The organism is Marinactinospora rubrisoli (assembly GCF_042664915.1).
Taxonomy (GTDB): Bacteria; Actinomycetota; Actinomycetes; order Streptosporangiales; family Streptosporangiaceae; genus Marinitenerispora; species Marinitenerispora rubrisoli.
Map to the genome: position 1 here is coordinate 1 of NZ_JBHTBH010000001.1, position 55337 is coordinate 55337.

Here is a 55337-nt window from a genome sequence, read left to right on the forward strand (position 1 = left end):
TGTTGTTGGGGGGTGGGTGTGCCCCGCCCCGTCCGGGGGCTGGCCACCCACTCGTTTGGTCCGCGTGTTTTGAGTGTGGGCTTGTCAAGGGGTTGGTGGCTAGTCGGGTTGGGTTTCTGTGGATAACTCGGCTGGTGTGTTCACGCGACACAGAACGGCCGGCCGCCCCACCTGACAAGGCGGGGCGGCCGGCAGCACTCCTCCGCCCACGACGGGCGGGCGGCCAGCAACGTGCGGGGGCTCAGTCGAGGCAGAACTCGTTCCCCTCGGGGTCGGCCATCACGATGTGGCCGCCGCCGAGCGGTGGGTCGGGTTCGTAGCGGCGGATCCGTGTCGCTCCCAGCGCGAGGAGCCGGTCGCACTCGGCCTCCAGTGCCGCCATCCGCTCCTCTCCTCGCAGGCCGGGAGCGGCGCGGACGTCCAGGTGGACGCGATTCTTGGCGGCTTTGCCCTCTGGCACCCGCTGGAAGAACAGCCGGGGGCCGTGCCCGTCCGGGTCCTCGATGGCCGATCTCTCGTTGCGTTGCTCCTCCGGTACGCCCATCCGCGCGAGGAAGTCGTTCCACGCGGCCAGTGGATCGGTGCCCTCGGGCAGATCGACTCCGGGCGGGCCTGGGTGGACGTAGCCTAGGACGTCGCGCCAGAAAGACGACAGCGCGGCAGGGTCATGGGCGTCGAAGGTGAGCTGGACGTGGCGGCTCATCGGCGTACTCCGTTCGCGTCGGCCTTCGTGTGCAGGTAGAGGTCGCGCAGCAGGCAGACCTCGGAGAGATGGTGGATCAGCTCGCGGTTGATGTGCAGCACCAGCGTCGCCAGAGAACGCTCGGCGTACGCTCCCTCCGCCTCCCCGCACGGGCGGGCGAGGCCGGCTTCTCCGAGGGACTCCACTCCGGTCTGCCACAGGGCGAACTCCGCGTCGAGCTGGGCCAGCGCGTCGGCGGCGGTCGCGGCGTACTCGAAGGAGAAGTAGTCGGTGGCCGCGCGACCGAAGTGCGCGGCGTTGCGCGCCGCGAGCACGCCGACGATCACGTGCCCGAGCCGCCACGCGATCGTGGTGAACGGCGCGGGCTCCGGCTGCGGCATCGCGAAGTCGATCGTCATCGCGCCGGAACCGCCCTGCACCGGGGCGGTGCTGGTGCCGCGCGGGCGCACGTTCCAGCAGCCGGGCGCCGGTTCCCAGAAGTACTCCTCGTCGGTGAGTCCGTCGAGACGGTCGCGTAGCTGGCTGGTCCAGTGCCAGTCGAGCTGTTCCCGCAGCAGCGGGTTCCACATCTGGTCGGTCATGGGCCCAGCTTGACGGGTATAGCGGACAGATTCGTTCCGTGTTCTGTGCAACGATGAGCGCGTGACGACCGAGACGACGACCGAGCGGGTGCTGCGGTTGCTGGCGTTGCTGCAACGGCGGGCGTCCTGGACCGCGGCCGAGCTCGCCGCCGAGCTCAACGTGACGGACCGCTCGGTGCGCCGTGACGTGGAGCGGCTCCGGGCGCTCGGCTACCCCGTGCACGCGACGGCGGGCGTCGGCGGCGGGTACCAGCTCGGTGCGGGGACCCGGCTGCCGCCATTGCTCTTCGATGACGGGGAGGCGATCGCGACGGCGGTGTCGTTGCGGCTGGCGTCCGGCGGCACGGTCGCCGGGGCCGGTGAGGCGGCACTGCGGGCGCTCACGAAGCTCGACCAGGTGATGCCGCCGCGGTTGCGCGCCGAGGTCCGGGCGGTGCACGGCGCCACCGACACCCTGGTGGGACCCGCGGTGGAGATCGACGCGGAGGTGCTGGTGACGCTCGCGCGGGCCTGCCGCGACGCCGTGCGGGTGCGGTTCCGCTACGCGGGCCGCGAGGGCGGGGAACGCGAGCGCACGGTCGAGCCGGTTCGCATGGTGACCACCGGCCGCCGCTGGTACCTGATGGCCTGGGACGTCGACCGTGCGGACTGGCGTACCTTCCGCCTGGACCGCATGCAGGACGTGACGGCGACGACCTGGCGTTTCCGGCAGAGGGAGTACCCCGACCCGGTCGGCTACGTGCAGCGGTCCGTCACCGAGGCGCCGTATCGGTATCTCGCCCGTGTGCGGTTGCACGCCCGGTCCGAGGAGGTGCGGGATCTGGTGCCGCCCCAGGTGGGGCGCGTGGAGGACGACCGCGACGGCTGGTGCGTGCTCGTCGTCGGCGGGGACGACCTGGACTGGCTCGCCATGCACGTGGCCCGCCTCGGCTTCGAGGCCGAGGTGCTGGACCCGCCAGAGTTGCGGGATGCCGCCGCCCGGCTGGCCCGCCGGCTCGCCGCGATGGCCGGGACGGTCTGACCGGGCCGATGGCGCCATGCCGGCTACCGCGGCCGGCCGTGCGGCGGAATCGGCACCCTTGGCTCCCGGAACAGGCGGCGCCACCAGTCGTTTCAACCAAATGGTTGACCGTGGCGGCGGAGCGGTCTACGCTTTCTTTCAACCAAAAGGTTGAAACGAGGGGCGATGGCTGCGGACGCACTGACGCAGGTCTTCTCCGCCCTCGCCGATCCGACCCGCCGCGACATGGTGGCTCGGCTCGCCGAGGGGGACGCAACGGTGAACCAGTTGGCCGAGCCGTACCGGATGTCGCTGCAGGCCGTGTACAAGCACCTGCGCGTGCTCGAGGACGCCGGGGTGGTGAGCCGTCCGGAAGGGCCGCAGCCCCGGCCGGTGCATCTGGAGGCCGAGGTCTTCGACCTGATGGACGCCTGGGTCGAGCGTTACCGGCGCCGGGCCGAGCAGCGGTACCGCCGTCTGGACGCCGTCCTGGCGGCCATGGAAGAAACCGACGACAAGGACGGGAGCCGATCATGAACTCGAACAAGGAGACGGCCATCGAGGCCGACGCGAAAGTGCCGGCCATCCGGATCACCCGGGACTTCGCGGCGACGCCCGAACAGCTCTTCCGGGCGCACACCGACCCCGTGCTGTTCGCCCGCTGGATCGGTCCGGACGCCATGCCTCCCAGGATCGTCTACTGGGACCCCCGTCCCGGCGGCAGCTGGCGATACGTCACGGAGCACGAGGGCGTGGAGTACGGATTCCACGGATGCTTCCACCAGGTACGCCCGGACCGCATCGTGCAGACCTTCACCTTCGAGGGGCAGCCCGACGGTGTCGCCCTGGAGACGCTGACGTTCGAGACCCTCGGCGAGCGCCGTACCCGGTTGCACGCGCAGTCGCTGTGCGACTCGTTCGAAGCCCGGGACGCCTGGCTGGCCAGCGGGATGGAGTCCGGGGTCGACCAGGGGTACGCCAAGCTCGACCGGTTGCTGGCCGACGGCGCGGTCTGAGGGCTCGCCCGGTTCGGCGCCTGCCGGGGGTCACGGTGCGTGCCAGCGCGGCAGCCCGGTCTCGACACGGACGGCCGTCCGTGGCATTTCGGCCGGTCCGAAGTACGCCGAAGTGGCGGCCGCCCGAGGGGCCGGGAGCCGCGCTCCCAGCCCCTCGTGGACCGGGCACCCGCAGGAGGCCGCGAGCGGACGCGGGCAAGAGCGCATGACACGTAGCAGCGGCGGCATGTCGGCCGGGTCGATGCGCCACCACCAGTACCGATCCCACGCGGCCGGTTCGCGGGGGGCCCGGCAGTCGTGCACGTGCGCCTCGATCGCCCCGGCGCCGCACGACGGGCAGCGGCTCACGTGCGTGTAACCGAAATGGTGCCGGTGCTCGATCCGGTGGTGGGGGACGCCGCACTCCCGCAGGTTCAGCAGTGGACGGGGGACGGGGTGGGCACAGCAGGTGTACGGCATCGTCATGGTCCACCCCGGGGCCCGCCGGCGCGCCGGCCCGAGTCCGGGGCAGGCGCTGCCCCAGAGCCCGGATGTCGATATATCTGTACGTCGATTACTCGGGAATGTGCCTCGCCGAAACGCCTTCCGTGCGCTCCACTCCCGGGAGCGCGGTGGCGTCGGCGACCTCGTATTGGAACAGCCGGGTGTCGATCCACCGGCCGTGCTTGTGGCCGACACGCCGCAGCCGTCCGACCTCGGTGAAACCGTGCCGCAGGTGCAGCGCCACCGACGACTCCGTGCCGCTGTCGGCGATCACCGCGATTACTTGGTGGACGCCGCTGCGCGCGCACTCCTTGAGCAGCTCCGTGAGCAGGCGGGTGCCCAGACCGCGGCCGGCCTGGCCGGGGGCGAGGTAGATGGAGTTCTCCACCGTGTGCCGGTAGGCGGGCTTGGGTTTCCACGGGGCGGCGTAGGCATAGCCGACGACCGCGCCGTCGAGTTCGGCGACAAGGAAGGGGAGCCCGCGTTCGGCCAGGCCGGCGGCTCTGTCCCGCCAGTCCTGCAGGGCCGGCGGCGACTCGTCGAAGGTCACTCGGGTGTTCAGTACGTAGTGCCGGTAGATCGTGGCGACGTCGGCCAGGTCCTCTGCCCGGACCTCGCGTATCCACCCCGACCCGTGTGCCATGCTCTCCCCCGGTCCCCGTCAACACCCGGCATGGTGCTGCACCGGACCGGCAGTGTAGCCGCTCCACCTGGCCTGTTGTGGATTCGGGGCCGGACGTGGGCACGGAGACGTCCACCGCCGGATGCGGCGAGGGGCGGTCACTCCTCGTCGGAGTCCGCCCCCACCGGTGATTCCATCAGCTGGCGCACCAGCGCCATGAACTCTTCGTCGCTCATCGCGGCCCAGTCCACACGCTCGTTCATGTTGAGCGGTTTCCCCAGCTTCAAGATCGATAAGCGTGCTGGGTTGCCAGTTAAGCGGTAAATCTGGGTAAATTTAGCGTTTCGTCGGGTAAGTGGACGTACACCCGCCGATTGTCCGGTCGTCGGCCGGTCCGGCCGCCGGGCGGCTCACGCCGCTCTCTCAGATCCGTCGGTTCACCGCCGCACGGCACTGCGGGCACCGGCAGCGCTTGTTGTACCCCGTGACCGTGCCGTGCGGCAGGTCCGGGTCGCGCTCCGAGGTGAGGGTCGCGTCGAGCTGGTCGCCGAACGCGCTGAGGATCCGTGCCGTGGCGAACACCCGCCGCACACTCACGTTGAGGTCGCGGGCGGCGTCCTCGATGTGGATCCCCATGCGCAGCTTCGCGATCAGCCGTGACCGCGTCGACGGCGGGAGTTCCTCCTCCGCGGTCGCGATCAGCTGTTCGGCGTCGTCTATGGGGTAGCTCATTGAGTTCCTATGTGTGTGGGGGGCGGTACCCCCGGTAATCCACCCCGCATAGTACGCGCTCCGCGGTCGCGGGTCGCCACCCGCCCGGTTCGGGGCGTGCCGTGACGAGCGGCGACGCCGCCGTGGCGCCATATCGCCTTGCCGATACGGAGACGACGGGAAACGGTTCCGCGCGGACCGTATCCGTGGTGCCGGTGGTACGGAAGGTGGAGACGTGGACCGGGCCGCGGGCCACCGGCGGCCCGGCGGCGCACCCGGCTCCTGGGCACCGTCCTCCCCCTCGGCATCACAGGGACCGTCCGGCCCGCGCCGATCGTGCTCTCTTCCCTGGTCACGGCTCCGCTGCAGGGAGATCCGCCAAGCCGTCGGCCGGTCGGCTCCACGCCGGCCGCGGCGGTCCGGCCCCTCCCGGAAACGGCGGTGCCCCGGGCCGTGCGCGTCCTACGGACGGGAACCGGTTCCGGGCCGGGCCGGACCGAATCCGTCGGCGGGTTTTACGGCATTCACGAAGTCGGCCGGATGTGGCACCGCGGTCACCGCCATCAGCAACGTGAATTGCGTTCCGTCCCACCGGTCACGTCCTGGAGCGACGTGTGATGTTGAGGAATGAAGAAAACCCGCGAATTGCCGTCCAATTCCTAGAAACTCATTGCTAGAGGCTAGGGCGAGTGCTTCTCTAGACCACAACACCAGCGCCCAGCGTGTACGGATACAACGCCATGACGAGTCCCACGGTCCGCCGTCGCCGTCTCTCCGCCGAGCTGCGTCGGCGACGTGTGCAGGCGGGAATGACACTCAGCGACGTCGCCGACGTGCTCGAATGGTCGCCGGCCAAACTCGGCCATATCGAGACCGGAATCCGCAAATGGCCCTCCGTCATGGAGGTCTCCGCTCTGCTCAGACTCTACGGAGTCACCGGGGGCCAGCGCGAGGCGATCCTCACTCTGGTCCGGGAGTCGCGGCTCCGTCCGTGGTGGACCGAGTACGAGGACGTGCTCTCCTCCGCCTACGTCGGCAACGAGGCCGGCGCCGTGGCCATCGACACCTACGCCGGGATCCTCGTGCCCGACCTCCTCCAGGTCCCCGAGTACACCGCGATGCTCGCCCGCGCCCAGGGACGCGACGAACGCACGGTCGAGCGCATGGTCGCGGCGTTTCTGAAACGTCAGGAGGTGCTCGACCGCGACAACCTGGAGCGCTACCACGCCGTGGTCGAGGAGGACGCCCTGCACCGCATCGCCGGCGACCCCGAACTGCTGCACACCCAGCTCCGCCGCCTGGTCGAGCTCGCCGAGGACGACAACCGGGTGACGATCCAGTTGCTGCCCACCTCGGTCGGCCCGCACGCCGGGTACGCGGGTCCCTTCACCGTGCTGGGGTTCGACGAGGGGGAGAGCTCGCTCGCCTTCGTGGACTCCCCCCATGGCGGGGGCATCGTGGAGTCCGAGGACGCGGTGGCGCGGTGCCAGCGCACCTGGCGAGATCTGGTCGGCGCGGCGTCCACCACCCGGGGCACGCTGGTCTCCCTGCGCAGACTCGCGCTGCTCACGTAGCGCCGGCGGGCGGGGTCCGGGGGTGCTGCGGCGGATGCTCGGCGCCGCCGGTGCCCGGGTGCGGCAGGCCGGCCGCGGTGTAGGCCGCCGCCTCGTCCAGCGTCTCCCGGTCCAGCAGGGCGTGGGCGATGGCGTCCAGCCGTGCCCGGTTGCGGGACAGCAGGTCGCGCGCCTGGTCGTAGCATTCCTCGATGATGCGCCGCGCCTCGACGTCGACCGCGTCCAGGGTGCCGGGCGCGAAGTGCTGTCCCAGCGTCTCCTGCCCCGGCCCCGGCAGCACGGTCATCGGCCCGATTTCGGGCGACATGCCCCAGCGGCCCACCATCTGGCGGGCGATCGAGGTGGCGGTCTCCAGGTCGCTCTCGGCGCCGGTCGTGACAACCCCGTACACCAGTTCCTCCGCCGCCATGCCGCCCAGCGCGCCGACGATCCGGCCGCGCAGGTAACTCTCGTCGTAGCCGTAGCGGTCCGCCTCCGGCGTGGCCAGGGTCGCGCCGAGCGAGCGGCCGCGCGGGATGATGGAGATCTTGCGCACCGGGTCGGCGCCGGGCTGCAGCATGCCGAGCAGCGCGTGACCGGACTCGTGGAACGCGGTCCGCTCGCGTTCCGCGGGCGCCATGACCACCGAGCGGGCGGCACCCAGTTGCAGTTTCTCCAGCGCCTCGGTGAAGTCGGTGGTGGACACCGCCGGGCGGTCGCGCTTGGCGGCCAGGAGGGCGGCCTCGTTGACCAGGTTGGCGAGATCGGCGCCGGTCATCCCCGGGGTGCTGCGGGCGACGGCCGTCAGGTCGACGTCGTCGGCGAGGGGGACGCCGCGCGCGTGCACGGTCAGGATCTCCGTGCGGCCGGCGGTGTCGGGGAGGTTGACGGTGACGGTGCGGTCGAATCGGCCGGGCCGTAGCAGCGCGGGGTCGAGCACATCGGGCCGGTTGGTGGCGGCGACCACCACGACCCCTTCGGTCCCGGTGAAACCGTCCATCTCGGTGAGGATCTGGTTGAGCGTCTGCTCCCGCTCGTCGTTGGCACCGAGCGACTGGCCGCCGCGCACCCTGCCGATGGTGTCGATCTCGTCGATGAAGATGATCGCCGGCGCGACCTTGCGGGCCTCGCCGAACAGCTCCCGGATCCGGCTGGCTCCGACACCGACGATCATTTCGACGAACTCCGCGGCGCTGGCGGAGAAGAACGGCACCTTGGCCTCGCCGGCGACCGCGCGGGCCAGCAGCGTCTTGCCGGTGCCGGGCTGGCCGGTGAGCAGCACCCCCTTGGGGAGCTTGGCGCCCAGCCGGCGGTACTTTTCGGGCTCCCGCAGGTAGTCGACCACCTCGACGAGTTCGTTCTTCACCTCCGGCATTCCGGCGACGTCGTCGAACGTGACCCGGATGTCGGCGGTCTCGATCGGCCGTGCGGCCCGGCTGCCGCTCATGCCGGCCAGTCCGCCGAGGCCGCCGCCCGAGAGCAGGCGGCGGCCGCGGCTGATCAGGAACCACCAGAACGCGCCGAACAGCAGCACGGGCAGCAGCGCCCAGAACAGGTTGGACAGGAAGCCCCGCTGCTGGTGCACCGGGGTGGCGCGCACGACGACGTCGTGCCGCACCATCTCCTGATATATGTGGTCATCGGCGAACGAGGGGCGCTGGGTGGTGAAGCGGGTGTAGGTGCGGCCGTGCTCACCGGGCACCTGCTGCGCCCGCTTCAGAGTGCCGTCGATGGTGTTGCCGGTGCTGTAGATCTCCCGCACGTTGCCGGCCGAGACCTGCTGGGTGAACACGGTGTAGGGAATGCTCGTGGACTGCGCGCGCTGGTCGGTGATCCAGGTGATGGCGAAGAAGATGAGGTAGACGACCGCGAGCGTCGTGAGGAAGCGGCGCCAGTTGAACTTCGGCTTTCCCGGCTCCCGCTGGTCGCCCGAGTCCGGCATACCCTCGGTGCGCCACGGCCATGGCCGGTTCGGGCCATCGCCGTTCCGGTCTCCCCGCTCCCCCGGCTGCCGGGAGACATCGTTCTCGGCCATCTCCACCCCCCCGTGGATCGCCGTGACCATGGTAAACACCGCGAACGGGGAAATACCGCCGCACACGCGCGCCGGACCGGATTCGCCGGGCCGGCCGGCTCCTGGGGGCCGTCCCACCGGACTTCCGACCCTCACGCGGTGCGGCCGGGGCGCCGGGGACGCGCGATCCGGCCGTTGAGGCAGGGGAACAGCCCCGCCATCTTGCTAGTCTGCATGGGGACAAACCCATAGAGTCTCTACTGACGCCTCTGCTCGGTGGGATGCCCAGCGAGGCCCGACCGCGATCCGCGGCCGCGACTCTGCCTTATCCCGCGCCAGAGCCACGCGTCGTCATATCTGCCGCAACCGACCCATATCCGTGAATGAAGAAGGGGTCCAGACCGTGAAGAAGATCATCGTCCTGGTGCTGGTGGCCCTCGGGGCGTTCGCCATCTACCGCAAGATCCAGGCCGACCGCGCCGAGCTGGACCTGTGGACGGAAGCCACCGCGGCCAGCGACAACTAGCGCCGTATCGCACTCGATCAGCCACGGCACGTCCCGGACGTGTCAGTGGCTGTCGTATGCCGCCCGCCGCGCCGCCGTAGCGCCTAATCCAGCGGCGGTCTTCCCACGGGAGCGGTATGCTCTCAGGGGTCGCCGAACGCACATGCGGCGCCGGCGACCGGACAGGGGCCATAGCTCAGCTGGCAGAGCGCTGGTTTTGCATACCAGAGGTCAGGGGTTCGACTCCCCTTGGCTCCACCCTTTCAGGCGCAGGTCAGCGCCCATGACGACGGCCGCCCAGGTTCGTACCTGAGCGGCCGTTGCACGTTCAGCTGACGGCGTGGAGACACGGTCGCAGTGCCGAACACGATTTCAGGCGGTCGGTTCGACCGCGGGTGGAGGCCGTCATCCTGGTCGCCTCTGTTCCAGCGCGGCGTGGTCGGCCAGCCCGGTCGCCATGCCCTGCATGAAGCGGCGCAGGTATCGCTGGAGGAACCAGCGCATTCCCCAGCGGGCCGAATACGTGCCGTGCCACCGGATCCGTGTTCCGCCGCCGGGCAGCCCCACCAGTTCGACCGCTGCCCGGTAGCCGATCAGCTGCGGGTTTTCGACGCCCTCGTAGGCGAATCGGCGTTCCGGCTCCAGCGCGGTGATGCGTTCCTTGGTGACGGCCTTTCCGGTCCGGAACGCGCGCACCGCGCCGACACCGTCCCGGCCGTCAGGGGAGAGGCCCACCGACTGCGCGATCTCCAGGGCATCGACGCGGGACCAGGTCGGCCAACTGTGGGGGTCGAGCAACAACGCCCATACAGCTGAGGGCGGTGCCGCGGATTCGGCGGTGACGTCGTAAGACTGCAGGGTCATGACGGCAGGCTAGGGCCGCGCCGGTCCCCGGACCACGCCCGGAATTGCGGTGTGCCGGTCAGGAATTGCGGTAGGTCGACGGGCGGGTTCCGGTGTGGCGCACGAACGCGGCCGAAAGGGCGCCGGGACTGGCGAAGCCGCACCGCGGTGCGATCCGGTCGAGCGTCAGATCGGTTTCGCGGAGCAGCCGCTTCGCCTCTTCGACCCGCAATCCGGTCAGGAACCGGTGCGGGGTCTGTCCGGTCGCGGTCCGGAACACCCGGAGGAGGTGATAGACCGACAGATGCACCTCGTCGGCGAGGTCGGCCAGGGTGATCGGCTCGGCCAGCCGCTCACGCAGGAACGCGACGGCCGCGCGCACGCGGGCGTCCTCCCGGGCCGGGGGCCGGCCGGCTCGGAGCCGCCCGTGCCGGGTCAGCAGGTGCATGGTCAGGAAAGTGGCCGCGGTCTCGGCGTACAGGTCGTCGGCCGTACCCGGGGAGCCGAGCGCCCGGACCGTTTCCTCGAGCAGCGGGTCGCCGATGGCGACGGACGCTGCCATGGCCTCGAAGTCCGGGACGTCGCCGCCCAGTCGCGCCACGGCCGAGTCGACGGTCTCGCGAGGGATGTGCACCTGGATGCTGCGCATGTCCGCATCTCCGCGGTAGCTGCGGACGGTCGCCTGGTGCGGGATGCCCAGCTGGACCCGGCCGGGAAGCCAACGATCGTGGACGGCCCGGCCGCCGTCACGCGTCGCCAGTTCGGCCCGTCCGGAGACCGGGAGCACCAGGTGCAGGTCGGCCGCGGCGGGCAGCGCCATGTCCTCCACGACCGGGACGTGCTCGAATCGCTGCACGAGCAGGGATCGCCAGCCCGCGTGCTGCCAGCTGCAGAACGTGCGCCGGACGAAGCGCCCTGTCTCGAAGCCGGTGTAGGGCCGCAGGTCGAACCGGGTCGAGTCGAACACCATGGCGCCGAGGCTACCCACGGCGCCACCGCATACCGGACGATGGCCTTCACGCTGTCGGCGTCGCAGCAGTGGGGCGTTCGCGAGTTCCGTTTCAGGCGTCCGGCCTGACGTTCCGGTTCAGGTCGCTGGTGTCGGCCCTAGGTTGTTCCCAGGCCGGGAAGTGGCCGCGACGGCCGCCCACGGGGTCCGTGGGCGGCCGTCCGGCCGTGGCTCGTTCCGTCCGTCAGGCCGAGGCCAGGGCGTGCAGGCCCATATCGTGTCCGCAGCGCTCCAGTTTGCCGGCGGTCTCCTCCTCCTGCACCAGGTTGGTCTGCAGGAGCTGCGCGCATTCGTTCTGTCCCAGGCACATCGCCTTCTCGACGAGGCCGCGGTAGGTCGCGATCTCGTAGTGCTCGACCTTCGTGGCGCCGCCGAGGACGAACATGGTGCGCACCTCGTCCGACGGCTTGTGCTTGAGGAACTCCGTCAGCTCCTTGTGGATGCCGTCGATCGCGGCGCAGGCGACCTTGTGCGGTGACGCGTCGAGCGTCTTGAAACACTGTTCCAGGTTCTTGATCTGGTCCTGGGTCTCGGACTTGTGTTCCCGGAACATCTCCACCAGGCGGTCGTCCCGGACGTTGCTCGCCGCTTCGTCGAGCATGGTCACGATCTTCTTCTCGCCGTCGTACATCGCCGAGAGTTCGTACACGAACAGGTCCTTCGGAGTGTCGAGCCGCATGGGATCCCCCCTTCTCCGGTCCGGCACCCGCTGGCCGCGGGTGCCCCTGGCATCGGGCCGCCCTACCCCTCCGAACTCGGGATACGCGACGGCCCTACGTCTTTCGGGACGGCCGCGCGTCCGGCCGCTCGGTTCCGTGGTGGCCGGCGGGACGCGGGGCGGAACCGGCCGAGGCGGGTGCCGACAGGAGGCGGGGGCGGCGCGAAACGTTCGGCCGGGGGGATTCAGGGTCGATTCAGGGTCGCCACCCATGCCATCGCGCTCGTGTATCGCGCATCATGGAGGGAAGAGTGAGAACCGGCCCCCGCGGAGGTGCCGCCTCCCGGCAACGCGGCAAGGAGTGAACGTGGCTGTGGTCGACCGAACGCCTCCGCCCTGGGTCCCGGGCGATCCCCGACGCCGCGACTTCGCCCAGCCGGCTCCGGCGCAGCTGCGGGTCACGCACGCCGACCGTGATGCCGTGGCCGACCGGCTGAAGGAGGCCTACGCCGACGGTCAGCTCGACCACGACGAGTTCGAGGAACGGCTCGACCTCGCCATGGGAGCGAAGGTGCGCGGCGAGCTCGAACCGCTGCTCGCCGACCTCGCCCCGCAGCGGCCGGCCGGCGGCACGCCGGCCTCCCCGTTCGCCGCGCGTGCCCCCGAGGCGGAGCCCGACCGCGAAGAGCGGCTGTGGGCCCTCGGCGGGCACCTGTCGGGGTACTTCACGCTCGCGCTCGGGCCGCTGCTCGTGCTGGTCCTCAAGGGCAACGGGTCGCCGTACGTCCGGCGTCAGGCCATGGAGGCGCTGAACTATCAGCTGAACTTCCTGATCGCCTCGGTCCTGGTGCCGCTCGTCGCCATCCTGACCCTCGGCCTCGGGCTCGTCGTGTACCTGTTCATGGCGCTGGGCTGGGTGGTGCTGCCCGGGATCGCCGCCCTCGGTAGCGCGCTCGGATTCAGCTGGCGGTACCCCCTCACGTGGCGCATCGTCAAGGACCGGACCGACGGCGCGGCCGGCGCCGGACGCTGACGCACGCGGACGCGCGAGCGGCCCGGCGGTTCTCCGCCGGGCCGCTCGCGCGTCACCCTCGGGAGGCCGGCCGGTCCGGCGTCCCGGTCAGTTCGCCACCCGGCCGTTGAGGTCCGCCGCGGCGTCCGCGTCAGAGGGCTCCTTGGCGTCCCCGCCGACGCCGCGCAGCCGCGCCTGCGTCTCCCTGGCCTTGGCGGCCAGCTGGTCCCGGGTCTCCCGCACCTGCTCTCGGGCGTTCTGCAGGTTCTGCTGCCACTCGGCGTCCTGGGACGCCTGGCGCAGCCGCACCACTCCGTACACCGCGGCGGCACCGAGCAGACCCGCGCCGACCACGACCGCGGCGCGCGGCACCCGGCGGACGCGGCGGCGGACCGGGCTCGGCTCCACCTTCTGGGCGGCGGCGTTCAGGAGGTCGGCCACGCGCGGCGCGAGCGTGTCCTCGACCCGCAGCGCGGCGGTCTCCAACCGGGGTGCGGTCCACCCGCGGGCCTGATACCAGCGTCGGGCCGCGTTGTCGCGGGCCTGGTCGGCGTACGGTCCGAGCCGCTCGGCCTGCTCGCGCGCGAATTCCTGGAGCCGGGCCAGAGCCGCCTCGACCTCGGCGCCACCCTTCCGGCGCTGCAACGTGATGGGCACGTCGACCTCCTTCGCTGTCATGTCTGCTGGGTCTCCCCTGCCCGTTCCGGTCGCCGGTATGCGGGGCCGGGGGCACACGGAGCCGCCGGACCGGCGGATATACGCGTGTTACCTCAAGATACGTCTCCGATGTCGATTGACTCACGCTTTGACACGCAGTGTCGGAGCCGGTCGTCCGGACGGAACATGCGGCCGACCGCCGCGCCGGGCGGTACAGGTAACGTGGGACCGGTAAGTACACACAACGGAAAGGCACCCAGGTGTCTGACGCCAACGGTCAGCTGTTCGCCCGGCTGAACACCAACAAGGGCGCGATCGTCGTCAAGCTCTTCCCCGCTGAGGCTCCGGAGACGGTGGAGAACTTCGTCGGCCTCGCCGAGGGCACGAAGCAGTGGGTCGACCCCCGCACCGGCAAGCCCAGCACCGCGAAGCTGTACGACGGCACGATCTTCCACCGCGTCATCAAGGACTTCATGCTCCAGGGCGGCGACCCGCTGGGCACCGGCCGCGGTGGCCCCGGGTACAGCTTCAAGGACGAGTTCCACCCGTCGCTGCGGTTCGACCGTCCCTACCTGCTGGCCATGGCCAACGCCGGCGCCAACACCAACGGCTCGCAGTTCTTCATCACGGTCGCCGCGACGACCTGGCTGAACAACAAGCACACGATCTTCGGTGAGGTGACGGAGGGCGCCAAGGTCGTCGACGCGATCGCCCAGGTGGCCACCAATGCCTCGGACCGGCCCCTGGAGGACGTGGTCATCGAGTCCGTGACGATCGAACGCAAGTAGCCGGGGTCGATCATGAGCGCCTCCCCGCCGCCCCTCCAGCCGGAGCGGGAGACCGCCGAGGTCCCCACCTGCTTCCGGCACCCGGACCGCGAGACCTATGTCCGGTGCTCCCGTTGCGACCGCCCGATCTGCCCCGACTGCATGCGCGAGGCGGCGGTCGGGTTCCACTGCGTCGAGTGCGTCGCCGCGGGCAACCGAGGCGTGCGGGAGGCGCGCACCACGTTCGGCGGCCGGATGACGAGCCGCCCCTACGTCACCTGGGCGCTGCTCGGCCTCATGGCGGCCGGCTTCCTCCTGCAGCAGGTGAATCCGGCCATCACCCAGCAGTTCGGCATGTGGGGCGGCGGGGTGCTGCTGTACGGGCAGTGGTACCGGCTGCTGACCGCCGCGTTCCTACACGGCGGAATCACGCACCTGCTGTTCAACGGGTTCGCGATGTACATCCTGGGCCCGCAGCTGGAACGCTGGCTCGGCCACGGCCGCTACCTCTCGCTGTGGGTGCTGAGCGCGATCGGTGGTTCGGTGCTCAGCTACCTCTTCGTGCCCGGGCAGCTCTCGGTGGGCGCGTCCGGCGCCATCTTCGGGATGTTCGGCGCCATCCTGATCGTCGGCCGGCGGCTGCGGCTGGACACCCGGTTCATCCTCGGCCTGCTCGTGGTGAACCTGCTCATCACGTTCCTGGTGCCGGCCATCTCATGGACCGCCCACATCGGCGGTCTCATCACCGGTCTGGTGCTGGGCGCCACCTACGCGTACCTGCCGCGCGGCGCCGGCCAGGCCGACGGTGGGCAGACCCGCACCATCGTGCACGTCGCCGTGACGGCCGGGTTCGCGGTGCTGCTCGCGGCGGTCGCCGTGGTGTGGACCTTCGTGATCCTGGGCTGATCTCCCAGACCGGCCGGTGGCGGCGGGTCGCCGTGCCACCCGCCAGGGAGTGAGCGGACGAGGCGTGCGCCGACGGCACGCGACCGGCGCGCAACTTTCCGGCGCCCGGACGGCTCCGGCACTCGTGGAACCGGGATCGGGCATGCCGAACGAGCCGCCCACAGGCTGTGGATAACCCTGTGGACAGCCGTACGTTCAGCTGTGGACGAACCCCGCGCAATGCCCGCCGAACAGGCGGAACGCCGCTAGTGCCACCGTGTGGACAGAACGACCGCGATGATGATTCCGCTGAAGCCGATCGCCAGGTTCCAGTTCCCCAGATCCTGCATGTACGGCACCATGGCGCCGGCGATGTAGTACACCGCGATCCAGAGGATGCCGAGAAGGCCGAAGGCCACCATGGCCGGCGCCAGCCACCGCGGGCTGACCTTCGGCTTGGTCGTGGACGGCGGCGGGGTGTAGACGGCCTTCTTCTTGCGATCGCTGCGGGATTTGGGCACGGTCGCTGCTCCAAAACGAATGGGCCGGACTTCTTCAGGGCGGACACCAGTGTATGCGCCGCCCGGCTCTGACCGGACGGACACCGCTACACGTGTCCCGGTGGGGTGCCACCGGCGTCGTGCCGGGCGGCACCCCTGGGTGTACGGCTCCGCGGCTTCGCGGAAACGGCGGCGCTAGCCGTCGCCGTTCTCCCAGCTGGCCCCATCACCGGGGAACGGGAATTCGGTCGGCCACCCCGGCGGCGGCTCCGTACCGTTGCCGTTGCCATTGCCGGGACCCGACGGCGGCGGCTCGCTCTGCTGCGGCTGCCGCGCCAGCGTCACCACGATCTCGGTGCCGGGCGCCACCTGCTGGCCCGCACCCGGGTTCTGCCGGATGGCGCGGCCGGGCTCGACGTCGCCGTTGTCCTCCTCCTCGAAGCGGACGGCCAGGTTGGCTCCCTCCAGGGCGCCCCGAGCCTCGTCCTCGGTCATGTTGGTGACGTCGGGGACCTCGACCATGTTCGGGCCCTCGGAGATGACGAGCGCCACCTGGGTGCCCGGGTCGACCGACGCCCCGCCCTCGGGGTCGGTGCGGATGACCCGGTTGGCCTCCTGGCTGTCGGACCGCTCGGTGGTCACGTCGCCGAGCGCCAGGCCGCGTTCCTGCAGCGCCTGAGTGGCCTCGGTCTGCGTCATCCCGGTGACGTCCGGGACCTCCACCGCCTCCGGTCCGCTGGAGACCAGGATGGTGATCTCCGTGGACTCCGTCACCGAGCGGCCGGCCTCCGGGTCGGTGCCGATGACCTGGCCCTCGTCGACCTCGTCGCTGGGCTGTTCTTCGTCACTGACATTGGTGAAGCCGGCGGTCTGCAGTTCGGACCGCGCCTCCTCCAATGTGCTGCCGCTGACGTCCGGGATCGCGGTGGTGTCCGCGCCGCCGCGCAGGAACAGCCACCCCGCGAAGATCAGCGCGCCCAGCACCGCGAGCGCCAGCACCAGCCAGAGCGCCCGCTTGCGGCCGTCGCCCCGGCGATCGTCGTAGTCGTCGTAGTCGTCATAACCGCGACGGTCGTCGTAACGGTCGTCGGGTACCGGAGGCAGCGACTGGGTGGCGCCGGCCGGCGTGATGGCCATGGTGCTGGCCTCGGTCGGCATGCCCTGGAGGCCGCGCTGGATGTCGGCCCGCATCTCGCCGGCGCTCTGGTACCGCTCGTCGCGGTCCTTGGCCATGGCGCGCAGGACGATGGCCTCGATCCACTGCGGGATCTCCGGGTCGAGCTGCGACGGCGGGACCGGATCCTCACGGACGTGCTGGTAGGCGATCGACACCGGGGAGTCGCCGGTGAACGGCGGCCGGCCCGTCAGCAGCTCGTACAGCACGCAGCCGGTCGAGTAGATGTCGCTACGCGCGTCGACCCGCTCCCCGCGCGCCTGCTCCGGCGACAGGTACTGGGCGGTGCCGATGACCTGCGAGGTCTGGGTCATGGTGGCCTGCGCGTCGTTCATCGACCGCGCGATGCCGAAGTCCATCACCTTGACCTCGGCCTGCCGCGTGAGCATCACGTTGGCCGGCTTGATGTCCCGGTGCACGATGCCGTTGCGGTGGCTGTACTCCAGCGCGCGCAGAATGCCGTCGGTGATCTCGACGGTGCGCTCCGGGAGTAACCGCCGGTCGTCGTCGAGCAGCTCCTTGAGCGTGCGCCCGTCGACGTACTCCATGATGATGAAGGGGATGGAGACGCCGTCGACCACGTCCTCGCCGGTGTCGTACACCGCAATGATCGAAGGATGGTTCAACGAAGCCGCGGACTGCGCCTCACGCCGGAACCGCTCCTGGAACGTGTGGTCGCGCGCGAGGTCGGACCGCAGGGTCTTGACGGCCACGAAGCGGTCAAGTCGGAGGTCGCGAGCGCGAAAGACCTCGGCCATGCCACCGCGCCCGACGACCCCGTCGAGCTCGTAGCGGCCACCGAGTAGCCGTGGCTGAGACATGTCGTGAACTAGTCCTCGTATCTCTGCGGTGACGGACGCGCCGCCCGTCACCTAGTGAGCGTCAGTGGTCCGTGATGCCGTTTGACTCGTCCCCCGTGTTGTTCTGGTCGGGCTGTTCGCCGCTGTCGGGCGGCTCCTCGGCTCCCGTCCCCGGATCGCTGGTCCCGCCGCCCCCGTTCGGGGGCGGTTCGACGCCGCCATCGGGGGGCGGCTCGGGGGAGACGGGCGTGGGGTCCGTGACGGGAGCCGACGTGGTCGGCTCCGGGTTGTGCACCGGCCCATCGTCGATGGGCGCCCCTGGATCCACGACCACCGGCTCCTCGGGCAGCGAGGGGTCGATCTCGTCGGGCTCGTCGTCGGCGGGAGTACGGCTCGGCGACGTGCTCGGCACGGCGCGGTCCGCAGGAGCGTCCGTGCCATCAGCCCCCTCCCACAGCTGCCCGATCACCACGATGCTCACGACGATCACCGCGACAGCGGCGAGGGCGGCGATGATCACCGGTCGGCTGGGGCGGCGGCTCGGCGCGGAGTTCCCGGCCAGCCTATCCGAGGTGGGGTGGGCGGTCGGGGACCAGGGCGCCGGCTGGGCGGTTCGCCCCGGCCGGGTGGCCGCGGAGTCGTCGTAGGAGGCGGGTGCCGTGGCGGGGCCGCCGGCGACCATCGTCGCGTCGACGTCGGCCAGGTTCATCGCCGTGGTGGCGCCGTCCTCCGGATCGAGGGAGCCGCGCAGCCGCTGGGTCAGCTGGGCGATCTCCGCGGCCGAGGAGATGCGGTCCGCCGGGTCCTTCTCCAGCAACCGTTCCACGAGCGCGCGCACCGGCGCCGGGATGTCGTCGGGCAGCGGCGGCGGGGGTTCGCGGGTGTGCGCGAGGGCGAGGGCCACCGGGGTATCGGCGGTGAAGGGCGGTTGACCGGCGAGGCACTCGTAGGCGAGGACGCCCAGCGAGTAGATGTCGGACGCCGGCGTGGCCGCCTGGCCGAACGCCTGTTCCGGCGAGATGTACTGCGCGGTGCCCATGACCATGCCGGTCTGGGTCAGCCCCACCGACTCGTTCCCGCGGGCGATGCCGAAGTCGGTCAGCTTGACCGTGCCGTCCTCGGTGACGAGCAGGTTGCCGGGCTTGATGTCGCGGTGGACGACGCCGCGCGCGTGCGCCGCGCCCAGGGCCTGGGCGGCCTGGGTCAGGATGTCCAGCGCGGCGCCGATCTCCAGGCCGTCGTTGCGTTTGAGGATCGAGGACAGCGGCTCGCCGGGGACGAGTTCCATGACCAGGTAGGCGTGGTCGTCCTGCTCGCCGTAGTCGAAGACCTGGGCGATTCCCGGGTGCGACAGGGCCGCGGTGATGCGCGCCTCGGTGCGGAACCGTTCCCGCGAGGTCGGTTCGGCGACCTGCGACGTGTGCAGCATCTTGACCGCGACGGGGCGGTTGAGGAGGGTGTCGGTCGCCCGCCACACCTCGCCCATACCGCCCGCGCCGATCCGCTCCTCCAGCTGGTAACGGCCGCTGAGCAGCATGCCGGCCCGGGTGCCGGGATTGCCTGGACCCCCGTCGGAGGCGTCGTGCTCACTCACTCGTTGATCACAGCTTCCATGATCGACCTGGCCACGGGGGCGGCGAGCTCGTTACCGCTGCCACCGCCGTGCTCCACGACGACCGCCACCGCGACCTGGGGATCGTCCGCCGGAGCGAACGAGATGAACCAGTTGTGCGTGAGGTCGGTGCCGTTCTCGGCGGTACCGGTCTTGCCGGCCACCTGGATGCCCGGGATGGCGCCGTTGGTGCCGCCGCCCTCCGCGCCCTCGGTGACCCCGATCATCATCTGGGTCAGATCCTCGGCCGTGCCGGAGCTCATCGCCTCGCTGTAGACCTCGGGGCTGGCCGAGGTGATCTCGGACAGGTCGGGGCCCTGCACCGAGTCCACCAGGTAGGGCTTCATCACGGTGCCGTCGTTGGCGACTCCCGCGGCCACCATGGCCATCTGCAGCGGGGTGGCCCGCACGTCGAACTGGCCGATGCCGGTCTGCCCGAGCTGGCTGCCGTCCAGGCCGCTGGGGTAGCTGCTCGCCGCCACCGGCACCGGGATGTCCATCTCGCCGGTGTCGAAACCGAACGCCTCGGCCTGCTCCGCCATCGACTGCTCGCCGAGTTCGATCGCCCAGTTGGCCATCGAGGTGTTGCAGGAGATCATGATGGAGTGCGCCAGCGTGTCGGGGGCCCCGCCGTTGCACGGCCCGCCGAACGCGTTCGGCATGGTGCCGCCGGCCGGCAGGTCCAGCACCTCGGGGGCGTCCTGGGTGCTCTCCGGGGTGGCGCCGTTCTCCAGCGCCGCGGCGGCGGTGACGATCTTGAAGGTCGAGCCGGGCGGGTAGGTCTGGTTGAACGCCCGGTTCAGCAGCGGCTGGTCCTCGTTCTGTTCGAGCGCGCCCCAGTTCTCCGCGGCCGTCGTGGGGTCGGTGATGCTGGAGACCGAGTTGGGGTCGAAGGAGGGGAGCGAGACCGCGGCCAGCACCGCGCCGGTGTTCGGGTCCAGGGCGACGGCCGCGCCGTTCTTGCCGGTGGCGGACAGGGCTTCCATCGCGGCCTGCTGGGCGGCGGGGTCGATGGTGAGGTTGACGGAGGCGCCCTGGCTCTCCCGGCCGGTGAGCATGTCGAGGAAGTTGCGGACCGCCAGCCGGCTGTCCGAACCGTCGAGGAAGGAGTTCTCGGTCTGCTCGATGCCGCTGGCGCCGGAGGAGCGGAAGGTGCCGATCACGTGCGAGTACAGCTCGCCGTTCTCGTACACGCGCTGGTACTGCTCGGACTCCTCGTCGAGCTCGGACAGCGCCACCTGCTCGTTGCCGATGACGATGGGCCCGCGTGGAACGGTGAGACGGTCGACGTACTGCCGGCTGTTGAACGGGTGCTCGCGCAGCGACTCGGCCTGGATCGCCTGGATCCAGGTGATGTTCAGCAGCAGCACCCCGAACAGGGCGAGGCTGAACAGTGCCAGCCGGCGGATCGGTTGGTTCATCGTGAGATCACCTGGGTCGCGCCCTCGTCCTGGATGGCCTGCGGCGCCGGCTTGCGGGCGTTGTTGCTCATGCGGACCAGCAGCGCCAGCATGATCCAGCTCGCCAGCAGGGCGGAACCGCCCTTGGCGACGAACGGGATGGTGGCACCGGTCATGGGGATGACGCGGGTGACGCCGCCGATGACCACGAAAGTCTGGAACCCGAGCAGAAACGAGATACCGGAAGCGAACATCTTGACGAACAGTTCGCGCGAGGCGAGCGCGATGCGCATGCCCCGCTGCACCAGCAGCGCCAGCGTGAGCAGGATGACCATGCAGCCGGTCAGGCCCAGCTCCTCACCGAAGGCGGTGAAGATGAAGTCGTTCTGCACCTCGGGGACGTTGCCGGGCTTGCCGCCGCCGAGGCCGGCGCCGAGGATGCCGCCCTCGCCCATCGCGAAGAGCCCCTGGACGAGCTGCTGGCTGTTCGCGCCGAGCTCGCCGTAGAAGACGTCCTCGTCGAAGGCGTTCAGCCAGGTGTCCACCCGGACCGAGAAGTGGTAGACGAGCGGGTACAGCGCCAGGCAGGCGCCGAAGAACGCGGTCAGCCCGATGATGATCCACGACGAGCGCTGGGTCGCCACGTAGATCATCGCCAGGAAGGTGCCGAACAGCAGCAGCGAGGTGCCCAGGTCGTTCATCAGGGCGACCATGACGATGATGCAGAAGCCCCAGGCGACCGCCATGGGCGCGGTGTCGCGCATCCGCGGCAGGTCGATGATCTTGACCGGGCCGACCTTGATCCGCCGGCTGGCCAGCGAGAGCACGTCGCGTTTGGTCACCATGTAGCCCGACAGGAAGATGACCAGGCTGATCTTGGCGAACTCCGACGGCTGCATGGAGCCCAGACCCGGGATCTGGATCCACTGGCGGGCACCGTTGATGGTCACGCCCAGGCCCGGGATCAGCGGGAGCAGCAGCAGGACCACGGATCCGAGCATCATGATGTAGGGGTAGCGCTGCAGGATCCGCGGTTCCTTGAGGAAGAACACGATTCCCGCGAACACCACCATGCTGATCGCGGTCCAGATCAGCTGGCTCATCGCGCTGCCCTTGTCGGTGTCGCCCGTGGCGTCCAGCAGCCGCCAGATCATCGCCAGGCCGAGGCCGTTCAGCACGGTCGCCAGCGGCAGCAGCAGCGGGTCGGACCAGGGGGCGAAGAACCGGATGAACACGTGGGCGAGCACCGCGAGGCCGCCGAAGGTAACGCCGTAGGCGAACAGGCCGGGCGGCAGTTCGCCGTTGCGGGTCAGCCCGGCCTCGGCGAACGCGAACAGCGTGACGCCGATCGCGAGCAGCAGCATGACGAGTTCGGCGTTGCGCCGCTTGACGGGGGGCAGCGCGGTGGACAGTCCGTCGCTCATTTACCGCCCTCCATTCGGCTCTATGCCGCCGGCCGGGGGGATCTCGGTGTTGCCGGAGGTGTCGCCGGTCTGCGCCTGTTCGCCGGCCGGCTCCTCGCCACCGGGCTCCTGCTCACGGCCGGCCGGCTCCGATCCGGCGGTGCCGCTCGTCGCCGCCATGCCGCACGACCGGGGGTCGGCCTGGCACGCCTGCGCCTGCTCCCGCAGGTCGGCGACGCGGGTGTCGGCCTGCTCCCGGCTCTCCACGGCGATGGTCTGCATGACCGCGCTGCGCTGGTTCTCGGGGAGCAGGTCCAGCCGGATGTCGGTCTCCTCGACCGGCTCGGCGAGCTGGTAACCGGCGATGTCGGCGTTGATGCCCTGGTAGATGGCGACGCTGGTCTCGTCGGCGTTCGGGCCGATGTAGAACTGGCTGCTGAGATAGCGCTGGCCGAAGTAGAACCCCGCTCCTGCCACGACCGCGACGATCACCAGGAAGGTGACCACCATGGGCCACCATCTCCGGGTGGCGGGCCGTGGCTCGTCGTCGTCCGGGGACACGTCCGGGACGCGGTCCATCTCGGCGGTGTCGTTGCTGTTGCGGGTCAGGCCCTGGGCCCGGCCGGCGGGGGTGTCGGGGGTCATCAGCGGCTCGCGCCGCTGGTCGGCGGCGCCCACCACGGCGGGCGCGGCCGTCGGTCCCTTGGGGTCGGTGGCGGTGTCGATGACGTCGGCCACCACGGCGGTGATGTTGTCCGGGCCACCGCCGCGGTTGGCGAGGTCGATCAGCCGCCGGGCGGCGGCGTCGACGTTGGCCTCGCCGGCGAGCGTCTCGCGGATGGTGTCGGGGCTGACCACTCCGGACAGCCCGTCCGAGCAGAGCAGGTAGCGGTCGCCCACCTGCGCCTCGCGGACCGAGACGTCGGGGTCGACCTGGCTGCGGCCGTCGAGCGCCCGGAGCAGCAGCGACCGCTGCGGGTGGGTGGCGACCTCGTCCTCGGTGATCTTGCCTTCGTCGACGAGTGTCTGGACGAGCGTGTGGTCGTGGGTGATCTGGCTGAACTCGCCCTCGCGGAGCAGGTAGGCACGGGAGTCGCCGATGTGGATCAGGGCCATTCGCGCCCCCGACCACAGCATGGCGGTCAGGGTGGTGCCCATGTTCTCCAGACGGGGCTCCTCTTTGACCCGCTGGGCCAGGCGGCCGTTGGCCTGTTCGACGGCCTGTTCCAGAGACGCCACCATCTCGTTGCCCGGGACGTCGTCGTCCAGGGGCATCAGGGTGGCGATGGCGATGGCGCTGGCGATCTCGCCGCCCGCGTGTCCGCCCATCCCGTCGGCGACCGCGAGGAGGTACGGGCCGGCGTAGGCGGAGTCTTCGTTGCCTTCGCGGAGGCATCCTACGTCGGAGTACGCCGCGTATCGGAGAGCGATTGTCATTTGCGCAGTTCCAGGACGGTCTTGCCGATGCGGATGGGCTGCCCGACGGACACCGGCTGGGGGCGGGTCAGACGCTGCTGGCCGAGGTAGGTGCCGTTCGTCGAACCGAGGTCCTCCACCACCCAGCGGCCGTTGTCAGAATAGATGCGCGCGTGGCGGCCGGAGGCGTAGTCGTCGTTGATGACCAGCGTCGCATCCTTCGCGCGGCCGATCACAATGGGGTGGGAGGAGAGGTTGAGGGTCGTGCCGGCCAGGGGACCCTTCGTCACGACGAGGGAGCGAGGTTCGTTGCGCCGGCCGCGGGGAGCGGCCTTGGGGCGCCGCGGCTCGGGAGCGCGGGCTCGTTTCGTCTTTCGCGGGGCCGAGCCGAACAGGTCGGTGCGGATCACTCCGACCGCCATGATCACGAACAGCCACAGCACCGCGAGGAACGCGAGCTTGATCAGCATGAGGGTCAGGTCGGACAACATTGAAGTGCTCTTTAGCCCCTGTCGTGCTCCGGCTGGGTCTGCGATCGTCGGCGCCGGCGGGTGGCCCGCGCCCTGATGTCACAGGGCCGCGAACCGTGCCAACCGCGTCGAAAAGCCAAGTAAACCCAATGGACCCGGTTATTGTGCCCGATCGGTCAAGTCTTCGGGAGACAGCCTCCTGGCCTGCGTGTTCGGCTGTTCGACGCTCGGGGTGGATGATGGGTTCCGGCCCGCTCGTGCGGATCGCCGCCGCGGAGCGGGCCGGGGATGGGGGGTCGGCCGGTCGGTCAGTCGCGGCGGAAGGTCATCGTGGTGCGGCCCAGGCTGATGCGGGTGCCGTCGACCAGCCGGGCCCGCTTGACCTGCTGGCCGTTGACGAAGGTTCCGTTGGTGGAGCCGAGGTCGACGAGGACGGCGTCGTCGTCCTCGACCCGGATCTCGGCGTGGTGCCGGGAGACGCCGTTGTCCACCAGACGGAGATCGCAGTCGGTCCCGCGTCCCAGCAGCGTCACCTGGGTGTTGAGTTCGAACGCCTGCTGCATGCCCTGCGAGGCGGCGCTGCCGTCCTGGACCGCGCCGCCCGGCGAGATGAGCAGCCGTGGCCGGCCACGGACGCTTTCACCGCCGCGCGGATGGTCGCTGACCGGCTGGCGGATCTCTCCGCTCTCGACGGTGGAGCCGCGGATCACGCCGGACCGGATGCGGAACCGCCCGGTCTGGAGGTCCTCGGCGGCGTCGAAGCGCACGCGCACCGGGCCGACGAAGGAGTAGCCCTGTTCGGTGGCGTACTCCCGGGCCAGTTTGGACAGCTCCTGGCCGAGGCTGTCGGAGTAGACCTCCAGCCGTTCCTTGTCCGAGCCGGCGAGTTCGACGACGAAGTCGTTGGGGACCAGGGTGCGGCCCTGGGCGACGATCGCGGCGCGTTCGTCCATCTCCCGCTGCACTGCGCTGGCCACTTCGACGGGCTGGAGCTCCGACTTGAAGGCCCGCGCGAAGGTGCCTTCGATCATCCCTTCAAGCCTGCGCTCGAAGCGTTGGAGCACTCCCACGAGGTACCTCCCTTACTCCACTCCCGATGTATGACGATCGTAACCGCGCAAACGTGCCCTCTGTTTCACAATCGCCCCCGCGTCGCTCGGCAAATTCCCTGGGGAACCGGTCGCCGTCAATGTTGCACGACCGGTGTCACGCCCGTGCTAGCCTTATGTCTGTCGCCAAGCGGAAAGCCCCGATCACCGGGACTGTCGCGGGCGGCGAACGCGCAGAGTCGCGAGTCACCGGGCGGGTGGCGGAACGGTAGACGCGCACGGTTCAGGTCCGTGTGTCCGAAAGGATGTGAGGGTTCAAATCCCTCCTCGCCCACACAGGCGCAGATTCGCCGGAGCCCAGGTCTCATGCCGTACATGAGCCTGGGCTCGTGTCATTCCCGGGCCGTCGAGCCGGCGAACCGGATGGCCTGAACCGGCCGCGGCGGGCGCACGGTGCTCCCGGGCCGGCCGGGTGAACGCGGTGTATGTCACATCGACGGTCTCGTGTGCCGTCGCGCGACGGGGACGGCCCCGGCCGTCAGGCGGCCGGGGCCGGGATGGGGGCCGGACGGCGGTGGTCAGTTCTGCGGGGTCAGCAGCGCGCCGGGCTGCTCCCAGCGGTCGACCTCGCAGCCGTCGGACCGGCGGAAGGTGCTGTCGACCTCGGTGTCGCCGACCCGGCCGGTGACGGTGGCGACTTCGGGGCCGCCGTAGACGAAGGTGCACGGCTGGGATTCCGGCACCGGCTCGAACACCTCGGTTCCGGCGTCGGAGAGATCGGCGCACGCCGCCTCGGGCTCGGGATGGTCACCGCCGGCCGGCGAGCAGGTGAGCGTCCAGGTGCCCGGAGAGAAGCCCTCCAGGACGGGCTCGCCTTCGGAGTCGAGGGAGAGTTCGATGGTGAGTTCGATCTCGGCGGGGTCGTCGTTGCTCGCGTCGTCGTGGCCGGTGCCGTCGCCGCCGGAGTCGTCCGAAGGGGCCGAGCCGTCGGACCCGGCCGAGGAGGACGCCCCGGAGTCCGGGGACGGGGAGCTGGAGGGGCTGGCAGACTCGTCCTGCGCGGCGACCTCGGTCGCACCGCCGCATCCCGCGACCAGGAAGCTCAGGGCCGCGAGCATGGCGGCGTGCGCCAGTGCCGTCGTCGGGATGTGTGTACGCATACCCTGTTGGACGCGGCCGGCCGGCGACGGGTTCCACATTCGTGTCCGTGCCGCCACGGATCGTGATGCGAGGAGTGTGTCAGGGTGTTTGGGGAGAACGTGCCGGTCGTCGCGGTGAGCGCGGTGCCCGATGACGGCTACCTGCTCGACGTCCGCGAGCCGGACGAGTGGCGGGCCGGGCACGCGCCGCACGCGGTGCACATCCCTCTGGGCGAGCTCGCCCAGCGCGCCGGAGAGGTGCCGCGGGACCGCCAGGTGTACGTGATCTGCCGGGTCGGCGGACGCTCGGCGCAGGCCGTCCAGGCGCTGAACGACGCCGGGTGGCGCACGGCGAACGTCGCCGGCGGGATGAGCGCGTGGGCGCTCGCCGGCCGGGCGATGACGAGCGAGACCGAGGCCGCGCCGGCGGTGATCTAGCGCCCGCGGCCGCTACCCGGCGGGGTCGCCCGCCGGGCGCTTGAAGTGCTCAAGGGTGAGCAGGTACCGCTTCGCGTCGGGTCCGCCGGCGTAGGGGCCCACCTCGGCCGGGTAGTCCTCCGGGACGATCCGGTGGCAGGGCAGCAGGACGCAGATCGGGTTGGTGGCCAGCGTGTTCGCCACCGCGCGCACGGCGTTGCTCCGGCCGATGCGCTCCGCCAGCCGGGCGTGCGTCAGCGTCGTTCCCCACGGCACGTCCAGCAGCGACCGCAGCACGACCCTGCCGAAGTCACTGGTTAGCCGCAGGTCGAGCGGGACGGAGAACGACGTCAGCCGGCCGTCGAAGTAGGCGTTCAGCTCACGGCGCACCGGGTCCAGGCGGCCGTCCTGACGGCCGATGTCGGCGGAGACGGCGCGGGACAGCCGCGGCAGGACGCTGTCCTCGGAGTCGAACGAGCAGCAGACCAGGCCGCGATGAGTGAGCGCGAGGGTCAGGAAGCCCACCGGCGTCTCGGCGGTGCCGATGACGACGTCGTGCTGGGCGGGGCGGACGATCGGCCGCGACCGCGGCGGCGGCGCGGCCGCCGTGGGGCCGGCCGCGGTCGCCCGCACCAGCGCGTCCAGGTCGCCGTCGACGTCCTCCTCGCGGTGCCAGCCGCTTCGGCCCTCGCGCCACGGTCTGGTCGTCCTCGTCTCGCGCATCGCCACCCCTCCCCGCCCGGCCGTGCTTCGAGAATGGCACGGAAACCGGCGTGCGCCCGGGAACCGGGCTTTCCCGGCGGGGCGCCGCCGACACGGGATCGGACCAACCTCGGTATTCGTATGCCGTAGACAGGGTGCGAAATGGCACTATGACGACGTGAGTCCCGAGCCTGCTGCCTTCAGCGCCGACGCCGTGCTGGCGTGCGCGGCCGACGCCGTCGTCGCCGTCGACGCCGAGATGCGGGTCATCGTCTGGAATCCGGCGGCGGAGCGGATGTTCGGCTGGCGGGCCGAGGAGGTCACCGGAGGCCCCGCGCCCATCGTGCCGGACGAGCTGATGGCCGAGCACCACGCGGTGCTGGAACGCGTGCGGGCCGGCGGCCCGCTGTCCATCGTCAGCCGCCGGCTGCGCCGCGACGGGGCGGTGGTCGACGTCCGGATCGATACGAGCTGCCTGACCGGACCCGACGGCCGTCCGTGCGGCTGGGTGAGCGTCGTGCACCCGCACGAGGACGCCGGGAGTGTGCGGAGCCACATGGCCGAGCGCGCCCGCCTGGTGCGGCGGCTGACCGACGTCGTCGCCGACATCAACGCCGATCTCGACCTGTCCGCGGTGCTGGACCGCATCGCGCACAGCCTGACCGAGCTGACCGGGGCGGACGCCGGTGGGTTCGTGCTCATCGAGAACGACCAGCTGCGCCTGGCCAGCCTCACCCAGCTCTCCGCCCATCTGCGCGGCTACACCGCGCCGCTGGAGTCGAGCCTGTTCGGCGAGTTGCTGCGCAGCGGCAAGACGGTGCTGCTCGCCACCGACGACACGCGTTCGCTCGGCGACCTCATCTGGGCCGACCTGGAAGGGCTGCACACGATCGCCCTGGGCGTCTCCAACGTGCAAGGCCGTCCCTACGGTGCGCTGTACGCCCTGTACAGCCGGCGCAAGGTCGGCCACCTGGAACTGGAGCTGCTCGAACTCCTGGCGGCGCACGCGGGGGTGGCCCTCGGCAACGCCATGGCCTACCAGGAGATGGTCCGGCAGCGGGCGCACGAGCACGCCGTGGTGGACGCCAGCGCCGACGGCATCGCCGTGCTCGACCCGGCCGGACGGGTCCGCAAGTGGAACCGCGCCGCGGTGGAGCTGACGGGGTGCGGCTTCGCCGACGCCGTGGGCCATCCGCCGCCGTTCCCGCTGCCCGCGCGTCCCGGCGAGCGGATCAAGTACCGGCTGGAGAGCGGGCGCTGGCTGGAAGTCCTCATGGCCGACATTCCCGAGACCGACGAGCGCGTGGTCGACTTCCGGGACATCACGCAGGCCAAGGCGCTGGAGGAGGAGAAGGACCTGTTCCTGGCCACCGCCGGGCACGAGCTGCGCACCCCCATCACGGTGGTGCAGGGCTTCGCCAACACGCTGGTGCGGCGGTGGACGGAGCTCAACGACGATTCCCGGCGGTCCGCGGTCGGGACCATCGCGGAGCGGTCCACCAAGCTGGCGCATCTGGTGGAGAACCTGCTGCTGGGCTCGCTGGCCGGAACGGGGCAGCTGCGGTCGGCGAACGTGCCCTTCGACCTGCGGCGGCTGCTGCGCGAGTCGGCGGTCGCCTTCCAGCCGGGCTCGCGCAACCACCGGCTCTGTCTGGACGTGCCGGAGGAGCTGCCGACCGTCACCGGGGACCCCGTTTCGACCGATGTCATCGTCGGCCAGTTGCTGGAGAACGCCTTCAAGTACTCGCCGGACGGCGGAGCGGTGACGCTGCGGGCCGGCGTCGAGGACACGGGGGTGGTCGTGACGGTCGAGGACGAGGGGATCGGGATCCCGCCGGAGGACCGCGAGCGGGTGTTCGACCGGTTCGTGCAGGGGGAGCGCGGGGACCGGCGGCGGTTCGGCGGCATCGGGCTCGGGTTGTACATCGTGCGCCGCCTCGCGCGCGCCCAGGGCGGGGAGGTCACCGCGCACGGGAACGAGCCGCGCGGCACCCGGATGAGATTCACCCTGCGGTCGGTTCCGGACGGCGCGCTGGGGTCGGCGTGACGTGGCAGGAGGCCGGTGCCGGATGCTGCCCCGGGGCCCGAGGATGCCGCCGGGGCGGGGGATCCGGCGGGCGTGACGGGTTTCTGGAGGGAATGAACGGGGCATTCCGGCCCTGGTGAGATTCCGAACCGAGACCGTACCGCCGGACGCGCCGCCCCTCACGGTCGGCGCCGGCCCGCTGCGCGCCGGGCGGCCGGTCCGCACCGCGGCGCGCAGCGGCACCGGACGGGCGCCATGCGCCGCTCCTGTCGGCGCCGTGCCGTCCGCACGACGGGGAACAGGAGATGGACGTGTCGAGGGCTGTCCTGCTGCCACATGTGCCGTCGAGTGTCACCGCCGCCCGGCAACGCCTGTGCGCCGACCTGCGTGCCCGCGGGGTGCGCGGCTCGGTCGTCGAGGACGCCGCGCTCATCGTCAGCGAACTGCTGAGCAACGCCCTGCGGCACGCGGCGCCGCTGCCGCCGCCGTTCCCCCCGGAGACGGTGCAGGTGTCCTGGCAGCTCGTGCTGGACGGCGGCTGGGTCGAGATCTCCGTCTGCGACGGCGGCGCCGAGACGCTGCCGCGGGTGGCGTACCCGTCGGCGGCGGCGCAGGGCGGGCGTGGGCTGGGGATCGTGCAGCGGCTCGCCGCCAAGTGGGGAACGGAGGTCGACGACACCACCACCACGGTGTGGGCCGTGGTGGAGCTGCCGTCCGGGCCGCCGCCGGAGGCCCACGGCGGCGCGGAGCCGGGCGCGGCCCGGCGGCCGGGTGGTGGAGTGCGCGACGGAGCGTCCGGTGGCCGGCCGAACGGGAGGCATCCCGGAGGGTGCGCGTGGCCGGAACGGTCCAGAGCCTGAGGGCGTTTCCCCGGATCAGCGGCTTCTAATCCCCTGCGGCCAAGTCGTGTCGCGAAACACCGCGGACGAGGTGGCTCCGGTCCCCCACGACCGCTACAGTCTCGACTGTGGAGTTGAAGATCTCAAGTCAGTCTCAGGCGGATCACGCGGTGGTTGCCGTTCGTGGTGAGATTGATCTTTACACGGCACCGCATCTGCACAGCGAACTCGTCGCCACCGTGGACGGCGGAGCCGGCCGCCTCCTCGTGGACATGTCACGGGTGGACTTCTGCGATTCCACCGGTATGAACGTGCTGCTCTCCGGCATGAAACGCGCACGCGAGAAGGGCGGCGACCTGGAGCTGGTGGCTCCCCGCCCCTCGGTCATGAAGATCCTGCAGATCACCGGGCTCGACGCGGTCTTCAAGATCCACGCGTCGACCGACGTCCTTCCCGTCGCGGCGGGCACCAGCGCCGACAAGTAGACCGGCAGGTCCCGAGATGAACGCTGCCCCCGAGGCCCGGCCCAACGTGGCCGCCGTCATTCCGGCCAAGGACGAGGCCGACCGCGTCGCGGCCACGGTGCGCGCCGCCCTGAAGCTGCCGGGCGTGGACCTGGTGGTCGTGGTGGACGACGGCTCGGCCGACGCCACCGCGCGGGTCGCGGCCGACGCGGGCGCTCGCGTGCTGCGGCACAGCCGCAACCGCGGCAAGGGTGCGGCCATGGAGACCGGCGCCGAGGGGATCCGGCTCATCGAGGCGCACGAGAGCGGCGCCGGGACCCCCGCGGAGCCGCGCCACCTGCTCTTCCTGGACGCCGACCTCGCCGACACCGCCTCCGGTGCCGCCCCACTGGTGGCACCGGTGCGCGATGGGGAGGCCGACATGACCATCGCGATCTTCCCCGCCACCCGCATGCGGCTCGGCGGACACGGTTTCGTGGTGCGGCTGGCCCGGGAAGGCATCCGGCGGGCCACCGGCTGGGAGGCCGAGCAGCCGCTGAACGGGCAGCGGTGCCTCACCCGCGCGGCGTTCGAGGCGGCCCGGCCGCTCGCGCCCGGATTCGGCGTGGAGACGGGCCTGACCATCGACCTGCTGCACCGCGGCTTCCGGGTCCGGGAGGTCGAGGTGCCGCTGGAGCACCGTGCCACCGGGACGGACCTGCGCGCCCAACTGCACCGTGCCCGGCAGTTCGCCGACGTCGGGCGGGCGCTGGCGTCCCGCGAGTTGCGGCCCGCCGCGATCCGCGGGATGCGCCGGGCCGAGACGGGCGTGCGCGACACCGCACGGTCGGTTTCGCGCGCTGTGGCGCGGTTGCGGCAGAATCGGGGCACGAAACACGTTCGGTATCCGGACGCGGACCGTCCGTAGCCACTAGTCTCGCAGTGTGCTACCTACGATCCTGGCCGGTGCCGCCGTACTGCTGGGCATGGTCGGACTGCTCCTCGGCGTCATCGCACTGATCCGATCCCGCCGGGCCGTCGATGACTGCCGTGCCGAACTCCGCCGCCTGCTGCCCGACGCCAACGGCGTCGACGTGCGGGCCATCCGCGACGTCGCGGCCGTGCGCTACGACGCGCTGGAGGAGATGTCCGGGGCGCGCTCCTTCTCCCTGGCCATGCTGAACGCGGCCGGCGACGGTGTCGTGCTGACGTCCATCAACGGGCGGACGGAGTCCCGCACCTACGCGAAGATCGTTGAGCGGGGGAACGCGGCCGAGGCGCTCTCGCCGGAGGAGTACCGGGCCATCCGGGCCGCCCGGCTCGGGCAGGGGCCGGGGTACGCCACGCCGGGTGGCGACGGCGCGGTGGGCGCCGCGCCGCTGTCGCCGGCCCGGGCGCTGGTGCCCGAGCAGAGCGCGCCAGAGGGAGACGTTCCGCCGCAGGGCGGGGCGGAGCACGACGGACGGGACCCGGAGCCGGCGCGTGCGGGCGAGGCGGCGGGCGACGGCGCTCCGGAGCCGGGCCGCGCGGCCGACGCCTGACGATCTCCGTTCGGACCGCCCGGAAAGGCGCCGTTCAGCGGCATCAGCGGTATAGCCTGCTGCTATGCCGAACCGCTACGCCTATCTGGGGCCTGAGGGCACCTTCACCGAGGCCGCGCTCCGGGAGCTGCGGCCGGACGCTCCCGCGGAGGCGCGGGTGCCGTGTAGCGGGGTGGAGGCCGTGTTCGCGGCCGTGCGCGGCGGGTCGGTCGACGGCGGTGTGGTCCCGCTGGAGAACTCGGTGGAGGGCGGCGTGCCCGCGACCACCGCCGAGCTGATCGCGGGCGAACCACTGCTCATCTCCGCCGAGGTCAACGTTCCGGTGGAGTTCACGCTGTTCGCCCGGGACGGTGTCGCCCTCGGCGACATCAAGCGGCTGGCCACGCATCCGGTGGCGCTGGGACAGTGCCGCGGCTGGCTGGCCGGCCACCTGCCGGACGTCGAGACCACCACGGTCTCCTCGACCGCGGCGGCGGCCCAGGCGGTGGCCGACCCGGGATCCTCCTTCGACGCCGCGATCGCCGCGCGGATCGCCGGAGAGCGCTACGGGCTGCACCCGGTGGCCCACAACGTGGGCGATCGCTCCGAGGCCGCGACCCGGTTCATCTTCCTGAGCCGTCCGGGCCCGCTGCCCGCGCCGACCGGGGCCGACCGGACGTCGCTGGTCGCGTTCATCACCGACGACCACCCGGGGGCCCTGCAGGAGCTGCTGAACCAGTTCGCGGTGCGCGGGGTCAACCTCACCCGGCTGGAGTCGCGGCCGACCGGCGCCGGTCTCGGGCGGTACTGCTTCTGTATCGACGCCGACGGGCACGTCGCCGAGGCCCGGGTGGGCGAGGCGCTGATGGGACTGCGGCGGATCTGCGCGGACGTCCGGTTCCTCGGCAGCTACCCGCGCGCCGCCGGTGGAGCCGTGCACGTGCCGTTCCCGCCCACCTGGAGCACCACCAACGCCGACTTCGATGAGGCCGAGCGCTGGCTGGCCCGTGTCAGGTCCGGCCAGCCGGGGTAGCCGGAGTCTGGCGTAGCGGCGTTTGCGCGGCCCGGGCCGTCGGCGGTGGCATGTCCGTTACCCGGATCGTGCAACTGGATCGCCGTTCGGCGGGCGGCTCGCGGCCGTGCTGGTGCCCGTGGCTGTGCACAGTTGCGGTCGCAGGCTGTGGATAACCCTGTGGATATCCGGGGATAACAAGCAGCGGTCAGAAATGCCTGTGGATAAACATGAAGTTCTGGCCGGATCCGGCCAGTCGGTGGCGGTTGTGGGGTCAGGGTATGCGCCGGACCGAATTCACGGTCCCATCTCGGCCGCGCGGGACCAAGGCGACACGCGTGACCGGCCGAGACGTCCCGCTTCGGGCCGCCAGGCGGCCGACGGCGCCCGGGCCGGCCGGTGCCGCGGGCCGGCAAGCCAGGAGCAGCCACGAGGAGCAGCGACATGAGATGTTCTGAGGTTTCCCCGTACCTGTACGTGCGTGACGCGGCCGCCGCGCTCGACTTCTACCGGATCGCCTTCGACGCGGTCGAGGACACGCGGACCACCGAGGACGATGGCCGGATCGGACACGCCCGGTTCACCCTGGGCGACACGGTCTGCTTCGTCGCCGACGAGAAGCCGGAGATCGGCGCCCGGGCGCCGTCCGGCGACGGCGGGACGTCGGTGGCGCTCGTCCTGCGGGTCGCCGACGCCGACGCCACCGTCGCCCGGGCGGTCGCCGCCGGGGCCACGATCGAACGGGGAGTGACCGAGCAGCCGGGCGGGGAGCGCCGGGGCTGGGTCGTGGATCCGTTCGGGCATCGCTGGGCGATCGACAGCCACGTCGTGGAGGTCACCGAGGAAGAGTTGCGTGAGCGCACCCGGTGACGGCCGCGCAACCTTTCGCCACGGAAAGTGACTCAGGTCACCGAAAACGGGGAAGGACCCAGGAAGGCTCACCCGACACGGAGGACGAGGATGTCCGCGGCTACGATCCTCAGTTCGTTCAAGCACCACAAGATCGCCCTGCTGACGACCTACCTCAGCGACGGCGTCAGCGCCGTCAACACCCCTGTGCGCATCGCCGTGGACGGCGACCGTGTGCTCTTCCGTAGCTGGGAGGACTCCGACGACGCCGCCCGCATCCGGCACCACCCGGTGGTGGATCTGCGGCCGTGCACCGTCCGCGGCGCGCCCACCGGCAAACCGGTCCGCGCGGCCGCCCGGCTGCTCGACGGCGCGGAGGCGCGGCACGCCGCCCGGGTGCTCGGCATGCGGCAACCGGTGATGCAGCGCTGGGCGGTGCCGATCTCGCACCGGCTGCTGCGGTACCGCACCCTGCACTACGAGCTGCGCCCGTTGATCGAGGAAGAGGTCGAGAGCGCGGAGGGCTGGCCGGACTGAGCCGGGACCCCGGGTGCGTCAGCCGACGCGCAGCGGCATGACCAGGTAGCGGAAGTCCGGCCGGCCGCCCTCCTCGGAGGGGACACCGGAGATGACCACCGGCTTGGTGGGTGCGGTGAAGTTCAGCAACGCGGTCTCGCTCTCGACTCCGCCCAGGCCGTCCAGCAGATAACCCGGGCTGAAGGCGACGCGGATGTCGTCGCCCTCGTACTCGGCCTCCAGCGCCTCCAGCGCCTGGGCGTCGTCACCGGAGCCGGCCTCCAGCACGACCTCGCCCCGGGTGAACGACAGCCGCAACGGAGTGGTGCGGTCGGCGACCAGCGCCACCCGCTTGACCGCCTCCGTCAGCGGAGCCGTGCGGACCTCGGCGCGGGCCGCGAAGTCGGTGGGGAACCGTGAGTCGTACTTGATGAACTCGCTGTCGATCAGGCGGGTGGTGGTGCGGCGGCCGCCCGTCTCGAAACCGATCATGCCCTCACCGCGCGCCGGGCTCTCGGCGCTCACCGTGGACAGCGCGACGTCGACGTTGGACCCCGGCACCAGCGAGCGCGCGGTCTCGATCAACGTGCGCGCCGGGACCAGGGCGGAGGTGGTCAGGCCGGGATGCGCCGAACGCCACCACAGCTCGCGGACCGCGATGCGGTAGCGGTCGGTGGCGGCCAGGGTGAGCGAATCGCCGGAGAAGGCGAGGTTGACGCCGGTGAGCATCGGCAGCGTGTCGTCGCGGCTGGCGGCCGGCGCCACCTGGCGGACCGCGGTGCCGAAGGCGTCGCCGCCGACCGACCCGGTGACCCGTGGCATGCCGGGAAGTTGGGGGTAGTCCTCCAGGGGGAGCGTCAGCAGGGTGAACCGGGCGGCACCGCAGGTGACGAGTACCCGTGAGCCGTCGGAGGTGACCTCGACCGGGTGCGGCGGAAGATTGCGGGCGATCTCGGCGAGGAGCCGGCCGGAGACGAGCACACCGCCGGGCTCCTCGACGTCGACGTCGACGGCGGCCCGCGCGGAGACCTCGTAGTCGAAGCTGGACAGCCGCAGCCGTCCGGTGGCGGGGTCGGGAATGTCCAGGCGCATTCCGGCGAGGACGGGCACGGCAGGGCGCGCGGGGAGCGCACGCGCGGTCCAGGCCACCGCCTCGGCGAACGCGTCGCGGTCAACACGGAACTTCACGCCAGCCTCCAGTGGTCGGATCCGGTCTCCCGGATACCGACACCGTACCCAGCCGTACCGACGTTTCCGGGGTTTTCCACAGGCGCCGGATTCGGCACGCCACGCCGCCCGTCCGGACGGCCCGCGTCCGGACGGACACGGGGGCGGGCGGGGTCGGCTACGATCGCACTCGGGATCGGCGAGATCCCCGGGGAGGGTTCGCATAGCGGCCGAGTGCGGCGCTCTTGAAAAGCGCTAGGTCGGTAGCCCCGGCCTCGTGGGTTCAAATCCCACACCCTCCGCCTGCACGCGGGGCTCGCTCCCGGCAGCCCTGCCGGGAGCGAGCCCCGCTGTCATGACGGCGCCGAGGCCTCTCAGCGGCCCTTCCGCCCCGAGCCGCCCCGCGAACCGTCCAGGCCACGGTCCAGCCCCGCGCGGCGCAGAGCGTCGGCCATCGCCCCGCCCGGGCTCTCGGCGGGCCGGCCGCGGCCCTGGCGCCCCCCACCGCCGCGCTGCGCTCCGCCGCGGTCGCGCCGGCCGCCGCCGGAGCGCTGCGGTGCCTCGCCCCCCTCGGGCGGCAGTTCGTCGTCGAGCCGCAGCGTCAGCGAGATGCGCTTGCGCGGGATGTCGACGTCGAGCACCTTCACGCGCACGATGTCGCCCGGCTTCACCACGTCACGGGGGTCCTTGACGAAGTTCTTCGACATCGCCGAGACGTGCACCAGGCCGTCCTGGTGCACGCCGACGTCGACGAACGCGCCGAACGCGGCCACGTTGGTGACGACGCCCTCCAGCACCATTCCGCGCACCAGGTCGCCGATCTTGTCCACGCCGTCCTTGAACGCCGCGGTCCGGAACGCCGGGCGGGGGTCACGGCCGGGCTTCTCCAGCTCCCGCAGGATGTCGGTGACCGTCGGCAGGCCGAACGTGTCATCGACGAACTCCGCCGGCCGCAGCGCGCGCAGCGTCGTGGTGTCGCCGATGAGCCGCCGGATGTCGCCGCCGGTGGCCGCCAGGATGCGGCGGACCACCGGGTAGGCCTCAGGGTGCACGCTGGAGGTGTCCAGCGGGTCGTCGCCCCCGGGAACGCGCAGGAAGCCGGCGCACTGCTCGAACGCCTTCGGGCCGAGCCGGGGCACCTCCTTCAACGCGGAACGGGAACGGAACGGGCCGTGGGCGTCGCGGTGCAGCACGATGTTGTGCGCCAGCCCCGCGCTGATGCCGGAGACCCTGGTCAGCAGCGGCGCCGAGGCGGTGTTGACGTCCACGCCGACACCGTTCACGCAGTCCTCCACCACCGCGTCGAGGGAGCGCGACAGCTTCGTCTCGGCGAGGTCGTGCTGGTACTGGCCGACCCCGATCGACTTGGGGTCGATCTTCACCAGCTCGGCCAGCGGGTCCTGCAGCCGTCGCGCGATCGATACCGCGCCGCGCAGCGACACGTCCAGCTCGGGCAGCTCCTGGGCGGCGTAGGCGGAGGCCGAGTAGACGGAGGCGCCGGCCTCGGACACCACGATCTTGGTGAGGCCGAGGTCGGGGTGGAGCCGGATCAGGTCACCGGCGAGCCGGTCCGTCTCCCGGGAGGCGGTGCCGTTGCCGATCGCCACGAGTTCCACCCGGTGCGCGCGGGCCAGCCGGGCGAGGGTCTCGATCGACTCGTCCCAGCGGCGGCGCGGTTCGTGCGGGTAGATGGTCTCGGTCGCCACCACCTTGCCGGTGGCGTCGACCACCGCGACCTTCACGCCGGTGCGGAAGCCCGGGTCGAGCCCCATGGTCGGGCGGGCGCCCGCCGGGGCGGCGAGCAGCAGGTCGCGCAGGTTGGCGGCGAACACCTCGACCGCAGCGTCCTCGGCGGCCTGCCACAGCCGCATGCGGAGGTCGCCGTCGAGGCGGACCAGGATGCGGGTGCGCCACGCCCAGCGGACGGTGTCCAGCAGCCAGCGGTCGCCGGGGCGGCCGGAGTCGGAGATGGCGAAGCGTTCCGCGATCCGCCGCTCATAGTCGGTGGGGCCCACCCGCGGCGATCCGGACGCGGACTCCTCCTCCGGTTCCAGCGTGAGGTCGAGCACCTCGTCCTTCTGGCCGCGGAACATCGCCAGCACGCGGTGCGAGGGGAGGTCGGTGAAGGGCTCCGCGAAGTCGAAGTAGTCGGCGAACTTGGCGCCGGCCTCCTCCTGCCCCTCGCGCACCCGCGAGACCAGCCGGCCACGCCGCCACATCAGCTCCCGGAGTTCGCCGATGAGGTCGGCGTCCTCGGCGAACCGTTCGACGAGGATGGCGCGCGCGCCGTCCAGGGCGGCCGCGGCGTCGGCCACGCCCTTCTCGGGGTCGGCGAACGGGGCCGCCTCCGCCCGCGGGTCCAGGGTGGGGTCGGCGATCAGGCGGTCGGCCAGCGGTTCCAGCCCCGCCTCGCGGGCGACCTGCGCCTTGGTCCGGCGCTTGGGCTTGTACGGGAGGTAGATGTCCTCCAGGCGAGCCTTGGAGTCGGCTGCCAGGATCCGCGCCTCAAGGGCGTCGTCGAGTTTGCCCTGGGCGCGGATCGAGTCCAGCACCGCCGTGCGCCGTTCCTCCAGCTCCCGTAGGTAGCGCAGCCGCTCCTCAAGCTGACGGAGCTGGGTGTCGTCGAGCGCGCCGGTCGCCTCCTTGCGGTAGCGGGCGACGAAGGGCACCGTGGCCCCGCCGTCGAGCAGCTCGACGGCCGCCGCCACCTGGTGCTCCCGGACGCCGAGCTCCTCGGCGATCCGCTGACTGATGATCATCGTCACGTTGCTGTCACATTCCTGGTACGCCTCAGATGGGTCCGGGATGCATTGTGCAGGGCACGGCCCCCGGTTGTCGCCTCGCGCGCGGCGGGCGCCGCGTCACCGCGGCCAGGCGAACGCCTCGCCAACGGTGGCGGCGAGCTGCAGGTAGGCGTCCCGGGTGGCGGGGTGCATCCGGTCCAGATCGACCTCGGCGCCCTCCTCCAGGTGGGAGTCCCACGGCACCCGCACCACGGCCCGGCAGCGGCTGGCGAAGTGCTCCTCCAGCCGGTCCAGGTCCACGCTGCTGCGTCCGCCCGGGCGCACCATGGAGAGCACCACGACGGCGCCGCGCACCAGGTAGCCGTACTCGTGGGCGTCGAGCCAGTCCAGGGTGGCGCTGGCGCTGCGGGCGCCGTCCACCGACGGGCTGGACACCAGCACGATCTGGTCGGCGAGGCCCAGCACGCCGCGCATGGCCGAGTGCAGCAGCCCGGTGCCGCAGTCGGTGAGGCAGATCGAGTAGAAGTGTTCGAGGAGCCGTGACACCTCGCGGTAGTCGTCCTCGCTGAACGCCTCCGACACCGCGGGGTCGCGGTCGGAGGCGAGGATCTCCAGCCTGCTCTCCGACTGCGAGGTGAACCCGCGGATGTCGGCGTAGCGCTGGACGAGGTCCTTCTCGTTCAGCAGGTCCCGGATCGTGGCCGAGGTCTCCAGCCGCACCTTGTCCGAGAGCGTGCCGCGGTCGGGGTTGGCGTCCACGGCGAGTACACGGTCGCCGCGCAGGCTGGCCAGGGTCGCTCCGAGCGCCACGGTGGTGGTGGTCTTGCCCACGCCGCCCTTCAGGCTGAGCACGGCCACGCGGTGGTGCCCGCCGGCGACCTGGGTCTGCACTCGGGCGACCAGTTCACGGCGGCGCAGCTCGTTCGGCGACTCGCCGGGGTGCACCAGGCCGAACGTCGCGGAGTGCACGATCCGGCGCCATCCCGAGGACGGTGGCTGCCGCCTGCTGCGCACCAGCGTCTCGGCGCGCAGCGCGTCGGAGGTCTCCCGGACCCGGGCCGGGTCGTGGTGGTCGTCCTCGGGCCGCCGGTAGCTGGGCTGCCCGGTCGGTAGCCGCTCGAACCGCTGTGGCGGCGGTCCCGGCTGCGCGGGCGGTCCGGCAGGTGCCCAGGCGGAGGGCGGGGGTCCGCCGGCCGGCGGGTGCGGCGGGTCCAGTGGGGGAAGCGGCTCGGGCTCGGGAACGTCGTCGGCCGCCGCCGGCCGGGCGGGGAAGGCGGGCGGAGCCGGGGGCGCCGGTGCGGCCTCGGGTGGTGGGACGGGCTGGGGGCCACTGGCGGCGCCGGCCGCCCAGGGCCGGGGCGGTGCCGGCCGTCCGTCCGGCGTGATGTCGCCGGGCGGCATGGCGTACTCGGGGAACGCCTGGGGGTGGCCGCCGGGGGGAGTGGCCGGCGCCGGCGGCCGGGCGTACGGGGGCGGCGGCGGGGCGGGAGTGGCCGGGAAGTCAGGAAAGTCCGTGACGTCCCCGCCGAACCACTGGTCGGCGGGCGAGGGCGGCGCGGCGCGGTCGGGCCCCTCGCCCGGACGGTCCCCGTGCTCGCGCAGCGGAGGCCGGCTGCCGTTCTCCGAACCGTCGTGCTCTGTGTGTGCCACCGTGGTTCTCCTCCGGGAGTGCATCACGAAACCGACACCATCGACGTCGAATGGGGGCCGGTGGACGACGAGCGGGAGTCCATACCGGGCACCCAGCGTGGCGAGTTCCGCCCGCCCGAGTCAACAACGTCAAAGCTATCGTCCAGCAAAACCGACAGGACGGTAATCCGGCGCGGATCGGACAGATCGCCGTCGCGATCCGGGCCCGGCGGCGGACCGCGGACGCCGTTCGGCGGGCACGGCCCGCCCCGGCCCCGCACGGCCGCGCCCCGGGCGCGGCCGTGGCGCGGCGGAGCCGGATGGGTAGCGTGCTGTCATGCGTGCGACAGTCATCACCGAGCCCGGCGGCCCCGACGTCCTGAGCTGGCGTGAGGTCCCCGACCCCGTCCCGTCGACCGGAGAGGTCCTGGTGGAGGTGGCGGCCACGGCCGTCAACCGCGCCGACGTCATGCAGCGCCTGGGAAGCTATCCCCCGCCGCCCGGCGCTCCCGAGTACCCGGGGCTGGAATGCGCCGGCCGCATCGTCGCGCTGGGGCCCGGCACCGCGGAAACCGGCTGGCGGGCCGGCGACGAGGTGTGCGCCCTGCTCAGCGGCGGCGGCTACGCCGAGCGCGTGGCGGTGCCGGCCGGCCAGTTGCTCCGGGTGCCCTCCGGCCTGGACGCCGTCGAGGCGGCGGCGCTGCCCGAGGCGGCGTGCACGGTGTGGTCCACCGTTTTCATGGCCGGTGGCCTGCGTTCCGGGGAGACGCTGCTGGTGCACGGAGGGGGCAGCGGCATCGGCACGTTCGCCATCCAGCTCGCCAAGGCGCGCGGCGCCCGGGTGCTCACCACCGCCGGAAGCCCGGAGAAGCTGGCGCGCTGCGCGGAGCTCGGCGCCGACGTCGGCATCAACTACCGTGCGGAGGACTTCGTGAAGCGCGTCCGGGAGGAGACCGGCGGAGCGGGCGCCGACGTCATCCTCGACATCATGGGCGGCGGCTACCTCGACCGGAACCTGCGCTCGCTCAACGTGGACGGCAGGCTGATCATCATCGGGCTCATGGGCGGGCGCACGGCCGAGATCGACCTCGGCCGGATGCTGGTCAAGCGGCAGTCCGTGCAGGCCCTCACGCTCCGGTCCCGTCCGGCGGCCGAGAAGGCGGCCATCGTGGCCGGGGTCGCCGAGCACGTGTGGCCGCTGGTCGAGAAGGGCGCGGTGCGCCCTATCGTGGATCGCAGGATGCCACTCCCGCAGGCGGCGGAGGCCCACCGCGTGATGGAGTCGAGCGCCCACGTCGGAAAGATCGTGCTGACCAGGTGAACCAGGGGGACCCGGTGAACAGGTGAGTCCGTGCGATGCCGCCGTCCCGAGGCGGGGACTCGACCGAGTGCTCCGACGTTCCCCTACAGCCACTAGGTGAGAGATTCATGACTAACGGTTACAGCGATGAAGAGCAGCCGCACGTGCTGATCGTCGGGCCTGGCGGCGCCATGCCGTCCGGGCCGTCGGACTCCTCGGCCGAAGAGGGACAGGAGCCGGAGGAGCGGCCGGTCACCGAGATGGTGGAGCAGCCGGCGAAGGTCATGCGGATCGGCAGCATGATCCGGCAGCTCCTGGACGAGGTGAAGGCCGCGCCGCTCGACGAGGCCAGCCGTGTCCGGCTCAAGGAGATCCACGCCAGCTCCATCAAGGAGCTGGAGGACGGACTGGCGCCCGAACTCGTCAGTGAGCTGGAGCGGCTCTCCCTCCCCTTCACCGAGGGGACGACGCCCAGCGACGCCGAACTCCGCATCGCCCAGGCCCAGCTCGTCGGCTGGCTGGAGGGCCTGTTCCACGGAATCCAGACGACCCTGTTCGCGCAGCAGATGGCCGCCCGCGCGCAGCTGGAGAACATGCGCAAGGCGCTGCCGGCCGGCATGCCGAACCCGCAGGACACACAGGGGCAGCAGCCGCCGCACGGGTCGGGCCCCTACCTGTAGGGCGCGGGTCCGCCCGGCGCGTCCGCGCCGGGCGGACCGGTCCGGGGGCCGCACGGCCTCCGGCGGTCAGCGGCGCACCGGCTCCAGTACCTCCCGGCCCAGGAGCGGACGGAGCGCCTCGGGTACCACCACCGAACCGTCGGCCTGCTGGTGGTTCTCCAGGATCGCCACGATCCACCGTGTGGTGGCGAGGGTGCCGTTGAGGGTGGCCGCGAACCGCGGCCGGCCCTCGGTGTCGCGGTAGCGGATGTTCAGCCGCCGGGCCTGGAAGTCGGTGCAGTTGGACGTCGAGGTCAGCTCGCGGTAGCGGCCCTGCGAGGGCACCCACGCCTCGCAGTCGTACTTTCGGGCGGCGCTGGTGCCGAGGTCGCCGCCGGCGATGTCCACCACCCGGTAGGGCAGATCCAGCAGGTCCAGCATCTCCCGCTCCCAGGCGAGCAGGCGCAGATGCTCCTCGTGCGCGTCCTCGGGGCGGGTGAAGACGAACATCTCCACCTTGTTGAACTGGTGCACCCGGATGATCCCCCGGGTGTCCTTGCCGTAGGAGCCCGCCTCACGGCGGAAGCAGGTGGACCAGCCCGCGTAGCGCGAGGGCAGCGTGTCGGCGTCGAGGATCTCGCCGGCGTGGAAACCGGCCAGCGGCACCTCGGAGGTGCCCACCAGGTAGAGGTCGTCCGAGGGGAGGCGGTATACCTCGTCGGCGTGCTCGCCGAGGAACCCGGTGCCCTCCATCGTCTCGGGCTTGACCAGCACCGGCGGGACGACCGGGACGAACCCGTTGGCCGCCGCGCGCGCCATGGCCATGTTGAGCAGCGCGAGCTCCAGTTGCGCGCCGACCCCCGTGAGGAAGTAGAAGCGCGCGCCGGAGACCTTGGCGCCCCGCTCGGTGTCGATGGCGCCCAGCATCTCGCCGAGCTCCAGGTGGTCGCGCGGGGTGAAGTCGAAGTCCCGGGGGGCGCCCACCCGGGCGATCTCCCGGAAGTCGTCCACGCCGCCCTCGGGGGCGCCCTCCTCGACGATGTTGGGCACCGAGGCGAGCAGCGCGTCGAGCTCGGCGGCCAGCCGTTCCGCCTCGGCGTCGGCCTCCTTGACCTCGGCCGAGAGCTGCTTGGCCTGGGCCAGCAGCGTCTCGCGTTCCTCTGGCGACGCCTGGGAGACCGACCGGCCGACACTCTTCTGGTCGGCGCGCAGCGACTCGAACCGGGTCAGCGCGGCGCGGCGCCGCGAGTCGAGGTCGAGCAGCCGGTCGACGACGGAGGCGTCCTCCCCCCGGGCCCGCTGCGAGGCGCGCAAGCGGTCGGGGGCTTCCCGTAGGGCACGCAGGTCGATCACGTGAGCAGGTTACCGGGGATGCCGCGCGCTGACACATCGATATACCGCCATGGGCGGGGCCCGCCGTCCACCTGACTCCGCGCAAGGAGCGCCGGACGGCCGCGGAACGCCCGGCGGGGCCGCCGGGGGACGGCCGCGAAAAAAGTTTCCGGAATCCGCGTCATACTCCGCCCACGGCTCCGTCGGTACGGGTGACGGTGGAACCCGCGGGAGGGGCGGGATCCGCCGTCACCCCGGCCCGGGCCGCCAGCCCGGGCCGGGGCCGGGCGGTCAGCGGAAGGAGTCCGCGTGGTCGGCGGCCCACTCCGCGAGCGTCCGCGCGGGGCGGCCGGTGACCTCCTCGACCGTTCGCAGCGCCTTGGGCGGGTGCACGTCCCACTCGGCCAGGTAGGCCAGGTAGTAGTCGGCGATCTCCCGGGGCCACCCCTGGGCGGTCATGTAGTCGCGTGCCTCATCGGGGGTCACCGCCTGGAATTCGACCGGCTTGCCGATGCCCTCGGAAATGGCCTGCACCTGCTCGCGCTGGGTGAGCGCCTCGGGGCCGGTGACGTCGTAGACCCGGCCCGCGTGCCGGCCGTCGAGCAGCGCCGCCACCGCGACCGCGGCGATGTCGGCCTCGTGCACCGGCACCCCGCGCGCCTCGGGGTAGGCCATGCGCGCCACGCCCTCCTCGCGGATGGACTTCGCCCAGTAGTCCAGCTTGTTCACCGCGAACTCGCCCGGCCGCACATGGGTCCACTCCAGCCCGGACTCCTCGATCGCGCGCTCGATACTCTCGAACGGCCGGCTGGAGGAGAGCAGGACGATGCGGCGGACCTCGGCCCGTTTGGCGGCGTCGACGACGGCGGGTGCGGTGTTGAGGACCGGTGTCGGGAACAGGAACATGCTGTCGACGCCCTCGAACACCGCCGGGAGCGTGTCGATATGGGCGAGGTTGCCGTGGACCACCTCCACGGCGTCCGGCAACTGCGCCTCCTTGGGGTTACGGGTGAGCGCGCGCACCCGCTGTCCCGCCTCCACAAGCTGGTCCACCACGCTGCGGCCGACGTTTCCGGTCGCCCCGGTCACCAAGATCGTCATGGCTCCTCCTGCTCAGTCGGTTCCGTTCCGGGCAGGTGCCCCTCACCTGTCCGTGAGTCGAAGGCTCAAACTTGGTTATCCAAGTTTGAGCACCGATCGAGGATGGACGACGTAGCGACGGATAGTCAAATTTGGATACTCCCCGGGAGCGTCCACGGACGAGGCGGCCCTGGACGGGCGGACCGTCCCGCTCGCCTTCGCCGCTGACGCGGATGGGCGGCCCGGGTCAGTCGCCGTCCGGAAGTGACGCGGTGCGGCCCTGACCCACCGCGGTCTCCATGCCCAGTTCGGCGCGCCGGCCGCGCAGGTAGCCGGCGCGGTACCCGGCCCGGTGGTGGGTGCGTTCGGGGCGAGTGGGGCGGAGTTGCGGGAACCGGCGCTGGAACTCGTCCTGCACCCGGTCGACGTCGTCGCGGAGCACGAGGTCGGTTCCACGGCGGGCGGGGGCCGACTCGGACCCGCCGCCCCCGGCGGCCTGACCGGAATCCTCGCGGAGGCGGGCCCGGAACTCGCGGATCCGCTCGGCCACCGCGTAACCGTAGGCGCGCACGAAGGACCGGTAGAAGCGGCTGCGCTCGGTGGCCAGCGCCGAGCGGTCGTAGTTGCGCAGCGCCCGGAGGTTGGCGACGTGTTCGCGGGCGCTGTACCGCGCCGACGCCTCCATCTGCATGGTGATGGAGGGCAGCAGCACCCGCAGCGAGTCGAGCGCCGTCACCGTGCCCACGATGATCAGCGTGCGCTCGGTGTTGGCCGAGGTGTTGCCGCGGACGGCCGACTGGCAGCCGTACGCCGACGCGATGGCCGCCAGCGCCTTGACCCGGGCCTTCCCGTGCCCGCCGACGCCGGATACCGGGAAGTCGAGCCGCGTGACGGACTCCGCCGCCTCACCGCGTTCCGCCCGGGCCTCGGCCTCCGCGATGGCGTGCCGGGTCATGAGCTCGGCGGCCTTGGCGGTGAACGCCTGGCTCTCGGCGTCGGTGACCGCGGGGTCCTCCGCCATGCGAAGGAGCCCGCGGACCCGCTCGATCATCTTCTGACGAGCCTCGGTCGACCGAGCTTGAGTTGACATACGGCGCTTGGCGTTCTCCGTGTTCGGGGCGCCGGCGGCGGCGCCCTGGTCAGGCGGACTTGTTACCAGCGACCATACCGATGATGCCGAGGATGACCCAGATCAGCGCGGCCGAGGCCACGCCGGACATGATCGCACCGAACAGGCCGAGGACGAACGATCCGCCGAGCGCGGCGGCGATGAAGGACAGCAGCGCGCTTCCGGCTCCGCCCACCGCGGCGGGCACCATCGCGAACCGCCACGGGTACTGCCCGGCGTAGCGGCGGGCGCGGCGGTCGCCCTTCTTGCCCAGCAGCGCGACACCGCCGCCCACCAGGGCGAAGGCGATGATCGCGGTGCCCAGCGCGCTCGGAATCGCGCCCAGGCCCTGGTTCAGGCTGAACAGGAAGTCGACGGCCCCCAGCACGGCTCCCGCGGCTGTCGCCGTGCCCCACGGCCAGATCATCGTCGCCGAGGCGACGGGGGTGAATGCGTTGCCGCGCTCAAGCGTCATGTCTGCTCCTCAACTCGTGAGCCTGCCAGCGTGGCCGGATCCGCGCCGACCGTGCCAGCATGCCCGGGCCGCCGTCCACGGTGCATCAGGGCACACCCCTGACTTACCCCTGACCCTGCCGTCCGGCACTTCTCGCGGCCGCGCTGTTCTCCTTCGGGCCCTCGTGGACCCCCGCCCTGACAACGATCCGGTGCACCGTTCGGTGCCCGGCCGCTCGTTATGGTGACGGGCATGCCGAGCTTTCGCGTGGTGGACGCCTTCACCGATCGCCCCTTCGCGGGCAACCCGGCCGCCGTCCTGGTGCTCGACGGCGGCTACGACCCCGCGTGGGCGCAGCGGGTGGCCGCCGAGTTCAACCTCTCGGAGACCGCGTTCCTGCGTCCGGCCGATGACCCCGGCGCCCACTACGAGCTGCGCTGGTTCACTCCGGTCACCGAAGTGTCGCTGTGCGGCCACGCCACTCTGGCCGCCGCGCACGTGCTGTTCGAGGAGGGGGCGAAGCGGGTGGCGGATCCGGCCGGGCCGATCCGGTTCCGCACGCTGCACAGCGGCGTCCTCACCGTGCGGCGCCGGGACGGACTGCTCTGGATGGACTTCCCGGCCCACCCACCCGTGGCCACGGACGTCCCCGAAGGACTGGAACGCGTCCTGGGCGCCCCGCCGGTCCGCACCGCGCTCGGCGGGACCGGCGACCTGCTGGTCGAGGTGGCCGGAGAGTCCGTCCTGCGCGGGCTGACCCCGGACATCCCCGGCCTGGGGGCGTTCGCCGAGCGTGGGGTCATCGTCACCGCCGCCGCGACGGCCGGCGCCACGCACGCCTTCGCCTCGCGGTTCTTCGCCCCCAACGCGGGCGTCCCCGAGGACCCGGTCACCGGCAGCGCGCACACCGTCCTGGCGCCGTACTGGGCCGAGCGGCTCGGCCGGCGCGCGTTCGAGGCGGTGCAGTGCTCGGCCCGAACGGGGCGGCTGTGGCTGGACCTGCCCACGGACCCGCCGGGCCGGGTCCGAATAGGCGGTGCCGCGGTGACGGTCACCCGCGGGGAACTGCTGGCGTAGCGCCCGGCCAGGCTCGCCCCCGCGACGGGACTACGCCACGCGGCGCGGCAGCCAGGACAGCGGCGCGACGTTCGCACCGGCCGCCGCCGCGCGGCCGGCCACCTCGGGATCGTCGGCGACGACGAGCACCCGGTCGCCCGGGCGGCGCCGGGCGAGCAGTTCCAGCACGGTCGCGCCCGGTCCCCCCACGGCGGGGACGACCTCGACCCCGGGACCCCGGGCCGCCTCCCCGACCGGGCGGACGGTGCCCGTACCCGCCGTGGCCGGCACCACTAGGCGGACGGCCGGGAACCAGCGGTGCAGGGCCGACCCCGCCGCCCCGGCCGGCAGTTCGGCGCCCGCCAGCCCCACGGCGGCGAGCGCCGCGAGGTCGTCCCGCAGCCGCCGGGCGCCCGCGGCCGTCGCGGCGTCCCCGGCCGCTCCGTCCTGGCCGTTCGGTGCATGCGTGGCCGACCCGGTGGCGTCGACCACCAGCACCAGGCGCTCGGCCAGGGCGGCGCGCAACCGTGGCCACATCGTCCCGAAGGCCGGCAGCAGCGGCAGCGACGCGACCTCCTCCAGTGCCACCCAGCGAATGGCGGTGCTCTCCGCGTTGCCCGGCGCGAACGGCCGCCGCTCGGGCAGCCGGGCCAGCACCGTGTCGTAGCTCCACACGACGTGATCCAGCCGGTGGATGCCGTTCAGGATGACGGGGCCGAGGTCGCCGGCGACCTCCTCCCCGAACTCCCGCAGCGCCGCCTCGACGGACGTCTCACCGCTGTCGCGCGCGCCGCCCGGCATCCCCCAGGTGTCGCCCTGGTGGCTCCACGCCGCCCGATGCTGCAGCAGGACGTGACCGCCGCCCCGGCCGCCGGCCGCGTACAGCAGCAGCCCCGAGGCGCCGAACCGGCCCCACCGGCGGGAGCCGTCCGGCAGGACCACCCACCCGTTACCGTCCCCTCCGCTCACGCTGCTCCTCTCCGCCCGTGGTCCGAGGCGCGTGCGCCCCGGCGCCGTCGGTGTTCTCGGCTCGACCACCCCGTCCAGCGACAACAAGACTGCCGTCCGTGACCTTCCCTGGCCAGCCCGGACCGGGGGTCGAGGCTGGGACAGGGCAGGTCCCGGCGCTAAGCTGAGCCGGCGATGGTCAGAGTGGCGACGGGAGCCTCCGTGGCGAGTGAACGTGGAGAAGATCGCCTCCGTGGCGAGTGAACGTGGAGAAGATCGCCTCCGTGGCGAGTGAACGCGGGGAAGGTCGCTTCCGTGGCGAGTGAACGCGCGAAGGGTAGCCTGCGTGGCGAGTGAGCCGGGAAGATCCGCCCTGCTGGTCCCGGTGTACGCCCTCGATCTGGCACGGCGGCACTGGGCGCTCCTGCTGTGCGTGTACGCCGCGGGGACCACGCTGCACGACCTGCTCATCCGGCTCATGGTGCGGCTGAACGGCGTCCACCCGGTCGCCGGGCTGGCCGGGCTGAGCGTCTCGGTCCTGGTGACGCTGACCACGACCATCGTGATGTTCCATCTGCTGCGGCCGGCGCTGCCCACCCTGGACGCCGAACTCGTGCCGTCCCGGCGGCGGGCGGCCGGCGGGACGGGCGGCTTCGCGGAGCGGGAGCGCCGGGTGGTGGACGCCGTGGCCATGGCGATCCTGCCCTTTCTGCTCTTCTACAGCGCGTGGGGCATGTTCGTGGAGGAGTTCCGCGAGTACAGCATCACGATCGGCAACACCGACGGCATCGTCGGCTACACCGGGATCACCGACATCGACGCCATGGGGCTGCCCATGGCCATCGCGCTGGTCTCACTGTCCGGCCGGTCGCTGCTGGAGAAACTGTACGCGCGGACCCGCAACGTATGGCTGGGCGTGCTGACCGCGCTGTTCGAGGCCAACTGGATGTTCTTCGCGGTCTTCTCCGTCGCCCAGCTCACCGGCGACGCCGTGGACTGGGTGGGCCAGCGCGTCGTCGTGGCGGAACTGCGCGCGGCCGCCCAGGACTCCCTTGGCTGGCTCGCCGGGGTCTCCTCCCTGCCGCTGGACACGTCGGTCCCGGCGGCGCTGCGCGCGGCGGCCGGGATGTGGCCGCACCTCAAGGACGGCCTCGTCGGGCCCCTGCTGTGGCTGACCATCGTGGCGGTCGTCTTCGGGGCCGAGATCGACCGCGCCGAGGCGCTGTTCCGCAAGGGCGGGCGCGCCGATCGGGTGCGGCGGGCGGCGAGCCGCCTGCCGGAGATGGTGCGGGGGGTCGGCCGGTTCGCCGGACGGGACCTGCGGGAGAAGTACACGCCGTTCCTCAACGCGTTCCGGTTCATCCTGCGGGTGAGCCCGGTGTTCTACCTGTCCTTCTGCCTGTACTACGGGCTGCTGGAGCTCGGGTTCGCCTGGCTGGAACGCGGCGTGTACCGGCTCGTCGGCCCGCACGAGTTCCTGGCCTGGTGGTGGCCGTGGCTGACGCCGATCGAGTTCGCGGTGGACGCCCTGCACGAGGTGCTGCGGGTCTGCCTGCTCGCCGCGACGTTCGAGATCACGCTGCGCCGGCTGGGCCGGCACAGCGTCGGCCGCCGGGCCCGCCGCGCGGCGCCCGCCCCGCCGGAGCGTGCCGCTGAGGCCGGGCCGTCCGCCTGACCGGGCGGACCACCGCGCCGCGGGGCCCGGTCACTCGGTGAACAGCACCGCCGCCGGCCGCGGCGCCTCCGGCGACTCGGACGTGTCCACCCGGATCTCGAACCCCAGCCCCTCGACCGCGTCCTCCGGAACGAGGAAGGTGGCCACCAGCCCTTGGGCGGTGTCCACGCCGATGGCCTCGCCATCGGCGTCCGAGCAGCCGAACGAGGTGTTCCCGACCTCCTCGGGAAGCTGGCGCATGGAGTACTCCGAGGTCTGGTCCCAGACCCGCCCCCGGCCGTCGACGGCACGGATCTCGCAGGAGTTCAGCAGCAGCCGGCTGGCCTGCCCGTCGCCCGGCGTCACGATGAAGACGGCATCGACCAGCTCGGCGCCCTCAGGCAGGTCCTCGCCCCCGGTCTCGCCGGTGACCGCGCCCCGGAACTCCCACTCGCTGCCCGCGAGCCCGGCGCTGGACCCGTCGGCCACGGCCGGGGGCGGCGGCATCGCGCCCTGTTCCAGCAGGGTGCGGCGTTCCAGCCACCACGGCAGGCCCATACCCAGCGGCAGCAGCACCAGCAGGGACAGGGCGAAGGGGAGCTGGGTGCGCAGCCAGCGACGGCGTCGGCGCGGGCGGCGTGCCGCCTTGGGCGAGGTCGCAGGCGCGGCGTCCGGGGGAGGCGCGGGGGGACCGGGCGGCAGGAACCGCGGCGGCTCCCCGGGCCGCCGCGTCGTGTGGTCGGGTCGGTCCATCCTGCGCCCCCTACCGGTACCTGACGGGCGCGATCGTGAGCGAGTCCGCCGCCGCCTCGGTCAGGCGGTCCACCCGTGCCGCGTCCAGTCCGAGGTGGACGTCGGCCTCTGCCGACAGCCGGCGGTCCAGCCCCTCGCGTGCCGAGACGCGTAACGTCGGGTCCACCAGGCGCGCCCGCGGAACCTCGAACGCGAAGGCGCCGTAGCGGGGCAGCCCCGGGTCCAGGCGGCCGGCGAACGCGTTCATGGTGTTGGACAGCCGGTCGGTGGCGGCGTAGGCGTAGCCGTCCCCGGTCTCCAGCAGCACCGGATCACCGACGCTGAGGGTGGCGTCGGTGGCCGTCATGGTCACCCAGACCACCACCCAGATCGCGCGGTTGTCCGGGTCGGCGGTGCGCACCTCACCCTCGCCGCTCCCGTCCCCGTCGGAGATGCCGTGCGCGAACTCCACCTTCTCCACCCTGGCGGTGAACCGCTGTGCGTCCACCGTCTCGTGCGCGGACCCGCGGTAGGCGATGGGGGCGGTGACGTCCTCGAAGGCGGGCAGCATCCGGTTGGCCGTGACGATGCCGGCGAGCAGCAGCAGGCTGCCCACGGCGGTGGCGGCGCGGCGCACCAACGTGTTCGCCATCGGGTCAGCTCCCGTGCACCGGCAGGACGAGGTCGGCCACCTCCTGCTCCGTCGCCCGCCACGAGGAGCTCTGGTCCAGGAAGCCGGGGGCGAACTCGGCGCCGAGGACGACCAGCCGCAGCCGCTCGACGTCGGAGGCCGCGCCGACGCGTTCGGGGAGCGGCCAGCGCAGCAGCACCGTCTCGGGCATCTCGGGTTGCAGGTAGGTGACGGGGTACTCCTGGTCGCGCTCCAGCGTGATCTCCAGGCCGTCGTCGTCGACGTCGACGCCGCCGGGCAGCACGGACGGGCGCACCATGTCGGCGACCGCGAAGGCCCGCACCGGGGACCGATCGTGCGAGGTGAGTTCCGCGCGCACCTGGATCCACTCCGAGGTGCCGGCGAACTCCTCCTTGGTCACGATGGAGGCCTCCTCCACCGTCAGCGTGAACATATCGTTGCGGACGGGGGTGTCGGCGGCGGGCTGCGGCGGGGCCTCGGGCGCGCGCTCGAACCCGCCGGTGCGCCATAAGACGAACAGCAGTCCGGAGGCCACCACGGCGAACACCGCCGCCAGCACGGCACGTGCGACCGGGCTCCGGGGCAGGAGATCCCCGGGGCTGACCTCGTGGTCCGGCGCGTGATGTGCCACGTGGGCAGTGTAGAGGTAACCGATTGATCTCGGACATGGGCGGCCACTTCGGGACACTTCACGGGTGAGTGGAATCGCCGGCAGGGGGCAGACTGCCGATGACCGATGCCGTTCGTCCGTGGGCCCACCCCCGCCGCCGGGGACGCATGGCGCTGTAAGCGCACTGAAAGCGCATCGGAAGCGCGCGTCTCTAGAGTCGGACCCACTCTGCGAGACCGGTTCGCGGGAGGACGGCCCAAGAAACCGGTCTGGCGGTCGCAACTGTGACGCCGGAGTACCGTTGCGTGCCCGCGTGACCTCGGGTGCAGCGGGGGTGTCACGGTTGGCCGGACCTGGTTGGGCCGGCCGGGGCGCCTCGATCGTGGCGGATCGAACGGCCCCGGTCGGCGCACCGGTTCCGGGGGGCAAGACCACGGGGGCCGCGACCGGCACGGACGGCGGAATGTCGGCCGGGGGTGGGAGTGTGTTCTCCGAGACGGGGTCGTGGGGGCGCGGACCGGGGGGACCCGGGGGGAAACCGTGTGTTCGGCGGCCGCGTCCACCACAACGTGGATTCACTCAGGGGAGAGTGTATGAGTCAGCTGCTGGCCTCGGATCACGGCCGTACGGACGCCGAGTTCCTGCGCATCGTGGAAGGACTCGGGCGGTGGGGCGTCTCGGGGGCGACGCCCGCCACGGCCAAGCTGCGTCCGACCAAGGACGAGCCCCAGCCCCCGGAGGAGCAGCCGGAGACCGAGAAGCCGGCGGAGGGCGAAGGAGCCGGCGACGAGCCGAAGTAGTCCTGAGCCCACGTGACGGACTCCCACATACGGATTGAATTCCGCCATTGCGCCCGCGATCTCCCAGAGGAAAGCGCGGGCGTAATGGTATGGGATTTCTCCTCATAAACCACGAATGGTCTTGCTACAGTGCCGTTTGTGGATTTTGGCGTCCTGGGTCCGATTGCGGCCTGGCGCGACGGCGAAGCGATCCCCGTCGGCGGGCCGCGCCAGCGGTGCGTCCTGGGAGCGCTGCTGGTCCACCTTGAGACCGAGGTGACGGTCGACCGGCTCATCGACTTCCTCTGGGACGGCGACCCTCCCCGCACCGCCCGGTCTATCATTCAGGTCCAGGTTTCGCATCTCCGACGGGCATTTCCCGGCGTGATCGAGACGACCGCCGGCGGCTACCTCGCGCGGGTCGATCCCGAGCGCGTCGACCTGCACCGGTTCCGGCGGCTATGCGTACGCGCCCGCGACTCCACCGATCCCGAGCATGCCGCGCGGCTGTGGGGCGAGGCACTGGACTGCTGGCGCGGCGACCCGTTCTCGGGAACCGGCTCGGAGAACCTGCACTACACCCTCGGCCTGCCGCTCCTGGAGGAGAAGTGGGCGGCGGTCGCCGCCTGGGCCGAGGCGTGCTTCGAGCTCGGCCGGTACCGCGACATCGTGACCCGGCTGACCCCCCTCGTCCGGCAGGACCCGCTGCGCGAGAGCCTGCACCTGCCGCTCATCGCGTCGCTGTACCGCGACGGGCAGCGGGCCACGGCGCTGGCCACCTTCAGCGAGATACAGCGGACGCTCGCCGACCAGCTCGGTATCGACCCCAGCCGCGAGCTGATGGAGCTGCACCAGCGCATCTTGCGCGACACCGAGCCCGACGGCCCGCCACGGCGGCGGCCGGGCGCCCGGACCCGCCGCCCGGACGGAGATCCGCACGGCGCCGGCCCGGGCGGTCCCGCGGCGGCCGACCGGAGCACCGACCCGTCCGTCCCGCCCGAGGAGACCGGCGGCGAGGCCGCATCCTTCCTCCCCCGCAACGACCTGCCACGCGACATCCCCGACTTCACCGGCCGCGACGCCGACCTGGAGCGTGTGCTGGCCATCGGCGCCACCGGCGGCGAGCAGGCCGAGGTGTGCGTCATCACCGGACCCGGTGGAGCCGGTAAGACCACGCTCGCCATTCACGCCGGGCACCGCCTGGCCGAACGCTTCCCCGACGGCGGGCTGTTCGTGGACCTGTACGGCCACACGGTCGACCAGGAGCCGATCAGTGCGCTCTCCGCCCTGGGCAGGCTGTTGCGCGCGGTGGGGGTCGCGCCCGAGGCGATGCCCGACACGGTGGCCGAGCGAGCGGCGCTGTGGCGGGCCGCCATCGCCGGCCGGCGCGTCCTGCTGCTCCTGGACAACGCACGCTCCTTCGCACAGATCAGCCCGCTGCTGCCCGCCTCCCCGGGCTCCCTCACCGTCATCACGAGCCGGCACGAACTCTCCGGGCTGAGCGGCGCCCACCACGTCTCGCTGGGGATGCTCGACAGCGGCGCCTCGGTCTCGCTGCTCGGGGCGGTGCTCGGACAGGAGCGCACCGCGCGCGAACCCCAGGCGGTGCGGGCGGTGGCGCGACTGTGCGGCGGGTTGCCGCTGGCGCTGCGCATCGTCGCCGGACGCATGCTGACCCGGCCGCGCTGGACGTTCGCGCACGTGGAGCAGCGGCTCGGCGAGCAGCATCGCAGGTTCCAGGAACTGCGCACCGACGGGCAGAGCGTCGAGGCGATCTTCGAGCTCTCCTACCAGAGCCTCACCGACCCCCAGCGCGACGCGTTCCTGCGCCTCGGCCTGATGATCGGCGGCAGCATCGACCTCTACGGCGCCGCGGCCCTGCTCGACGTCGACCTCCCCGGTGCCGACGACCTCCTCCAGGAGCTGGTCAGCGTGTGCCTGCTGGAGGAGCAGGGAGTCGACATCTACCGCTTCCACGACCTGATCGGCGCGTACGCCCGGCAGCAGGCCCTGAAACATCTCCCGGCCGAGGACGTCGACGTGATCCGGCACCGCGCCGGCGACCACTACCTGCACACCGCGCAACGGGCCGCCGAATGGCTCGGCTCGCGCGGGCATGACTACGAGGTCGACCCCACCACGACCTCCCGCTACCGGGCCGACCTGTCGAACTGGTCGGAGGCGATCGCCTGGTTCGACGTCAACCGCGAGAACCTCGCCGCCGTGGTCGACTACTACGCGGGGCAGGGCAACGGCAAGCAGGCGTGGCAACTGGCGCACTCCCTCTGGCGGTTCTACGCCGTGCACGGGCAGACCGAGCTGTGGCTGAGCACGCACGAGCGCGCGCTGGAGGCCAGCCGCGCCGACCGTGACGACATGGGCAGCGCGGTGACGCTCATCGGCCTGGGGATCGCGCACTGCCTCTCGGGCCGGTTCGAGTTCGCGCTCTCGCTGCTCAGCGAGGCGCGCTCCATCTTCGCCCGGCTCGGCGACCGCACCGGCGAGATCCGCGCCATCGCGAACCTGGCCATGGTCTACGAGCGCATGGGCCGTTTCCGGGACGCGCTCGCCGCGCTGGACGAGGTGCTGGAACACGCCGTGGCGATCGGCGATCGGGAGCTGGAGAAGCGGCAGCGCAGCAACATCGCCGCCATCGACCAGGCGCTGGGCCGGTTCGAGGAGGCGCGCAAGCACTGCGAGGCCGTGCTCGCCCTGCGCATCAGCGACCACCCGGACGACTGCCACGCGGCGGCGCTGCGGATACTGGGTGAGATCAACGCCCAGTCGGGCGACCTCACCACGGCCCTGGAGCAGTTGCACGGGGCCCTCGCCGTCTTCCGGGACCTCGGCGACCAGTCCGGCGAGACCTACACCCGCAACAACATCGGGGTCGTCCTACGCGAACTCGGCCGGATCGACGAGGCGGTGCAGGCCCACCAGACCGCACTGGAGCTGGGCCGGGAGACCGCGCAGCGCAGCGCGGAGGCCGAGGTGCTCAACGAGCTGGCCGTCACGCACGCCCGGGCGGGGCGTTACCCCCAGGCGCGCTCGGCCCACGACTCCGCGCTGCGGCTGGCGCGGGAGCGCCATGAACGGTACGCCGAGGCGCGCGCCCTGCACGGTCTGG

54 protein-coding genes and 3 tRNA genes (1 of these 57 running past the window's edge) are annotated in these 55337 nt (G+C 71.9%); 26 read left to right on the forward strand and 31 right to left on the reverse strand.

Features of this window, described 5'->3' with window-relative positions; genetic code table 11:
* Positions 1-241 precede the first annotated feature (241 nt).
* A complete protein-coding gene (locus tag ACFQRF_RS00005; protein ID WP_379867897.1) occupies positions 242-703 on the reverse strand; it encodes a VOC family protein in 462 nt (153 codons plus the stop codon).
* Positions 700-1284, reverse strand: a complete 585-nt coding sequence (locus ACFQRF_RS00010; protein ID WP_379867898.1) for a DinB family protein — start codon at positions 1282-1284, stop codon at positions 700-702. Before ACFQRF_RS00010 ends, ACFQRF_RS00005 begins: the two co-directional genes overlap by 4 nt.
* 61 nt (positions 1285-1345) lie before the next feature.
* Between ACFQRF_RS00010 and ACFQRF_RS00015 the strand changes: the two genes are divergently transcribed.
* The 3 genes from ACFQRF_RS00015 to ACFQRF_RS00025 all read left to right on the forward strand — a co-directional run bounded on the left by ACFQRF_RS00015 (position 1346) and on the right by ACFQRF_RS00025 (position 3300).
* On the forward strand, positions 1346-2305 hold the full coding sequence (locus ACFQRF_RS00015) for a helix-turn-helix transcriptional regulator (RefSeq protein ID WP_379867899.1): 960 nt from the start codon (positions 1346-1348) through the stop codon (positions 2303-2305).
* A gap of 165 nt (positions 2306-2470) precedes the next feature.
* On the forward strand, positions 2471-2821 hold the full coding sequence (locus ACFQRF_RS00020; protein ID WP_379867900.1) for an ArsR/SmtB family transcription factor: 351 nt from the start codon (positions 2471-2473) through the stop codon (positions 2819-2821).
* A complete protein-coding gene (locus tag ACFQRF_RS00025) occupies positions 2818-3300 on the forward strand; it encodes an SRPBCC family protein (RefSeq protein ID WP_379867901.1) in 483 nt (160 codons plus the stop codon). Before ACFQRF_RS00020 ends, ACFQRF_RS00025 begins: the two co-directional genes overlap by 4 nt.
* A gap of 30 nt (positions 3301-3330) precedes the next feature.
* Here the strand turns inward: ACFQRF_RS00025 and ACFQRF_RS00030 are convergent, their stop codons facing one another.
* The 3 genes from ACFQRF_RS00030 to ACFQRF_RS00040 all read right to left on the reverse strand — a co-directional run bounded on the left by ACFQRF_RS00030 (position 3331) and on the right by ACFQRF_RS00040 (position 5137).
* Entirely contained in the window at positions 3331-3765 is a 435-nt protein-coding gene (locus ACFQRF_RS00030; protein ID WP_379867902.1) for a hypothetical protein, read from the reverse strand.
* An 88-nt stretch (positions 3766-3853) separates the two neighbouring features.
* On the reverse strand, positions 3854-4426 hold the full coding sequence (locus ACFQRF_RS00035; protein WP_379867903.1) for a GNAT family N-acetyltransferase: 573 nt from the start codon (positions 4424-4426) through the stop codon (positions 3854-3856).
* Between the two features lie 402 nt (positions 4427-4828).
* Positions 4829-5137, reverse strand: coding sequence for a hypothetical protein (locus ACFQRF_RS00040; protein ID WP_379867904.1), 309 nt, complete (start codon positions 5135-5137; stop codon positions 4829-4831).
* Between the two features lie 719 nt (positions 5138-5856).
* Between ACFQRF_RS00040 and ACFQRF_RS00045 the strand changes: the two genes are divergently transcribed.
* The gene (locus tag ACFQRF_RS00045) at positions 5857-6690 is read left to right on the forward strand and encodes a helix-turn-helix domain-containing protein (protein WP_379867905.1); all 834 of its coding nucleotides are present in this window, start codon (positions 5857-5859) and stop codon (positions 6688-6690) included.
* On the opposite strand, the gene ftsH is transcribed toward ACFQRF_RS00045, so the two are convergent.
* On the reverse strand, positions 6683-8704 hold the full coding sequence (gene ftsH, locus ACFQRF_RS00050; RefSeq protein WP_379867906.1) for an ATP-dependent zinc metalloprotease FtsH: 2022 nt from the start codon (positions 8702-8704) through the stop codon (positions 6683-6685). The two genes, ACFQRF_RS00045 and ftsH, sit on opposite strands and share 8 nt — an antisense overlap.
* A gap of 382 nt (positions 8705-9086) precedes the next feature.
* Here ftsH and ACFQRF_RS00055 point away from each other — a divergent pair, with 382 nt between their 5' ends.
* Both ACFQRF_RS00055 and ACFQRF_RS00060 read left to right on the forward strand, forming a co-directional pair.
* Positions 9087-9209, forward strand: coding sequence for a DLW-39 family protein (locus tag ACFQRF_RS00055; protein ID WP_220270034.1), 123 nt, complete (start codon positions 9087-9089; stop codon positions 9207-9209).
* 164 nt (positions 9210-9373) lie between these two features.
* Positions 9374-9446 (forward strand) — tRNA-Ala (locus tag ACFQRF_RS00060).
* Between the two features lie 147 nt (positions 9447-9593).
* On the opposite strand, the gene ACFQRF_RS00065 is transcribed toward ACFQRF_RS00060, so the two are convergent.
* The 3 genes from ACFQRF_RS00065 to ACFQRF_RS00075 all read right to left on the reverse strand — a co-directional run bounded on the left by ACFQRF_RS00065 (position 9594) and on the right by ACFQRF_RS00075 (position 11719).
* Positions 9594-10052 carry an SRPBCC family protein gene (locus ACFQRF_RS00065; protein WP_379867907.1) on the reverse strand — a complete coding sequence of 153 codons (459 nt, stop codon included), beginning with the start codon at positions 10050-10052 and terminating at the stop codon, positions 9594-9596.
* 58 nt (positions 10053-10110) lie between these two features.
* Positions 10111-11001 carry an AraC family transcriptional regulator gene (locus ACFQRF_RS00070; RefSeq protein ID WP_379867908.1) on the reverse strand — a complete coding sequence of 297 codons (891 nt, stop codon included), beginning with the start codon at positions 10999-11001 and terminating at the stop codon, positions 10111-10113.
* A 223-nt stretch (positions 11002-11224) separates the two neighbouring features.
* Positions 11225-11719, reverse strand: a complete 495-nt coding sequence (locus ACFQRF_RS00075; RefSeq protein WP_379867909.1) for a YciE/YciF ferroxidase family protein — start codon at positions 11717-11719, stop codon at positions 11225-11227.
* A gap of 346 nt (positions 11720-12065) precedes the next feature.
* On the opposite strand from ACFQRF_RS00075, the gene ACFQRF_RS00080 reads away from it, so the two are divergent.
* On the forward strand, positions 12066-12731 hold the full coding sequence (locus ACFQRF_RS00080; protein ID WP_379867910.1) for a DUF1707 and DUF4870 domain-containing protein: 666 nt from the start codon (positions 12066-12068) through the stop codon (positions 12729-12731).
* Between the two features lie 87 nt (positions 12732-12818).
* On the opposite strand, the gene ACFQRF_RS00085 is transcribed toward ACFQRF_RS00080, so the two are convergent.
* A complete protein-coding gene (locus ACFQRF_RS00085; protein WP_379868962.1) occupies positions 12819-13367 on the reverse strand; it encodes a hypothetical protein in 549 nt (182 codons plus the stop codon).
* 260 nt (positions 13368-13627) lie between these two features.
* Between ACFQRF_RS00085 and ACFQRF_RS00090 the strand changes: the two genes are divergently transcribed.
* Both ACFQRF_RS00090 and ACFQRF_RS00095 read left to right on the forward strand, forming a co-directional pair.
* The gene (locus ACFQRF_RS00090) at positions 13628-14155 is read left to right on the forward strand and encodes a peptidylprolyl isomerase (RefSeq protein WP_379867911.1); all 528 of its coding nucleotides are present in this window, start codon (positions 13628-13630) and stop codon (positions 14153-14155) included.
* A 12-nt stretch (positions 14156-14167) separates the two neighbouring features.
* Positions 14168-15040 (forward strand): rhomboid family intramembrane serine protease, encoded by an 873-nt coding sequence (locus ACFQRF_RS00095; RefSeq protein ID WP_379867912.1) that lies wholly within the window; start codon positions 14168-14170, stop codon positions 15038-15040.
* 245 nt (positions 15041-15285) lie between these two features.
* Here ACFQRF_RS00095 and ACFQRF_RS00100 read toward each other — a convergent pair whose 3' ends face one another.
* The 8 genes from ACFQRF_RS00100 to ACFQRF_RS00135 all read right to left on the reverse strand — a co-directional run bounded on the left by ACFQRF_RS00100 (position 15286) and on the right by ACFQRF_RS00135 (position 24864).
* A complete protein-coding gene (locus ACFQRF_RS00100; RefSeq protein WP_379867913.1) occupies positions 15286-15540 on the reverse strand; it encodes a cell division protein CrgA in 255 nt (84 codons plus the stop codon).
* A 174-nt stretch (positions 15541-15714) separates the two neighbouring features.
* Positions 15715-17514, reverse strand: coding sequence for a Stk1 family PASTA domain-containing Ser/Thr kinase (pknB, locus tag ACFQRF_RS00105; RefSeq protein WP_379867914.1), 1800 nt, complete (start codon positions 17512-17514; stop codon positions 15715-15717).
* 61 nt (positions 17515-17575) lie between these two features.
* Entirely contained in the window at positions 17576-19087 is a 1512-nt protein-coding gene (locus tag ACFQRF_RS00110) for a serine/threonine-protein kinase (protein WP_379867915.1), read from the reverse strand.
* Positions 19084-20526 (reverse strand): peptidoglycan D,D-transpeptidase FtsI family protein, encoded by a 1443-nt coding sequence (locus tag ACFQRF_RS00115; RefSeq protein WP_379867916.1) that lies wholly within the window; start codon positions 20524-20526, stop codon positions 19084-19086. The genes ACFQRF_RS00110 and ACFQRF_RS00115 overlap by 4 nt, the downstream gene beginning before the upstream one ends.
* Positions 20523-21929 carry an FtsW/RodA/SpoVE family cell cycle protein gene (locus ACFQRF_RS00120; RefSeq protein WP_379867917.1) on the reverse strand — a complete coding sequence of 469 codons (1407 nt, stop codon included), beginning with the start codon at positions 21927-21929 and terminating at the stop codon, positions 20523-20525. The genes ACFQRF_RS00115 and ACFQRF_RS00120 overlap by 4 nt, the downstream gene beginning before the upstream one ends.
* Positions 21930-23345: a Stp1/IreP family PP2C-type Ser/Thr phosphatase gene (locus ACFQRF_RS00125; protein WP_379867918.1), complete on the reverse strand. Its 1416-nt coding sequence runs from the start codon at positions 23343-23345 to the stop codon at positions 21930-21932.
* Positions 23342-23812: an FHA domain-containing protein FhaB/FipA gene (locus tag ACFQRF_RS00130; RefSeq protein WP_379868963.1), complete on the reverse strand. Its 471-nt coding sequence runs from the start codon at positions 23810-23812 to the stop codon at positions 23342-23344. Before ACFQRF_RS00130 ends, ACFQRF_RS00125 begins: the two co-directional genes overlap by 4 nt.
* Before the next feature lie 290 nt (positions 23813-24102).
* On the reverse strand, positions 24103-24864 hold the full coding sequence (locus ACFQRF_RS00135) for an FhaA domain-containing protein (protein ID WP_465262325.1): 762 nt from the start codon (positions 24862-24864) through the stop codon (positions 24103-24105).
* A 230-nt stretch (positions 24865-25094) separates the two neighbouring features.
* On the opposite strand from ACFQRF_RS00135, the gene ACFQRF_RS00140 reads away from it, so the two are divergent.
* Positions 25095-25177 (forward strand) — tRNA-Leu (locus ACFQRF_RS00140).
* 244 nt (positions 25178-25421) lie between these two features.
* Here ACFQRF_RS00140 and ACFQRF_RS00145 read toward each other — a convergent pair.
* Positions 25422-26003, reverse strand: a complete 582-nt coding sequence (locus ACFQRF_RS00145) for an SSI family serine proteinase inhibitor (protein WP_379867919.1) — start codon at positions 26001-26003, stop codon at positions 25422-25424.
* A gap of 84 nt (positions 26004-26087) precedes the next feature.
* On the opposite strand from ACFQRF_RS00145, the gene ACFQRF_RS00150 reads away from it, so the two are divergent.
* Positions 26088-26420 carry a rhodanese-like domain-containing protein gene (locus tag ACFQRF_RS00150; RefSeq protein WP_379867920.1) on the forward strand — a complete coding sequence of 111 codons (333 nt, stop codon included), beginning with the start codon at positions 26088-26090 and terminating at the stop codon, positions 26418-26420.
* A 12-nt stretch (positions 26421-26432) separates the two neighbouring features.
* Here ACFQRF_RS00150 and ACFQRF_RS00155 read toward each other — a convergent pair whose 3' ends face one another.
* Entirely contained in the window at positions 26433-27122 is a 690-nt protein-coding gene (locus tag ACFQRF_RS00155) for a methylated-DNA--[protein]-cysteine S-methyltransferase (RefSeq protein WP_379867921.1), read from the reverse strand.
* A 157-nt stretch (positions 27123-27279) separates the two neighbouring features.
* Between ACFQRF_RS00155 and ACFQRF_RS00160 the strand changes: the two genes are divergently transcribed.
* The 8 genes from ACFQRF_RS00160 to ACFQRF_RS00195 all read left to right on the forward strand — a co-directional run bounded on the left by ACFQRF_RS00160 (position 27280) and on the right by ACFQRF_RS00195 (position 34327).
* Positions 27280-29148 (forward strand): ATP-binding protein, encoded by a 1869-nt coding sequence (locus tag ACFQRF_RS00160; RefSeq protein ID WP_379867922.1) that lies wholly within the window; start codon positions 27280-27282, stop codon positions 29146-29148.
* 284 nt (positions 29149-29432) lie between these two features.
* On the forward strand, positions 29433-29987 hold the full coding sequence (locus ACFQRF_RS00165) for an ATP-binding protein (RefSeq protein WP_379867923.1): 555 nt from the start codon (positions 29433-29435) through the stop codon (positions 29985-29987).
* Between the two features lie 107 nt (positions 29988-30094).
* On the forward strand, positions 30095-30451 hold the full coding sequence (locus ACFQRF_RS00170; protein ID WP_379867924.1) for an STAS domain-containing protein: 357 nt from the start codon (positions 30095-30097) through the stop codon (positions 30449-30451).
* A gap of 16 nt (positions 30452-30467) precedes the next feature.
* Positions 30468-31337, forward strand: a complete 870-nt coding sequence (locus ACFQRF_RS00175; protein ID WP_379867925.1) for a glycosyltransferase family 2 protein — start codon at positions 30468-30470, stop codon at positions 31335-31337.
* A gap of 16 nt (positions 31338-31353) precedes the next feature.
* A complete protein-coding gene (locus tag ACFQRF_RS00180; protein WP_379867926.1) occupies positions 31354-31950 on the forward strand; it encodes a DUF4446 family protein in 597 nt (198 codons plus the stop codon).
* Positions 31951-32014: 64 nt separating this feature from the next.
* Entirely contained in the window at positions 32015-32962 is a 948-nt protein-coding gene (pheA, locus tag ACFQRF_RS00185; RefSeq protein WP_379867927.1) for a prephenate dehydratase, read from the forward strand.
* A gap of 423 nt (positions 32963-33385) precedes the next feature.
* Positions 33386-33811 (forward strand): VOC family protein, encoded by a 426-nt coding sequence (locus ACFQRF_RS00190; protein ID WP_379867928.1) that lies wholly within the window; start codon positions 33386-33388, stop codon positions 33809-33811.
* A gap of 90 nt (positions 33812-33901) precedes the next feature.
* The gene (locus ACFQRF_RS00195) at positions 33902-34327 is read left to right on the forward strand and encodes a PPOX class F420-dependent oxidoreductase (protein ID WP_379867929.1); all 426 of its coding nucleotides are present in this window, start codon (positions 33902-33904) and stop codon (positions 34325-34327) included.
* 18 nt (positions 34328-34345) lie between these two features.
* Here the strand turns inward: ACFQRF_RS00195 and dnaN are convergent, their stop codons facing one another.
* The gene (dnaN, locus tag ACFQRF_RS00200) at positions 34346-35494 is read right to left on the reverse strand and encodes a DNA polymerase III subunit beta (protein ID WP_379867930.1); all 1149 of its coding nucleotides are present in this window, start codon (positions 35492-35494) and stop codon (positions 34346-34348) included.
* A gap of 191 nt (positions 35495-35685) precedes the next feature.
* Here dnaN and ACFQRF_RS00205 point away from each other — a divergent pair.
* Positions 35686-35775: transfer RNA gene (locus ACFQRF_RS00205), tRNA-Ser, on the forward strand.
* Between the two features lie 72 nt (positions 35776-35847).
* On the opposite strand, the gene ACFQRF_RS00210 is transcribed toward ACFQRF_RS00205, so the two are convergent.
* Both ACFQRF_RS00210 and ACFQRF_RS00215 read right to left on the reverse strand, forming a co-directional pair.
* Positions 35848-38238 (reverse strand): Tex family protein, encoded by a 2391-nt coding sequence (locus ACFQRF_RS00210; RefSeq protein ID WP_379867931.1) that lies wholly within the window; start codon positions 38236-38238, stop codon positions 35848-35850.
* A 96-nt stretch (positions 38239-38334) separates the two neighbouring features.
* Entirely contained in the window at positions 38335-39867 is a 1533-nt protein-coding gene (locus ACFQRF_RS00215) for a nucleotide-binding protein (RefSeq protein ID WP_379867932.1), read from the reverse strand.
* Between the two features lie 316 nt (positions 39868-40183).
* On the opposite strand from ACFQRF_RS00215, the gene ACFQRF_RS00220 reads away from it, so the two are divergent.
* Together ACFQRF_RS00220 and ACFQRF_RS00225 are read left to right on the forward strand one after the other, a co-directional pair.
* The gene (locus tag ACFQRF_RS00220; protein WP_379867933.1) at positions 40184-41167 is read left to right on the forward strand and encodes an NAD(P)H-quinone oxidoreductase; all 984 of its coding nucleotides are present in this window, start codon (positions 40184-40186) and stop codon (positions 41165-41167) included.
* 107 nt (positions 41168-41274) lie between these two features.
* Positions 41275-41826, forward strand: coding sequence for a bacterial proteasome activator family protein (locus tag ACFQRF_RS00225; protein WP_379867934.1), 552 nt, complete (start codon positions 41275-41277; stop codon positions 41824-41826).
* A 66-nt stretch (positions 41827-41892) separates the two neighbouring features.
* On the opposite strand, the gene serS is transcribed toward ACFQRF_RS00225, so the two are convergent.
* The 4 genes from serS to ACFQRF_RS00245 all read right to left on the reverse strand — a co-directional run bounded on the left by serS (position 41893) and on the right by ACFQRF_RS00245 (position 45800).
* Positions 41893-43158: a serine--tRNA ligase gene (serS, locus tag ACFQRF_RS00230; protein ID WP_379867935.1), complete on the reverse strand. Its 1266-nt coding sequence runs from the start codon at positions 43156-43158 to the stop codon at positions 41893-41895.
* Between the two features lie 270 nt (positions 43159-43428).
* Complete coding sequence (locus ACFQRF_RS00235) at positions 43429-44238, reverse strand: NmrA family NAD(P)-binding protein (RefSeq protein WP_379867936.1); 810 nt, start codon at positions 44236-44238, stop codon at positions 43429-43431.
* Between the two features lie 226 nt (positions 44239-44464).
* Positions 44465-45268, reverse strand: a complete 804-nt coding sequence (locus tag ACFQRF_RS00240) for a DUF2786 domain-containing protein (RefSeq protein ID WP_379867937.1) — start codon at positions 45266-45268, stop codon at positions 44465-44467.
* 88 nt (positions 45269-45356) lie between these two features.
* Entirely contained in the window at positions 45357-45800 is a 444-nt protein-coding gene (locus tag ACFQRF_RS00245; protein WP_379867938.1) for a hypothetical protein, read from the reverse strand.
* Between the two features lie 231 nt (positions 45801-46031).
* Between ACFQRF_RS00245 and ACFQRF_RS00250 the strand changes: the two genes are divergently transcribed.
* On the forward strand, positions 46032-46856 hold the full coding sequence (locus tag ACFQRF_RS00250; RefSeq protein WP_379867939.1) for a PhzF family phenazine biosynthesis protein: 825 nt from the start codon (positions 46032-46034) through the stop codon (positions 46854-46856).
* Between the two features lie 30 nt (positions 46857-46886).
* Here the strand turns inward: ACFQRF_RS00250 and ACFQRF_RS00255 are convergent, their stop codons facing one another.
* A complete protein-coding gene (locus ACFQRF_RS00255; RefSeq protein ID WP_379867940.1) occupies positions 46887-47804 on the reverse strand; it encodes an NUDIX hydrolase in 918 nt (305 codons plus the stop codon).
* A 325-nt stretch (positions 47805-48129) separates the two neighbouring features.
* On the opposite strand from ACFQRF_RS00255, the gene ACFQRF_RS00260 reads away from it, so the two are divergent.
* Positions 48130-49458 carry a hypothetical protein gene (locus ACFQRF_RS00260; RefSeq protein ID WP_379867941.1) on the forward strand — a complete coding sequence of 443 codons (1329 nt, stop codon included), beginning with the start codon at positions 48130-48132 and terminating at the stop codon, positions 49456-49458.
* 30 nt (positions 49459-49488) lie between these two features.
* On the opposite strand, the gene ACFQRF_RS00265 is transcribed toward ACFQRF_RS00260, so the two are convergent.
* From ACFQRF_RS00265 to ACFQRF_RS00275, 3 genes are read right to left on the reverse strand one after another with little or no spacing between them, the layout of a single operon-like run.
* Positions 49489-50190, reverse strand: coding sequence for a hypothetical protein (locus ACFQRF_RS00265; RefSeq protein ID WP_379867942.1), 702 nt, complete (start codon positions 50188-50190; stop codon positions 49489-49491).
* A gap of 10 nt (positions 50191-50200) precedes the next feature.
* Positions 50201-50821 carry a DUF4352 domain-containing protein gene (locus ACFQRF_RS00270; RefSeq protein WP_379867943.1) on the reverse strand — a complete coding sequence of 207 codons (621 nt, stop codon included), beginning with the start codon at positions 50819-50821 and terminating at the stop codon, positions 50201-50203.
* Between the two features lie 4 nt (positions 50822-50825).
* On the reverse strand, positions 50826-51452 hold the full coding sequence (locus ACFQRF_RS00275) for a hypothetical protein (RefSeq protein WP_379867944.1): 627 nt from the start codon (positions 51450-51452) through the stop codon (positions 50826-50828).
* Between the two features lie 572 nt (positions 51453-52024).
* Here ACFQRF_RS00275 and ACFQRF_RS00280 point away from each other — a divergent pair.
* Positions 52025-52231 (forward strand): hypothetical protein, encoded by a 207-nt coding sequence (locus tag ACFQRF_RS00280; RefSeq protein ID WP_379867945.1) that lies wholly within the window; start codon positions 52025-52027, stop codon positions 52229-52231.
* A 138-nt stretch (positions 52232-52369) separates the two neighbouring features.
* On the forward strand, positions 52370-55337 hold the 5' portion of the coding sequence (locus tag ACFQRF_RS00285; RefSeq protein ID WP_379867946.1) for an AfsR/SARP family transcriptional regulator. 122 nt of this gene lie beyond the right edge of the window; the window shows 2968 of its 3090 coding nt (coding positions 1-2968); the start codon lies at positions 52370-52372; its stop codon lies off the right edge, out of view.

Excerpts from the sequence above, each read along its gene's own strand:
- ACFQRF_RS00005 (WP_379867897.1), bottom strand. The coding sequence starts at position 703 with ATGAGCCGCCACGTCCAGCTCACCTTCGACGCCCATGACCCTGCCGCG.
- ACFQRF_RS00010 (WP_379867898.1), bottom strand. The coding sequence starts at position 1,284 with ATGACCGACCAGATGTGGAACCCGCTGCTGCGGGAACAGCTCGACTGG.
- ACFQRF_RS00075 (WP_379867909.1), bottom strand. The coding sequence starts at position 11,719 with ATGCGGCTCGACACTCCGAAGGACCTGTTCGTGTACGAACTCTCGGCG.
- ACFQRF_RS00030 (WP_379867902.1), bottom strand. The coding sequence starts at position 3,765 with ATGACGATGCCGTACACCTGCTGTGCCCACCCCGTCCCCCGTCCACTG.
- ACFQRF_RS00250 (WP_379867939.1), top strand. The coding sequence starts at position 46,032 with ATGCCGAGCTTTCGCGTGGTGGACGCCTTCACCGATCGCCCCTTCGCG.
- ACFQRF_RS00025 (WP_379867901.1), top strand. The coding sequence starts at position 2,818 with ATGAACTCGAACAAGGAGACGGCCATCGAGGCCGACGCGAAAGTGCCG.
- ACFQRF_RS00155 (WP_379867921.1), bottom strand. The coding sequence starts at position 27,122 with ATGCGCGAGACGAGGACGACCAGACCGTGGCGCGAGGGCCGAAGCGGC.
- ACFQRF_RS00175 (WP_379867925.1), top strand. The coding sequence starts at position 30,468 with ATGAACGCTGCCCCCGAGGCCCGGCCCAACGTGGCCGCCGTCATTCCG.
- ACFQRF_RS00035 (WP_379867903.1), bottom strand. The coding sequence starts at position 4,426 with ATGGCACACGGGTCGGGGTGGATACGCGAGGTCCGGGCAGAGGACCTG.
- ACFQRF_RS00020 (WP_379867900.1), top strand. The coding sequence starts at position 2,471 with ATGGCTGCGGACGCACTGACGCAGGTCTTCTCCGCCCTCGCCGATCCG.
- ACFQRF_RS00115 (WP_379867916.1), bottom strand. The coding sequence starts at position 20,526 with ATGAACCAACCGATCCGCCGGCTGGCACTGTTCAGCCTCGCCCTGTTC.
- ACFQRF_RS00095 (WP_379867912.1), top strand. The coding sequence starts at position 14,168 with ATGAGCGCCTCCCCGCCGCCCCTCCAGCCGGAGCGGGAGACCGCCGAG.
- ACFQRF_RS00225 (WP_379867934.1), top strand. The coding sequence starts at position 41,275 with ATGACTAACGGTTACAGCGATGAAGAGCAGCCGCACGTGCTGATCGTC.
- ACFQRF_RS00220 (WP_379867933.1), top strand. The coding sequence starts at position 40,184 with ATGCGTGCGACAGTCATCACCGAGCCCGGCGGCCCCGACGTCCTGAGC.
- ACFQRF_RS00190 (WP_379867928.1), top strand. The coding sequence starts at position 33,386 with ATGAGATGTTCTGAGGTTTCCCCGTACCTGTACGTGCGTGACGCGGCC.
- ACFQRF_RS00195 (WP_379867929.1), top strand. The coding sequence starts at position 33,902 with ATGTCCGCGGCTACGATCCTCAGTTCGTTCAAGCACCACAAGATCGCC.
- ACFQRF_RS00120 (WP_379867917.1), bottom strand. The coding sequence starts at position 21,929 with ATGAGCGACGGACTGTCCACCGCGCTGCCCCCCGTCAAGCGGCGCAAC.
- ACFQRF_RS00125 (WP_379867918.1), bottom strand. The coding sequence starts at position 23,345 with ATGACAATCGCTCTCCGATACGCGGCGTACTCCGACGTAGGATGCCTC.
- ACFQRF_RS00065 (WP_379867907.1), bottom strand. The coding sequence starts at position 10,052 with ATGACCCTGCAGTCTTACGACGTCACCGCCGAATCCGCGGCACCGCCC.
- ACFQRF_RS00145 (WP_379867919.1), bottom strand. The coding sequence starts at position 26,003 with ATGCGTACACACATCCCGACGACGGCACTGGCGCACGCCGCCATGCTC.
- pknB (WP_379867914.1), bottom strand. The coding sequence starts at position 17,514 with ATGTCTCAGCCACGGCTACTCGGTGGCCGCTACGAGCTCGACGGGGTC.
- ACFQRF_RS00040 (WP_379867904.1), bottom strand. The coding sequence starts at position 5,137 with ATGAGCTACCCCATAGACGACGCCGAACAGCTGATCGCGACCGCGGAG.
- ACFQRF_RS00165 (WP_379867923.1), top strand. The coding sequence starts at position 29,433 with ATGGACGTGTCGAGGGCTGTCCTGCTGCCACATGTGCCGTCGAGTGTC.
- ACFQRF_RS00265 (WP_379867942.1), bottom strand. The coding sequence starts at position 50,190 with ATGGACCGACCCGACCACACGACGCGGCGGCCCGGGGAGCCGCCGCGG.
- ACFQRF_RS00045 (WP_379867905.1), top strand. The coding sequence starts at position 5,857 with ATGACGAGTCCCACGGTCCGCCGTCGCCGTCTCTCCGCCGAGCTGCGT.
- ACFQRF_RS00235 (WP_379867936.1), bottom strand. The coding sequence starts at position 44,238 with ATGACGATCTTGGTGACCGGGGCGACCGGAAACGTCGGCCGCAGCGTG.
- pheA (WP_379867927.1), top strand. The coding sequence starts at position 32,015 with ATGCCGAACCGCTACGCCTATCTGGGGCCTGAGGGCACCTTCACCGAG.
- ACFQRF_RS00245 (WP_379867938.1), bottom strand. The coding sequence starts at position 45,800 with ATGACGCTTGAGCGCGGCAACGCATTCACCCCCGTCGCCTCGGCGACG.
- ACFQRF_RS00070 (WP_379867908.1), bottom strand. The coding sequence starts at position 11,001 with ATGGTGTTCGACTCGACCCGGTTCGACCTGCGGCCCTACACCGGCTTC.
- ACFQRF_RS00270 (WP_379867943.1), bottom strand. The coding sequence starts at position 50,821 with ATGGCGAACACGTTGGTGCGCCGCGCCGCCACCGCCGTGGGCAGCCTG.
- ftsH (WP_379867906.1), bottom strand. The coding sequence starts at position 8,704 with ATGGCCGAGAACGATGTCTCCCGGCAGCCGGGGGAGCGGGGAGACCGG.
- ACFQRF_RS00240 (WP_379867937.1), bottom strand. The coding sequence starts at position 45,268 with ATGATCGAGCGGGTCCGCGGGCTCCTTCGCATGGCGGAGGACCCCGCG.
- ACFQRF_RS00280 (WP_379867945.1), top strand. The coding sequence starts at position 52,025 with ATGAGTCAGCTGCTGGCCTCGGATCACGGCCGTACGGACGCCGAGTTC.